This window comes from Mesorhizobium sp. M1227, from assembly GCF_040318315.1.
In the GTDB taxonomy this organism is placed as follows: domain Bacteria; phylum Pseudomonadota; class Alphaproteobacteria; order Rhizobiales; family Rhizobiaceae; genus Mesorhizobium.
Window position 1 is genome coordinate 57672 of sequence record NZ_JAMYLZ010000007.1, and the last position, 57671, is coordinate 115342.

Here is a 57671-nt window from a genome sequence, read left to right on the forward strand (position 1 = left end):
CGGTCGACGAGCTGGCCAAGGAGATCGGCATGGACCCCGTCGAGTTCCGGATCAGGAACGCGGCGCAGGAAGGCACCAGATCGTCCTATGGACCGGTATACGGCCCGATCGGCATCGGGCCGACGCTGGAGGCGGTGAAGAACCATCCGCACATGAAGGCGCCGCTCGGCAAGAACCAGGGCCGCGGCATGGCCTGCGGCTTCTGGTTCAATTTCGGTGGCCAGACCTGCACCGACCTCAACATCGGCATGGACGGCTCGGTCTCGCTTGCCGTCGGCACGGTCGATGTGGGTGGTTCCCGCGCGTCGCTGTCGCTGGTCGCGGCGGAGGAGCTCGGCATCCCCTATGAGCAGGTCAAGGCGGTGGTCGCCGATACCTCCAGCCTCGGCTACAACGACATGACGGACGGCAGCCGCGGCACCTTCTCCTCCTCCATGGCGACGATCTCGGCCGCCCGCAACGCCATCAAGGTGTTGCGGGAACGCGCCGCACAGATGTGGGACATTCCCGTCGACGACGTGGTCTGGGAAAAGGGCCACGCGATTGCCAAGGGCGAGAAATACGGCAACCTTGCAGCATTGTCGCTGAAGGAGATCGCAGCCGCGTCAGGGAAGACGGGGGGACCGATTGCAGGCCATAGCGAGCTCGTCGCCGACGGCGCCGGCGTCTCCTTCGCCACCCATATCTGCGATATCGAGGTCGATCCCGAGACCGGCTCCACCAGGGTGCTGCGCTATACCGTCGTTCAGGACGCCGGCAAGGCGGTGCATCCGACCTATGTCGAGGGGCAATACCAGGGCGGTGCCGCACAAGGCATCGGCTGGGCGCTCAACGAGGAGTATATCTACGGCAAGGACGGGCGGCTGCAGAACCCTGGCTTCCTCGATTACCGGATCCCGGTCTGCTCGGACCTGCCGATGATCGACACGCAGATCCTCGAGATCCCCAATCCCAACCATCCCTACGGGGTACGCGGCGTCGGCGAGACCTCGATCGTGCCGCCGCTGGCGGCGATCGCCAATGCGGTGTCGAACGCCGCGGGCGTGCGCATGACCCATATCCCGATGTCGCCGCCGCGCATCCTGGCGGCGATCGAGGCGGAACGGGGAGGCTGATGGTCGAAGTAACGCTCTGGGGGTCGCTCGGCGCGATCGCCGGAGGCAAGAGCAAGGTCGAAATCGAGGCGAAGGATATTCGGGAGCTGTTCAGGAAACTGGCTGAACAGTATCCCGGCCTCGAGCCATACATCGATCGCGGCATCGCCGTCGCCATCGACGGGACGATCTATCGCGACACCTGGTCGAAGGAACTGCCGGAAGGGGCGGAGATATTCCTGCTGCCGCGCCTTGCCGGGGGGTGAGTTGGGCTCGAGCTCAAGCCGCGCTCCGTGCGGCCAATGCTCGTTTGTGAATTCGCGGCCTAGCAAGTCTATCGCAACCTAACATCTACAGTGGAATTGCGGTCACTTCTTTGGCCGTTCGGATCACGAACATCGTGTGGTACCGCGCGACGTTGCTTCGGTCTCGGAACAGTCGCTCGCACAGCGCATCGAACTCTTCCATATCCGTCAGGCGGAGCATGAGGACGGCGTCGGTTTCGCCGCTTACACTGTGGGCCTGAGTGACGGCCGGTTCCTGGGCGGCCAACTCGAGAAAGTCCCGCATATACTGCTCACCATGACGCTCCAGTTCGACGGTGACGATCGCCTTCAAGCCCCGGCCAGCCTTTGCCGGTGCGAGAAGCGCGACAACGCGGCTGATGACACCGCTTTTCTTCAGTCGTCGTATGCGGCGCAGGCAGCTCGAAGGGGAAAGCCCGACTAACCCCGCCAATTTGGCGTTAGTTCGTGAGGCATCATCCTGGAGCAGGTTGAGAAGCCTTCTGTCGATCTTGTCCATGTCGGTCGCGCTCAGCGTCGGTGCGTTGCAATTTTATTGCACGGAATCGCAAACTTTGACCACAAATGCGAAGCGTCTCACGCTACTCAGATGGCTCCAGGGATGATGGAGCAGCATGATGGCAATTTGCGCCGCCTTCTATCGCAAGACATTGGAGACGCTTGAAATCTATTGGGAACTGGTTCGCGTGATCGTTCCGATTGCGATTGCCACGCGGCTGCTGCAGGACCTTGGCGTCATCCAGGCGATTTCTCCGTTCTTCTCCCCGCTCATGTTGCAGGTGGGGTTGCCACCTGAACTCGCCTTTGCCTGGCTGACGGGATTGCTGGTCGGGATCTGGGGCGCGCTTGTGATCGTATTCACCTTGGTTCCGGTTTCGGCGCTCAGCACTGCCGACATGACGGTTCTTTCGGCTCTCTTGCTGTTTGCACATGCCATTCCGATCGAGCAACGGATCATTCAGAGGGCCGGGCCGAGCTTCCTGGTCACCGCGGCGCTTCGTATTGGCGGGGGTTTGGTCTTTGCTGTCCTTCTGCATCAGATATTCGCCGTAACCGGATGGCTGTCAGGATCGGTGAAGCCGGCGTGGATGCCGACGAATGAAAGCACCGACTGGGGCGGCTTTCTCCTGGGTACGCTCAAAACCCTGGGCATCATGCTCGTTGTTCTGCTTGCGCTGAGCTGGGTGATCGAGCTTCTCAAGATGTCGGGCATTTTGGAGTGGATGAACAGAGGGCTTGCACCGCTCTTTCGGCTCGCCGGCATCGAAAAGCAGACGGTACCTTTCGCCGCTGTTGGCCTGTTTCTCGGGATTTCCTATGGCGCAGGACTGCTGATCCGCGAGGCGCGCACGCCTAGCGCGGAGCCGCGTCAGATATTCCTTGCCTGCGTGTTCATGGGTTTTGCCCATAGCCTCATTGAGGATACGTTGGTCGTTGTCACACTTGGCGCCGATGTCACGAGCGTGCTTCTCGGTCGCCTGGCGTTTGCCGTGCTCGCGACCGCCGTGATCGCAAAAGTAATCAAGGCGGTTCCCGACGCTCTTTTCTTCAAGACACTCTTCCACAAGGAAGGAGACAGTCGGCGCAATCGGATTTCGGAGCCGGCGATTAGCGGGCCGTTGACGTGCCCTCCTTACGCAGCAGCCGACATGTGTGTCGCATCGCTATCGGGACAGGACGCGGCTACCCCTCGCCCGACAGATCGCGCCGCGCCTTGTCGAGTTCTTCGGCATAGCGCCGCATCAGGTGGCCTTCCGTCAGCAGACCGACCACCTCGCGGTCGGTGAAAGCCTCGACCACCGCCAATTCCTCGGCGCCGGCGCGCTGGAAGGTCTCGGCCGCCGATTGCACGTTCATGCTCGGCACCAGCACCGCATCCCTGAATTTGGCGAAGGACAGCACCGGCAACCATGCCCGCGTGATGCTGCGGCGATAAAGCCCATCTTCACCTCGGGGAACTGCGTTGACGTAAACGTCAACCCGAAGCTATATGCGCCGGCGGCCGTCGCTGTAAAATCAGGCAAGCGGCTTCGGCCAGGTCGAAGCGCCGGCGCGCGACAAACGCAAGCAGACGAGGAGAACCGCCATGAGCGTTCAGGAGATTGCCGACAACATCAGGTCGCGCGTGGCGAGTGCCGGGTTCGATCGCTCGGTGAAATTCGACACCGGCAGCGACGGCGTCATCGTCATCGACGGCGCCGACGTCTCGACCACCGATGCGCCGGCCGATTGCACCATAAAGCTGTCGCTCGACGATCTGGACTCGCTGATATCAGGCGACCTCAACCCGACCATGGCCTTCATGTCCGGCAAGATAAAGGTCGAAGGCGACATGAGCGTCGCCATGGCGCTCAACCAGCTGATCGGCTGATCGCTTGAGGTGAAACAAGCCGCCGCACGATGGCGGCGGCTTGCTTCGAACCATCAGGCAGCGAGCGGCAGTCTCTGCGCCTTCAGTTTGCGCCCGGCCGCCTTCAGCGTGCCTTGCGCGCCGTCGAGCGCGCCGACAACCAGTTCCCGCGCCAGCAGGCGGTGCCGCTCGTAAGGCCCCGGCATGGCCAGCGAGCCGGTCTTTGCGGCCGAAAACCCGAAGCGCTCGTAATAGGGCGCGTCGCCGACCAGCAGGATCGCCGCATGGCCAAGCCGCGCGGCCTCAGCGACCGCATGGCGCATCAGCGCCGAGCCGATGCCGGCATTTTTCAGCGCCGGGTCGACCGCAAGCGGGCCGAGCAGCAGCGCTGCCGTGCCGCCCTCGCCCAGCACCACGTCCCACAGCCGCACCGTGCCGGCAACAGTGCCCGACGTATCGCGCGCGACAAAGGCAAGGCCCTCCGAAGGCCGGCGGCCGCGCCGCAGCTTTTCCGACGACTTCTTCCGCCGCTTCGGCCCCATGGCGCGATCGAGCAAAGCCTCGCGAGCCGGGACGTCGGCGGCGGTTTCGGCGACGACCGCAATCTCCCCCCTCGAGGGGGAGATGTCGCCGAAGGCGACAGAGGGGGTTGTCGCGCGTGAAGCGCCGGCCTCCATCCCCGGCAGGAGGCCGAGTCCAGTCGAACCGACCCCCTCTGGCCGCTTCGCGGCCATCTCCCCCTCGAGGGGGGAGACTCCCACGCCTTCAACGATGAGATCTGCAATGTTCATTTCCGCGATCCTTCACAAGCGGATTGTTCCACAGGCGAGCCCGGGCGGGCGATAGGCGCCCACCGGGGATGATCTGAGCAACTCTTGCGAGCCCTCAGATCACGTAGGATCGGAGAGGCTCGAAGCCGTTGAAGGCGACAGAGGCGTAGGTCGTCGTGTAGGCGCCGGTGCCCTCGATCAGCACCTCGTCGCCGATGGTCAGCGACAGGGGCAGCGGGTACGGCGTCTTTTCGTACATCACGTCGGCCGAATCGCAGGTCGGGCCGGCGAGCACGCAAGGCGCGGTCTCGCTGCCGTCGTGCGCGGTGACGATCGGATAGCGGATCGCCTCGTCCATCGTCTCGGCAAGACCGCCGAACTTGCCGATGTCGAGGAACACCCAGCGCACATTGTCGTTGTCGGCCTTCTTCGAGATCAGCACGACCTCCGACTTGATGACGCCGGCATTGCCGACCATGCCGCGGCCCGGCTCGATGATCGTCTCGGGGATCGCGTTGCCGAAATGCTTCCTGAGCGCCGAGAAGATCGCCTGGCCATAGGCCTGCGCCACCGGCACATCCCTGAGATAGCGGGTCGGGAAACCACCGCCCATATTGACCATCTTCAGCACGATGCCTTCGTCGGCCAGCGTCGCGAACACCTTCTTGGCGTCTGCCAGCGCGCGGTCCCAGGCGGTCAGGTCGGTCTGCTGCGAGCCGACATGGAACGACACGCCATGGGCGTCGAGACCGAGCGCCCTGGCATGGCGCAGCACGTCGACCGCCATCGCCGGCACACAGCCGAACTTGCGCGACAGCGGCCATTCGGCGCCCTCGCCGTCGGTCAGGACGCGGCAGAACACACGGGCGCCGGGAGCGACGCGGGCGATCTTCTCGACCTCCTCGACGCAGTCCACCGCAAACAGCCGGATGCCGAGCTGGTAGGCGCGCTGGATGTCGCGCTCCTTCTTGATGGTGTTGCCGAAGGAGATGCGGTCCGCCGGCGCACCGGCGTCCATCGCAATCTCGACTTCGGCAACGGAAGCGGTGTCGAAGGACGAGCCCATCGCAGCAAGCAGGCGCAGGATTTCCGGCGCCGGATTTGCTTTCACCGCATAGTAGATCTTGGAATCGGGAAGCGCCTTCTCGAAAGCACGGAAATTGTCGCGCACGACATCGAGGTCGACGACGAGGCACGGGCCGTTCGGACGTCGGGTGGCGAGAAAGTCAAGGATGCGCTGGGTAGCCATCGGGTCTCTCCATCAGCGCCTTGCGGCGCGCACAAAGGCTTGCGGACGCGGGCTCTCGGCCTCGCGAACACGCGGTGGACAAAGGCGGGACGTCAAATCCATGGAACCAGCCGGTGGAGACCCCGGAACCATGAAGCGCCGTCTCGCGGCGGTGAACCTTGGCCTTGCCCGGCCTCGGTTCGCTTTGTCTGCCTTGGCTTGGATGGGAGACCCGTCCGCACTGCCGGCAATGAAGGTGTGCCTCTTCAGTAACCCCGGTCTTTGGACGACCGGCAGAACACCAGAAAGGCCCGCACCGTCGTTGCTTCAAGGTGTCCTCGGTTGGCGGTTGGCCGCTAAACCGACTGGAGGGGTTGGCTCCAGTTACCTTACCGATTGCCCTCACCATTCGAGGATCGGCGGACACCCACAGGCACGTGCGACTTTGGGCAAGCGCGATATAAGATCGAAAGATTTCACAATCAATAAAAATCGTATGGCAGGTTGTAAAATTTGTGGCATCGAACAATGCTGCGGCACCAGAAGAACAATGCTGCGACAGGCACATCCGGATATCGAACGCATGACAGGCACTCGCGGCCCGCTGAACGCTTTTCTCGATCTTGATCAAGTCCCTGTTACCAATGCGCAATCCGGCCCGCTTGCCGGCTTGCGGCTGGCCGTCAAGGATATCTTCGACGTCGCCGGCTACCGCACCGGTTGCGGCAATCCGCAGAAATACCGCGAAGCCTCGCCGGCCATGGCGGCCGCGCCGGCCGTCCAGGCGCTGCTTGATTCGGGCGCCCGCTTCGTCGGCAAGACGCAGACCGACGAACTCGCATTTTCCCTGTTCGGGCTGAACGCGCATTTCCCGTCGCCCGTCAACCCGGCAGCACCCGACCGCGTCACCGGCGGCTCGTCCTCCGGTTCTGCCGCGGCAGTCGCCGGCGGGCTGGCCGACATTGCAACCGGATCGGACACCGGCGGCTCGATCCGAGCGCCGGCAAGCTTCTGCGGCCTGATCGGCCTCAGGACGACGCATGGCCGCATCCCGCTCGACGGCACCATGCCGCTGGCGCCTTCGCTGGACACGTTCGGCTGGTTCGCAAGCGACATCGTCATCTACGAAAAGGTCGGCACGGCGCTGCTCGGCGACGATCCGCATTCCCACGAACTGAGACGCCCCGTCACTCTCGCTGCGCTGGACGGCCTCGTGCTCGGCCCGCACGAGGCCGACGAATATCGCGCCATGCTCCGCAGTGTCGCTTCGGTGCTGGGCGCACCGCGCAGCGTCGGCCCGCTGTCGCATTCGACCGACGATCTCTATTGGTGCTTCCGCAAGCTGCAAGGCTATGAAGCCTGGCAAAGTCACGGCGCCTGGATCGCCGGCGGCGACCGCATGCTGGGACCCGGTGTCAAGGAGCGTTTCGAGCACGGCGCGACAATCGACGCGGCAACCGCGCAATGTGAAACGGAACGTCGCGTTTCGTTTCGCCTCGAACTGGCCGGCCTGCTTGGCGACGACGGCGTTCTTGTGCTTCCGACCGCTCCTGGTGCCGCGCCGCTCAAGGCCGCGTCATTCGACGATTTGCAGACCTATCGCGAGCGGGCGCTGAGACTGCTCTGCCTTTCCGGCCTGTCCGGCTTTCCGCAAATCACGCTGCCGCTCGGCAAGACCGGCGGGGCGCCGTTCGGCCTTTCGCTGCTCGGTCCGAAGAACAGCGACCGGCAGTTGATTGCGCTGGCCGCCCGCATCCTTTCGGCCCACCAAGGAGGCGCATGACATGGATACGCTGACCCGCATGCGCGCCTTCATCGACGTGGTCGAGGCCGAAGGATTTTCGGCGGCGGCGCGCAAGATCGGCCGCTCGAAGGCGCTATTGTCGAAATATGTGCGCGAGCTGGAGGACGAGCTCGGCGCGCTGCTGCTCAACCGCACCACCAGGCAGTTTTCCCTGACCGAGGCCGGCCACACCTATTACCGGCGCGCCTCGGAGATCGTGCGCGAGGTCGACAGCCTTGCCGATGCGGTGCGCGAATCCTCCGGCGACGTGCGCGGCAGGATCAAGCTATCGGCGCCGCGCACCTTTGCCGACGCGCCGATCGGCCAATCGCTGATCGACTTCGCCAAGCAGCATCCCGACATCGTGCTCGACATCCATCTCGACGACCGCTTCGTCGATCTGGTCGAAGAGGGTTTCGATCTGGCAGTGCGCATTTCGCGGCTGGAAAATTCCTCACTGATCGCCAGACGCCTGGCGCCATTTTCGGTACGGCTTTGCGCGTCTCCTGAACTGATCGCCAGGCACGGCATGCCGGTCAGGCCGCAAGACCTTGCCCGCGTGCCTTGCATCATCGACACCAATGGGCGCTGGCTCACCAACTGGCCGTTCAAAGGCGACAGCGGCGATACGGTGAGCGTTTCGGTTTCCGGCCCGATCGAGGTCAACAGCCCGATGGCGGCAAGGGCCGCTGCCGTGGCTGGATTGGGATTTTCCGTCCTGCCGGATTTCATCGCCGCGCCCGACATCGAAAGCGGCAAGCTGCTGACTGCGCTGGATGACCGCATTCTGCCCGGCGGCGGCATTTTTGCCGTCTATCCGCACCGGCGCTATCTGCCTGCAAAAGTTCGCGTTTTCGTCGACTTCCTGGTGCAGTGGTTCAAGACGCTGGACAACGCATGAGCTTTCAGCCGCGTTGCGGTCCCATTTTCGCCCGCTTTCTGGTAACTGTCGGCAATTCACCGAAGCCGATTGAATCGCGACCGAGAATGCACCTGAAACGGCAAGCAATCATGCTGGCTTCGGCCTTGACCGCGACGTTTGCCGCCGTCGGACCGGCTGAGGTGCATCCCCACGTCTTCGCCGAAGCCCGCCTCGAAGTGGTCCTCGGCCCGGATCACCAAACTGTGAAGGCATTGCGCCATGTCTGGCGCTTCGACGATTTGTTTTCGAGCACGGTGATGATGGAGTTCGACAAGAATTCCGACCTGAAACTCGACGACAAGGAGCTGAAGGATGTCGCCGACACCGTCCATGCCTCGCTTGCCGAATTCAACTATTTCCAGCTCGTCACCGTCGACGGCAAGGACGTGGCAATGACCCCGCCGCCGCATTTGATGGCCAATTTCGACAATGACCAGTTGATCATCCTGTTTGAATCTGAACCGAAGGTACCGATCAAACTGAGCGGCAAGATAGATATCGGCGTCTACGACCCGACCTTCTACACCGCGATCGATTTCACCGAGGATGCCAATCTGCAGGTCGATGGGTTGCCGCCGACCTGCACCAGCAAGGTTGTCCGCCCGAACCCGGACGAGGCGATCGCCCAGAACCAGAAGACCCTGACCGAGGCCTTCTTCAACGATCCGACAGGCACCGACATGAGCAAGATCTTCGCCACCAAGCTTGAACTGACCTGTCAGCCGGAAGGATAGATCCAGTGACCAAACCGTCCCTGCGTTTGGCATTCGGTCTTCTGGCCGCCGCCCTTGTGATGACGCACTTTCTCGGCTCCGCCCACGCCCAGAGTTCACTCGGCATCGGCACCAATGACGGCATGGCTCCAACCGCCACCGGCCCGTTCGCCCACATCCTGATGTGGATCAATCTGCGCCAGCAGGAATTCTATCATGCGCTTGCCGGCGCGATGAAGGCGATGCGCCAGGACGGCAGCAAGTTGTGGCTGCTCATCGGCCTGTCCTTTGCCTATGGCATTTTCCACGCCGCCGGCCCCGGTCACGGCAAGGCGGTGATCTCTTCCTACATGGTGGCCAATGAAGTGGCGCTCCGGCGCGGCATCATGCTGTCCTTCGTCTCGGCCCTGCTGCAGGCGCTGACCGCGATCGTGGTGATGCTGGTCGCCTATTTCTTGCTGCGCGGCACTGCCGTCTCGATGACAGACGCCGCATGGTTCCTTGAAATCATGAGCTATGTCTTCGTCACTCTGTTCGGCGCCTGGCTGCTGTGGCGCAAGGCCGGCCCGGCCATCCTTCGCCTGTTCGGCGCAAATCCGGGCTACAGCCTCTCGGCTGCCCATGCCGGCCATTCACATGCCGGCCATTCACATTCCGCGCATGCCCATGCGGCACATTCCCACGCGCTTGATGCGCATGACCACCACGATCATGCGCATGACCACGGCGCCCACGACCACGCCCATGCTGCGCACGATCACCACAGCCATGCGGCGGGCGAGGTCTGCGAGACCTGCGGGCACTCGCATGCCCCCGACCCGGCGCTGCTTTCCGGTGATCGCTTCGATTGGCGCACGGCCTGGTCGGCGGTGGCCGCCGTCGGCATCCGCCCCTGTTCCGGCGCGCTGATCGTGCTGAGCTTCGCCTTGCTGAATGGGCTGTGGTTCGGCGGCATCCTTTCGGTGCTGGCCATGGCGCTCGGCACCGCAATCACCGTCTCGGCCCTGGCGACGCTTGCGGTGACCGCCAAGAACTGGGCGGTGTATTTCGCCGGCGACGGCCGCATGGGCAACCGTATCCATTCCTTCGTCGAGATCGGCGGCGCCGCCTTCGTCTTCCTGTTCGGCCTGCTGCTGCTTTCGGCCAGCCTGACTGGCGCCTGACCTCGTTGCGTCCGATCGGGGCGCTTTAACTAGGGATATTGCCTCCCAACTCGTCCTCGATATGGACGCGGATGATCTCGTCGAAGCTCGTTTCGGCGGCAAAGCCAAGCTCCCTCGAGCGCCGCGCCTCGAAGCGCGTCGGCCAGCCCTTGACGATCGCCCAGATCGTCTCGTCGGGCTCCTCGCGGATCAGTTTCACCGCCTTGGCGCCGGCGACACGTTCCAGCGCTTCGATCTGTTCGCCGACGGTGACGGCGACGCCCGGCATCGTCAGGTTGCGGCGCGGGCCGACGGCACTGCCGTCGATCTGAGCCGCATGGATCAGGAAATTCACCGCCGAACGCGGGCTGGCGTGTGTGTGGACGACAGAGCGCGGCACCGGCAGGATCGCTTCATGGCCGCTCAGCGGCTCGCGGATGATACCGGAGAAGAACCCTGAGGCCGCCTTGTTCGGCTTTCCCGGCCTGACGCAGATGGTCGGCAGCCTGATGCCGATGCCGTCGAAGAAACCGCGGCGCGTATAGTCGGCAAGCAGCGCCTCGTCAATCAGCTTCTGCGTGCCGTAGGAGGTCAGCGGCGTCGGGTGGAACTCGTCCGGAATGATGTCGGGAAACGGTGCGCCGAACACGGCGATCGACGAGGTGAAGACGACGCGTGGCGTATAGGCGGCCAAGCGGATGGCATCGAACAGCGCCCTTGTGCCGTCGAGATTGACGCGATAGCCGAGATCGAAATTGGCCTCCGCCTCGCCCGACACCACGCCGGCGAGATGGAAGATCACGTCGGGGCGCGGCGCGACCAGATTTGCGGTCGCTCCCGGTGCGGCAAGGTCGCCGGTGTGGAGGGTAATGCTGACACCTTCGAGCACCGGCGCTTGCGGCGGCACGATATCGTGAAGATCGAGCGCGGCGATCTTGCGGCCGCCGAGCGTCCCGTCCTTGGCCAACCTGGCGATGAGTTTGCGGCCGACCATGCCTGCCGCGCCGGTAATCAGAATGCGCATGTCACTTTCCCTTTTTGCGCTGGCTGCGGCTACGCAGCCAGAACACGACGAAGATTGCCACCATGAAGATCGCCGCGACGACACCGGCAAGCACCGTCGAGACCCTGCCGACCGCCAGCATCACTGTTGGAAGATAATAGGCTGCGATGCCGAACAGCAGCAAAACCCAAGCGGCGCCGATCGCCGCATTGCGGGTGTCGCGGTCCATCACGCGGCGCCAGGATGGCGAGAGTTCATGTCGATCGTTGCCAATGCCCAGAACTCCCGAAGTCAGTGATAATGGCCGCGGTGCGGTGCCGTGTCATGCGCATGCTCGTGCTCGTCATCATGCTCATGTCTGTCCGCACATTGGCCGAATTCCGGTTCGACCGTGGCATGGGCTATGCCATGTTCCGCCGCAAGCCGCTTCTTGATCGCGCTTACCGCCATATGCGCGTCGACGCCGTCATTGAGGCAGGCATGCAATGTCGCCATGTTGCTGGAGCCGTCGAGCGACCAGACGTGCATGTGATGCACCTCGCGCACGCCCTTGATTGTCGCCTCGATGTCCCTGGCGATCAGGTCGCGGTCGAGGCTTGCCGGCACGCCTTCGAGCAGGACGTGGGCGGCTTCGCGCATCAGCGACCAGGCCGTGGACAGGATCAGCAGCGCGACAAGCACCGACAGGATCGGATCGATGGGCGTCCAGCCCGTCGCCAGGATCACCAGCGCCGCCACGATCGCCGCGGCCGAGCCGAGCAGGTCGCCGAGCACATGCAGGATGGCGCCGCGCATGTTCAGGCTGCCGCGGTCGCCGCCATGCAGCACGAAGAAAGAGCCGATATTGATCGCAAGGCCGGCGATGGCAACGACCAGCATCGGCCCGCCGAGCACGGGCTCAGGCGTCAGCAAACGCCCCCAGGCCTCGTAGACGATCCACAGCGCAATGGCGAAGATGGCGATGCCGTTGGTATAGGCGACCAGTGTCTTGACCCGGCCGAAACCATAGGTGAGGCGCACGGTTGCCGGCCGGCCCGCGAGATGGAAGGCATACCAAGCAAGGCCGAGCGCAATGCAATCGGCAAGCATGTGGCCGGCATCCGCCAGCAGCGCCAGCGATCCCGTCAAGAGACCGCCAAGCGTTTCGACGACCATGAAGCCGGCGGTCAGGCAGGCCGCGATCAGCACGCGCTTCTTGTCGGTCGAGCCGTGCACATGCCCGGCACCGTGACTGTGGTCGTGGCCCTGCGCAGCGTGGTCGTGGGTATGCGCCATCTATAGCCCCTGCTAGAGCCTGATCTATCCCGGCAGACTCGGGATGGAGGCTCTGTCTTCTCGTTTGACCATAATCCTATCCGAAAACCGGATACCACTTTTCGGGAGCATGGTCAGGCGCCGAACTCGGCGCGAAAATCCTCGAGCCGCCGCTTCTGCTGGCCATCGCTGTCGAAATTGGCCGGATCGAGCCACGCTTCATAGGCTCTGCGCAGATCAGGCCATTCCTTGTCGATGATCGAATACCACGCGGTATCGCGGTTTTCGCCCTTGACCACAAGATGCTGACGGAAAATGCCCTCGAACTTGAAGCCGAAACGTTCCGCCGCGCGCTTCGACGGCTCGTTGCGATTGTTGCATTTCCATTCGTAGCGGCGGTAGCCAAGCTCGTCGAAGACATACTTCATGAACAGGAACTGCGCTTCCGTCGCCGCCGGCTTTCGCGAGATCAACGGGCCCCAATAGATGTTGCCGATCTCGATGACGCCGTAGGCGGCGTCGATGCGCATCAGCGTCTGGCGCCCGGCGACCTTGCCGCTGGCCTTGTCGATGACTGTGAAGAACAGCGGGTCCTCGCTGGCTTCTGCCTTGTCCAGCCACGGCTGGAAGGCGGCACGGCTCTCCGGCGGGTAGTCTGGCAGCCAGGCGAAGCGGCCGCCGGCATCGGCCACCGACGAGGCCTCGAACAGGCCGTCGCCGTGTTTTTCGGCGTTGAGCGGCTCCAGCCTGACAGTTCGCCCCTCCAGCACCTTGCGTTCGGGCCGCGGGCGCGGTTGCCAATTCTTGAGATTTTCCGACACCGAAAACTCCAATCCGTTTGACTTTTGCGGGCGGACGCTCACAAAAACGCACGCTCGCTGAAAGAACCACACGGACGGGAAAAATGCTCCACACGATTTCGGCCTTCGACCGCCTCGGCGAGGAAAATGCGTTCGCGGTGCTGGCGCGTGCCACGGCACTTGCCCACCAGGGCCGCGACATTGTCAATCTCGGCATCGGCCAGCCCGACTTCAAGACGCCGCAGCACATCGTCGAGGCCGCGATCAAGGCGCTGCGCGATGGCCATCACGGCTATACGCCGGCCAACGGCCTGCTGGCGACGCGCGAAGCGGTGGTCCGCCGCACGCTGGCCACCACCGGCGTCGAAGTCTCGCCCGAAGCGGTGATGATCCTGCCCGGCGGCAAGCCGACCATGTTCGCGGCCATCCTGATGTTCGGCGAGCCGGGCGCCGAAATCCTCTATCCCGATCCCGGCTTTCCGATCTACCGCTCGATGATCGAGTTCACCGGTGCTGCCCCCATCCCGGTGCCGATGCGCGAGGAGAACGGCTTTGCCTTTTCGGCTGCGGAGACCTTGGCGCTGATCACGCCGAAGACCAGGCTGCTGATCCTCAACTCGCCGGCCAATCCGACCGGCGGCGTCACGCCGCGCACCGAGATTGAAAAGCTGGTCAAGGGGCTGCAAGCGCACCCGGACGTCGCCATCCTCTCCGACGAGATCTACGACGTGATGACCTATGACGGCGAGACGCACTGTTCGCTGCTCGCCTTCCCCGAAATCCGTGATCGGCTGATCGTGCTCAACGGCTGGTCGAAGACCTGGGCGATGACCGGCTGGCGCATGGGCTGGTCGATCTGGCCGAACGGCGACAAGGGCGCGCATCTCTATGACAAGGTGCGCAAGCTGGCGGTCAATTGCTGGTCCTGCGTCAACGCGCCGAGCCAGTATGCCGGCATTGCCGCCATCGACGGCCCGCAGGACGATGTCGACAAGATGATGCGCGCCTTCGACCGCCGCAGGAAGGTCGTGGTCGAAGGGTTGAATGCCTTGCCCGGCGTTTCCTGCATTACGCCGAAAGGCGCCTTCTATGCCTTCCCCAATGTTTCCAAGACCGGCTGGAAGGCCAAGAAGCTCGCCTCGGCGCTGCTCGAGGATGCCGGCGTGGCGCTGATCGGCGGCCCCGATTTCGGCATTCTCGGCGAAGGCTATGTCAGGCTGTCCTACGCCAATTCCGAGGAGAACATCCTGCGCGCGCTGGAGCGGATCGAGGCGTTCCTGGCGAAGTGAGGACGACGAAAGGAGAAGCCAGATGTTCTATGCCATTCTTGCCTATCACGAGGAAGAAGCGATTACGGCACTGACGCCTGAGCAGGATGCGGCGCTGATGACCGATCTTCTCCAGATCAACGATCGGCTCTACCGGCAAGGCACCCTTGGGCCGGCGGCCCGGCTCGGCGCGACACAAGACGCCTGCACCTTGCGCGGGCCAGGCACCGGAATGGTTATCGACGGCCCTTTCGCCGAGACCAAGGAACAATTGCTGGGGCTCTATGTCGTCGACTGCGCCAGCCGTGACGCCGCCATCGACATTGCGCGCGACCTTCGCCGCGTCAATCCGACAGCCGTCTACGAAATCCGCCCGATTTCGCTCTATCTTCCCGGCGTGCCGCTTCCGGTCACCCGGCCCTAGGACGTAGACTCATAGCTACGTGGCCAGATGCGGATTGCGACCAGTTTTAGGGCGGCAAGAAAGTTCTCAGCCAGCTTGTCGTAGCGCGTCGCGATGCGACGGAACTGTTTGGCTTTGTTGAAGAAGCGCTCGATCAGGTTACGGGCTTTGTATAGGAAGGGCTGAAGCAGATCGGGGCCTTGCGATAGGCTTTGGGCGGGATATTGGCCCAAGTGTTCTGGTCGGTGATGGCAGTGCGCAATGCGTTGGCATCGTAGCCCTTGTCGGCGAGCAGCATCGCACCTTCAGGCAAATCTTTGATCAAGTCCGCTGCGGAGGCAGACATTTGGCTATGAAAGTGCCGTCCAGACCACACTCTCAAGATCGGGAGAGTAGCGGGCGATGATAGCCTCTTGATCATTTTCCTGCGTAAGAATTATCTGCTTCCCAGTAGCGTCACCGAGCAATCGCATAAAGCGGTCAAGCTTCTCAACCTCGGTTTTTCCGCTGACTTGCCTTGGATCGAAGTCGAACTCAATTTCGACAGCGCTGAAGAAGTGACATGCAAGCTGGATTGGCCCGACGTAAAAAGACAGTAAGCTGCCTGTTTCGCTTTCCAGGGCCGCTTCGACGCCCAATGGCATCGACTCGATCTTGCCGGAGACACTGAAACTAGCAGGCGGGGTCCATTCGAGGAGGATGTCCCAGACGACCTGCCAATCTGCCTCAGACGTGTTCAGAACGTAGATGTCTCGCCAGGAGCCGTCCCAAGCGAAATCCGATGCTATCTGTTCCCAATTCATGCATGAACCATTCTCTATGACTGCAATTCAAGCATGACATGTGCCATGACCGCTTTCCACAAATCCCAAGCCCGCTTTCCACCTATCCCGGTCATTCCGCATTTATGAGTTTACGGCCTAGTCTAGTGCATGTCGCCCAAAGTGCGCAGCGGTTTTGGGACAACGACATGTATACAACCTGGACCGGTTGCCTACCCTCGCCCGACAAACGGCATCTTCGTCGCCATCACGGTCATGAACAGCACGTTCGCGTCGAGCGGCAGGCTGGCCATATGGAGGACGGCATCGGCGACGCGCTCGACATCCATCACCGCTTCGGCGGCAATGGTGCCGTTGGCTTGCGGCACGCCGACCGTCATCGCCTGCGCCATGTCGGTCAGCGCGTTGCCGATGTCGATCTGGCCGCAAGCAATGTCGAAGGGCCTGCCGTCCAGCGCCAGCGTCCTGGTCAGCCCGGTGATGGCGTGCTTGGTCGCCGTATAGGGCACCGAGCCCGGCCGTGGCGCATAGGCCGATACCGAGCCGTTGTTGATGATGCGGCCGCCCATCGGCTGCTGCCTGCGCATGGCGCCGAACGCGGCGCGAGCACACAGGAACGAGCCGGTGAGATTGACCCCGACGATGTCGTTCCACACGTCGACCGGGATGTCGTCGATCAAGGTCGATTTGTAGCTCGTGCCGGCATTGTTGAAGAGCAGGTCGACGCGCCCGAAAGCCGCAGCCACCGTCTCGAACAGATCGTCGACCTGATCGGCCTTGCTGATGTCGCAGGCGAAGGCCAATGCCTTGGCCTGCGTCGGCCCGGCCGCGGCGATCGCATCCTCCAGCACCGGCTTGCGGCGACCGCAGAAGACCGTATTCCAGCCGGCCTTGAGCAGCGCCGTGGCGACGCTTTTGCCGATGCCCGTGCCGGCGCCGGTGACGATGGCGGTTTTATAGTCGGTCATGGCTGTACTCCCTGAAAGGGATGAGGCATCGCAAATGACGGGAACCATGGCAAGCCGGCCCAAAGCCTGTGCTCACAAAAAGGGCGGCCGTTGGCGACCGCCCCTGATCCGAACCGGGCATGGGAGGAGGAAAACCGATCCGACTGACTGAAATCATGCGCTCACCGGATTAACGAGAAGCTAACGCCAACGGCGCCGAGCTCCGAGGCTTCCTCTTCGAGCTACCAGCGCGAGCCTGCGACCGGCTTGGCCGTGCTGCCCGCTGCCGGCACCTTCGCCGCCGTCACCGTCGCCTCGACATGGTCGACCAGCGCATCCGGCAGGCCGAGACGGCCGGCAAGCAGGTCGAGATAGCCGCGTTCGGCCCGCGTGTCCGGATCGATGGCAAGACGCGAGGCGGTGTAGAGTTCCAGCTTTTGCGCATCGGTCTTGGCCCCGGCGATCAGCACATCCAGATCGAGCGGCGCCTCCAGTTCCGACATCAGGAATTTCTCCGCTTCGGCGCCGACGCCGGCGAGGCTGAGCTTGCCGGCGATCTTCTGCCGCTCTTCGTCATCGACGTGACCGTCGGCCTTCGCCGCCGAGATCATCGCCCTGACCAGCGTCAGCGTGAATTCGTCTTCGCCCTGCGGCGCTTGCGACGGATGGAAGGCGGTATCGGCCGGCGGCGGCAGCAATTCCGGTTCGCCTGCAGCTTGCGTCTCGGCCGGCGCGTTGCCGTTCTTGTAGTTCTGGTAGGCCTTGTAGGCGAGGCCGCCGATCGCAGCCAACCCACCAAGCTTCACCGCCGCACCGGTGACCTGGCGGCCTGGGCCGGTTCCGAGCAGCACCGCGGCCAGCGCGCCGGCGGCAAGCGGATTGTCCTTGGCCATCTGCACCGCCTGCCCCGCCTTGTCGCGGACAGTCGATCCGGTGCCGGGAACTTGCGAGCCGAGCAGATCGTCGAGGAGCTTCTTGGGATCGAACATCAATGCCTCCAGAATTGGCCCGGCCGAAGGTGCGCGGGCAGGTTTGCACGTCGAAGACCTAGGTCCCGCAGTTTGACATTACAATGACGCGGCGCATCCTTTTGCCCGCTGCCACGCATGACTTCGCACCGACATCTGCTGGGATTTCACGCGGAAATTATAATGCTGCAGCCTCCATCCGCGTCAAAAAACGCGCGACGCTCTGGACATCGGACGTGTCGAAACCGCCCCCGACTTCGACTAATGTCGCGGCATGTCGCTTGAGAGGAGCCTGGCATGACCGATGAGACAGACCGCCAGCCGGCACGCGACCCCCAGGAACTGGAGCGCCTGTTGATTTCACGGCAATGGGTCGGAGACATTGACGGCATGGCCGCGCTTTTCGAGCAGCATGCCGTCATCGACAGCGGTGGCGGACAGCTGACGTTCGGCCGCGAAGCCATCCGGGGGCTGTTCGCGGAGATCACCGCAACCGGCCGAAAATTTCAGTCCGGAGATCAGCGCCCGCTGTCGTCAATGGCGACCTGGCGCTGACCTCGACCCGGCTTCCTGACGGCACCATCACCACCGAGGTCGCGCGCCGGCAGAACGACGGGACATGGCTGTGGGTCATCGATCGTTTCTCTGTTGCTTAACGTAAAGTTGCTTAACGTGAAGCTAACTTCCGATGTGGCGGTCGCCGCGCGCTTGCGCCAGCTCGACCTGGCGCTGGCGCTCGGCGTAGCGGGCGCGATCTTCGTCCGAGCGGGCATCGAAGCAATGCGGGCATGAAACGCCGGTGGCATATTGCGGCGACAGCCGGTCTTCCGCGGCTAGCGGATGCCGGCAGGCGCGGCAGAGTTCGGCCTCGCCTTCGACCAGCCCGTGCGATACCGAAACGCGCTCGTCGAAGACGAAGCATTCGCCTTGCCAGAGGCTCTGTTCGGCGGGCACGTCCTCGAGATATTTCAGAATGCCGCCCTTGAGGTGGAACACATCCTCCAAACCGAGCGACTTCACATAGGCTGTCGCTTTCTCGCAGCGAATGCCGCCGGTGCAGAACATGGCGACCTTGCGCCCGTCGAGCTCGTGCCGATGCTGCTCGACCCAGGCCGGGAATTCGCGGAAGCTGTTGGTGGCGGGATCGACAGCGCCCTTGAAGGTGCCGAGCGACACCTCGTAGGCATTGCGCGTGTCGATGACGATGGTGCCCGTATCCGAGATCAGTGCATTCCAGTCGGCCGGCGCGACATAGGTGCCTGCACCTGCCGCCGGATCGATATTCTCCACGCCCATGGTGACGATCTCGCGCTTCAACCGCACCTTCATGCGGTGGAACGGCATCGTTGCGGCGCTGCTGTATTTGATCTCGAGGCCGGCGAGACCGTCGATGGATTCGAGATGATCGATGAGCGCCGCGATTGCCGTTTCACTGCCGGCGACCGTGGCGTTGATGCCCTCACGCGCCAACAGCAGCGTGCCTTTGATGCCGCGTGCGCAGCAGAAGGCGGCGAGCGGCGCGCGCAGCGCCTCGAAGGTGTCGAGCCGGGCGAAGCGGTAAAGCGCGGCAACGCGGAAGGCTTGGCTGGGAAGTGTCATCACCAAGCCACTAGACGCTCACGACAGCCGGATCAAGGCGGAGCCGAGAGCGGTCTGATCGCGACGGGTTTCGAACACCACGCGTGACATCGCGACACGCCGCGTTTCGTGGACAGAAAAACCTCCTTCTGCTAACCGGTCGACTTGATCAACAGAGGAGAGACGACGAATGCCCAGCACGACCGAAAAGCTCCTGTCGCTCCTCAACGGCCAGCCGGTCATACCGGTGCTGAAGATCGCCAATCCCGCCGACGCGGTGCCGCTGGCCCGGGCGCTGGCCCGCGGCGGCCTGCCGGCGATCGAGATCACCCTGCGCACCGCCGACGCGCTGGAGGCGATCCGCCTGGTGGCGGGCGAGGTTGAAGACGCCGTCGTCGGCGCCGGCACCATCCTGGACGCCCGGCAGTTCGGCGAGGCGGCGGCCGCCGGTTCGAAGTTCATCGTCAGCCCCGGCATCACCCGCGAGCTTCTCGCGGCAGCCAAGGACAGCGACGTGCCGTTGCTGCCCGGCGCCATCACGCCGGGAGAGGTCATGGCCGCCCGCGAAGCCGGCCTGCGCTTTCTGAAATTCTTCCCGGCCGAACAGTCGGGCGGCATCGCTTCGCTCAAGGCTTTCGCCTCGCCGCTTGCCGACGTGAAATTCTGCCCGACCGGCGGTATCACCGGCAAGAATGCCGCGGACTACCTCAGCCTGCCCAACGTCATCTGCGTCGGCGGTTCCTGGGTGGCGCCGGACGACCTGGTCAAGGCCGGCAAATGGGACGAGATCAAAGCCTTGGCACGCGCGGCAAGCAAGCTCGGGCGCTAGCATCTTCTGCATCAAAAGCCGCCGCCGATCTGGCCGATCCGGTTCGCCGGCTGGTTCCCGCTCATGGGCTCGAACCACGATTCACGCCTTCAAAGGGCGCTGTCCTACCATTAGACGAAGCGGGAGAATGCCGACCGCTGGTTAGCATCCCTGGATGAAGGAAGCCAGTGCCGGCGGTGGAGCAGCCGCGCGAGGTGCCCAGCGCGGCCTACTCGGTCTTGAAGCGGGCAACCGACATGAACTTGACGGCTTTGCCGGTGAACCGGTTTGCGTCGGCCATCTCGTTGCCCGGCTGGAAGCCTATCGTATAGACCTCGCTCGGTGCCGTACGGACGAAGTCGTAGGCGTAGCGCGGCGCCGTTGTCGCATCTGAAACGGTTGCGACATACTCACCGCTGTGCAGCGCCCACCGGGCGGCCTGCGGCGCGGCGGCGACCACCACCGGCTTGGGGCCGGGCTTCAGGTCGCGGGCGGTGGCCCTGGGTTCCTTGCGTGTGGTCTTCACGCCTGCACCGATGACGGCGGCCGGATCGGAGCCGGCCGGGCGGGCAACGATGGCCTCGCGCGGCGATGCCCCGTCGCTCGATGCCCCGTCGTCGCTCGCCGGTTCCTCGAACACCGATGCTTGCTCGGAAAGCGACGCGACCTTGTATTCGTCGGTCGCGCTGACCCTTTCCAGAACGGCCTTGACCTCGTCGGGCTGGGAACTGTCGGGCCGCGCCGACGGCAACACCGAGAATGCGTCGGTGGCGGTGTTGCTCCGCTCGGCCGCACTCGCCAGCGCCAGCAACACTTGCTTGTCCTGCGGCGCAAGACTAGCAGGCGAAAGATCGGCCGGCAGCGAATGATCGGGCCGCCAGCTCGGCACGGGAATGTTGTTTGCAGCGACCTGCACCGGGCCGGCCGCAGCAGACGGGTCTGCTATGCCGAACGGAACATTTGCCGGCGCCACACTTGCCGGCGCTTGCGCGGTCGCCACCGCCTGTTCAGTCGATCCAGCCGCATCCGCCACGCCGAACGGAACGTTCTCAGGCGGCTGGCCGCCGACGTCCGTCTTCGGGCGCGGAGCAAAATCCGGCAGCGGGATGCTGCGGGCAGGCAATGCCGCGATGATCGTCTCCGGCGTGTCGTTCTCCGGTTCAGGCGCAGGCGCCGGAGCATCGGCGACTTCCGGAATCTGAGCGCGCTTGGCATCCTGAGGCGCGACGATGGCAATGCCAGGCAGGTTGCTGCTCTTGGCGGACGGCGCCGGCTTCACGTTACGGGGCTTTGGCGCCGGCTCGGCCATCGCCACGTCGGCGCTGTCGTCCGCCTCGTCGTCGCCACCGCCGAAGAGGGCTGCCAAGAACCCACGGGATTTTTTGGCACCGCCGCTTGCGCTGGCGAGTTCGATGGCCGGCGCGCCGGCCCCCTTGCGGGCTTTGTAGGAGGCGAGCGCCTGTTGATAGCCAGGCAGCGGCTTGCCGTCGCTCGGCACATGCAGCGTCTTGCCGTTGGGGAACACGCGCGCCAGTTCCTGGCGGCTGATGCCGGGCCAGTGGCGTACATTGCCGACATCCATATGCACGAAGGGCGAGCCGGAGCTGGGATAGTAGCCGACGCCGCCGCCCTGCATCCTGAGGCCGACGTCGCGCAGCTTCTTCAGCGGCACGCCGGGAATATAGAAATCCATCGCCCTGCCGAGCATGTGCTGGCTTTTTTCGGCGACGCCCCTGCTGCGGCTGCGCAGCATCGAATTCGTGGCCGGCGAACGATAGCCGCAGACGACCTGTATGTAGTCGGTGGCGCCGCTCTCCCGATAGGCCTCCCAGACCAGGTCCAGCAGGCGCGGATCCATCTTGGTCGGCTCGTTGCGACGCCAGTCGCGCAGGATGATGTTGATCTTTCGCAAGCCCGCCTGGTCGTAGCGGCCGTTGCGCTTGTAGACGATCTCCGCCTTTTCATGCGTGTGGAGATGATAGAGCTTCAGCGAACGTGTCTCGGCGCTGGCGCCGGTTGCCGCCGCTGCAAGGAACCCGACGGCAACAATCACCGCTGCCAGCCATCTCGGCCAGACGCTCATGTGATAATGCCGCCCGTTTTCGTGTCGTTCGATTCTGTTCAAATCAAAAGGCCTTGCAGGCTGCCGTTTTGTCCCCGGATTTGACCAAACGGATGCGTGGTGTGTGCATCCGAATATCGATCCTAATGGTTAATCATCGCTTATTGAAGCCGAAATGCGGTAACACGGTGGCGATATCCCGCCAAAAATATTGCGCAGGATATCTTGGTAAACCGCTGGTTTAGATCATGTTTTGGCGCCAGCTCGAAACACGATCTGTTACCGTCCGCCTTAATACGTGAACACTGTGGCGAACACATCATTTCGAGGCGCAGTTGCGTGGAATGATGTCCGGATGAGAACCGGCTTGGCCCTGTGACTCAGGAAGCGAGCCGTTCGACGCGGCCGGTTTCCGGGTCGATGCCGTATTCCTTGAGCTTGCGGTAGAGCGTCGACCGGCCGATGCCGAGGCGGCGGGCGACTTCGCTCATCTGGCCGTTATAGTGATCGATGGCGAGCTTGATCATTTCGAGTTCGACGTCGGCCAGCGCACGCACATTGCCGCGCTCGTCGAGCGCCCGCAGCGTGCCGAAACGAGGCTTGGCTGGTGCATCGGCGTCGGCGGCTGCGATGCCGCCAGCGGCCGATATGTTGTCGCGCGGCTGGCTGCCCGAAGCCACTCCGGAAGCTGGCCACCCTGGAGTTGGCCCCCCTGAAGCTGGCCACCCTGGAGCTGGCAAGGCGATACCCGAATCGAGATTGACCGTGCCCTCGACTTGCGCCCGGATCTGCGGGAATTCTTCTTCGGTCAGCATGTCGCCGTCGGCGAGCACCGAGGCCCGGAAGACGGCGTTTTCGAGCTGCCTTATGTTGCCCGGCCAGTCATAGGCCTGCAGCATGGCAAGCGCCGCAGCCGAGATGCCTCGCAGGCGGTGGCGCGGATCGGCGGGCGCCACCTTCTCCATGAAGTGCTCGACCAGATAGGGGATGTCGTCGCGACGGTCGCGCAATGGCGGCACGAAGATCGGATAGACGTTCAGCCGGTAGAACAGGTCCTCGCGGAACTTGCCGTCCTTGACCTGCTGCAGCAGGTTGCGATGGGTTGCCGAGATCAGCCTGATGTCGACCCTGACGGCCGAGCGCCCGCCAACCGGATCGACCTCGCCGTCCTGTACGGCGCGCAACAGCTTGACCTGCACGTCGAGCGGCAGGTCGCCGATTTCGTCAAGGAACAGCGTGCCGGTGTGCGCTTCGACGAACTTGCCGGTATGTTTTTCGGTGGCGCCGGTGAACGAGCCCTTCTCGTGCCCGAACAGGATCGATTCGACCAGATTGTCTGGGATGGCGCCGCAATTGACGGTGACGAAGGGTTTCGAGCGGCGGTCGCCGCTGCCCTGGACGGCGCGCGCCACCAGTTCCTTGCCGACGCCGGATTCACCTTCGATCAGGATCGGAATGTTGGACGCCGCCGCCTTGCGGCCGAGCCGGATCACCCGATCCATCGCCGGACTGTGGGTGATCATGTCCTTGAACGTCAGATGGCCGCCGCGCTGCCGTGACGAGCGCTTCACTTCGCCTTCGAGCGCTTCGACCTTGAGGGCGTTGCCGATCGACGCCTGCAGCCTGTCGGGAGAGGCCGGCTTGACGACGAAATCGAAGGCGCCGTGACGCATTGCCGAAACGACGGTTTCGATGCCGCCCTGCGCGGTCTGCACGATGACGGGAATGTGGATGCCGCGCTCGCGCATCGCCTTCAGCACGCCGATGCCATCGAGGCCCGGCATCATCAGGTCGAGGATGATCACCGACACGTCGCGCGCATTGGGTCCGTCGACGAGATCGAGACCGGCCTCGCCGCCATCGGCGACGATCGCGGTGTGGCCGAATTTCGTCACCGCCGCCTCGAGCAGCCTGCGCTGCACGGGATCGTCATCGACTATGAGTATGGAAGCTGCCATGACTGATCCGACCGTGCCCGCCCGAGAATGCGCCCTATGGATCATCTTGGCACAGGGTTCTAAATAAGCTTTCAAAAAACCCGGTGAATGAATTCCTTAGGATTTGACCGGCTTCTCGTTTCCTCGAATTTTTGTGTCTGGAAGGATCGGCAATGCGCATGGTTTTTGCTCGAAAGCTGGCGGCGGCGCCCGGTCAGGGCGTGGCGGAGCTTGGCGACCTGCCGGAATGGAATCTAGCCGATCTCTATTCGGGCATGGAGGCGCCCGAGTTGAAGCGCGACATCGCCAAGGCCGCCGCCGATGCCATCGCCTTCGAGAGCCGTTGGAAAGGCACGCTCGCCGCCGAGGCCGGGCGTGGCGGCGCCGGCAGGCTTGGCGAGGCGCTTCAGGTCTATGAAGTGCTGGAGGAGCTGATCGGCCGCATCGTCTCCTATGCCGGGCTTGTCTATGCCGGCAACACGTCGGATCCGCAGCGCGCCAAGCTCTATGGCGACATCCAGGAAAAGATGACCGATGCCAGCGCGCACCTGCTGTTTTTCGCGCTCGAGCTGAATCTCATCGACGATGGTGCGATCGAAACCGCACTCGCCGCCGATCCGGCCTTCGCCCATTACCGGCCCTGGGTGCTCGATCTGCGCAAGGATAAGCCCTATCAGCTCGAAGACCGCATAGAGCAGCTCTTCCATGAAAAATCGATCACCGGGCGCGGGGCCTGGAACCGCCTGTTCGACGAGACGATGACCGATTTGCGTTTCGACGTCGACGGCGAGGAGCTGACGCTTGAGCCGGCGCTCAATCGCCTGCAGGACGCCGACGGCGAGGTGCGCCGCCGGGCGTCCGAGGCGCTGGCCACGACCTTCCGCAAGAATCTGCGCGTCTTTACACTGGTCACCAACACGCTGGCCAAGGACAAGGAGATCTCCGACCGCTGGCGCGGCTTCGAGGACATTGCCGATTCCCGCCATCTCGCCAACCGCGTCGAACGCAGCGTGGTGGATGCGCTCGCCGCCGCGGTTCGCGACGCCTATCCACGCCTGTCGCATCGCTATTACGCGATGAAGGCGCGCTGGCTCGGCATGGAGGTGATGAACCACTGGGACCGCAATGCGCCATTGCCCGAGACCCCACAGGCGGTCATCGGCTGGGACGAGGCCAAGAACACCGTGCTTTCCGCCTACCAGCGCTTTTCGCCCGACATGGCGGAGATCGCCAGAACTTTCTTCGACCGCAACTGGATCGATGCACCGGTGAGACCCGGCAAGTCGCCTGGCGCCTTCGCCCATCCGACCGTGCCTTCGGCGCATCCCTATGTGCTGCTCAACTACATGGGCAAGCCGCGCGATGTGATGACGCTGGCGCACGAACTCGGCCACGGCGTGCACCAGGTGCTGGCCGGCGGCCAGGGCGCCCTGATGGCATCGACGCCGCTGACGCTGGCCGAAACCGCATCGGTGTTTGGCGAAATGCTGACCTTCCGCTCGCTGCTCGAGCAGACCACCGACAAGCGCGAACGCAAGGCCATGCTCGCCCAGAAGGTCGAGGACATGATCAACACGGTCGTGCGCCAGATCGCCTTCTACGAGTTCGAGCGCAAGGTGCATGCCGAGCGCAGGAGCGGCGAACTGACCTCCGACAAGCTCGGCCAGTTCTGGTTGGAAGTGCAGGCGGAAAGCCTCGGGCCGGCGATCAAGCTGCGCGAAGGGTACGAGGTTTTCTGGACCTATATCCCGCACTTCATCCACTCGCCTTTCTACGTCTATGCCTACGCATTCGGCGATTGCCTGGTGAACTCGCTCTACGCGGTCTACCAGAACGCCGAGCGCGGCTTTCAGGAGAAATATTTTGCCATGCTGCGCGCCGGCGGCACCAAGCATCATTCCGAGCTTCTAGCGCCGTTCGGCCTCGACGCGGCCGACCCTGCCTTCTGGCAGATCGGGCTTGGCGTGATCAGCGGACTGATCGACGAGCTGGAAACACTGGACAAGTGATGCGCAACACTGGGCGATGCGCAACACCGGATGACCGGGTTTTCCAGAACAGTTTAGCAGCAACGCATATTGGCGATGGTCTATTCTTGTCTTGGTTATTTGTTCTTAAATAACTTTCCATGGAAGTTTTCCGTTAGATTCCCGTAAGCTGTATGATAGCGTCCGCCCTCAAGCTCAGCCGGGCACGAATGGATCCGGTCGGAAAATCCCGACCGGCCATGGCGTGTCGGCGGATGCGACAACGGTTGTTGGCCAGGGGCAAACCGGTCGCCGACAGCTCGATCGAAGCCGGCTGTTCTGCAAATTGCGGAACCACCATCGAATGGTCCTTCGCCGAGGTCATGGCTCTACAGGCCAGGGCGGACGGATCGGACTGGAGAGAGAAAGACAATGGGCACTTTTTTCTACATGCTCCTGGCGTTCCTGGTAGGTGTGTTGGTTGGCTGGTTCATTTGGGGACGCCTGCGTGGCGAACTCGACAGTTTGCGCGGCGATCTAGACCGCACGCGCAGCGAACGCGACAGATTGCGGGCCGATAGCGACCGTCTGACCGGTGAGTTGGATGCATGCGGCCGCGCCCGCGCCGATCTCGAACGCCGGCTGGGCGAGGCGAAAACCACCCAGGCGCCAACCGCGAAGGCGGCAACAGCTAAGGCGCCAGCCGCCAAGGCCGGTGCGACCAAGGCGGCGATGCAGGCGCCGTCAACGCTGATTTCGACATCCGCACCGGCCAAACCGGCGCCGAAGAAATCTGCAACGGCGAAGGCCGCGACCGCGCCACGCGCAAATGCCGCGAAAACGGCAACGCCGAAACCGCCTGCATCGAAAGCGAGCGCCGCGCCGACGACCGCGCCGGCGGCAAGCAAGGCTGCGCCATCTGCAAAGAAAGCCGCGACCGGCAAGGCAACAGCCACTGCCCCAGGCAACGCCAACGATCTGCGTCGCCTGATCGGCATCGGCCCGACCAACGAGCGGCTGCTCAAAGGGCTTGGGGTCACGACCTATGCCCAGATCGCCGCCTGGACGCCCGACGATGTCAAGCGGATCGAGGCGACGTTGAATTTCGACGGCCGTATCGAACGTGAACGCTGGATCGAGCAGGCGAAACTGCTTGCCGCCGGCGACGAAAAGGAATTTGCGCGCCGCTTCCCGACCGCGGGAGAAGCCAGCAACACCTGATCCATCGCAAGGCGGCATCTGGAACAAGGCGGCGCCCTCTGGCGCCGCTTTTGTTTTTGCCGCCGCGCCTTTGCGTCTTGGGACGCCGTTCCCTCGATTGCGCACGGTCGAGCCCCCATATAGATCGATCGCTGGTGACCGCAGCATCCGAGCCTTATGTCCCTGCCCCTGCCCTTTGCAATTTTCAGGAACGACGAGACCGCGCGGCAGCTCGTTTTCGACCGGCCGGCCGAGTTAATCGCAGCGCATGGCGAGGCGGATTTTTTGCCGGCGCTGGAAGCCGCGCAGGCTGCACATGACGGCGGCAAATGGCTGGCCGGTTATTTCTCCTACGAGGCCGGTTACCTGCTCGAACCCAAGCTCGTTCCGCTGCTGCCGGCCGGCCGCCGCGCCCCGCTTTTTTGCCTCGGCGTGTTCGATGCGCCGGTCGAGCAGACGGTCGCGCCAGGCGATCCGCCGGCCAGCAACGGCCCAATCTTCGACGCCAAGGCAGCCTGGTCTTCGGACGACTACGCCAAACGCTTTGCCAGGCTGCATGACCACATCCGCAAGGGCGACTGCTACCAGGGCAATCTGACCTTTCCGGTCCATGCGCAGTGGTCGGGCGACCCGCTGGTCGCCTTCAACGCGCTGACCGAACGCCAGCCGGTGAAGTATGGGGCGCTGGTCGCGCTCGGCGATCCGATCGTCTTGTCGCGTTCGCCCGAACTGTTCTTCGAGGTGGACGCGGAAGGCATGATCGAGACGCATCCGATGAAGGGCACCGCGCCGCGCGGCGCAACAAAAGCCGAGGACGATCGCCTGAAAGCGTTCTTGCGCAACGACGAGAAGAACCAGGCCGAGAACCGGATGATCGTCGATCTCCTGCGCAACGACATCTCACTGATCAGCGAGGTTGGCACGCTCGATGTGCCGGAGCTTTTCCGCATCGAGAGCTACCCGACCGTCCACCAGATGGTGAGCCGCGTGCGGGCGAAACTCTTGCCCGGCCTCGCCATCCATCAGATTTTCGCCGCGCTGTTCCCCTGCGGCTCGATTACCGGCGCACCGAAGATCCGCGCGATGGAGATCCTGCGCGAGCTGGAAAGTGGCCCGCGCGATGTCTATTGCGGCGCCATAGGCTGGATCGCGCCCGGCGGCCGGATGCGCTTTTCGGTGGCGATCCGCACCATCTCGCTCTTTGCCAATGGCGAGGCGGTCTACAATGTCGGCGGTGGCGTCGTCTTCGATTCGACAGCCGAAGAGGAGTACCAGGAGTGTCTGCTGAAAGCCCGTTTCGCGACGGGAACACTGCCGATTTCGAACTGATCGAAACAATGCGCTGGGAACCCGGCTCGGGTTTCCTCCGTTTCGACCGCCATCTCGCGCGGCTTTACGGCTCGGCAAGCGAACTCGGTTTCGCCTGCGATCCGACAAGGGTCGGCGAAGCGCTGATGAATGCGGTCGGCCACCAACAGATCGCGTTGCGCACCCGCCTCGTCCTGTCGCGCAAGGGCGAAATGGCGGTGTCGGTGCAGCCCTACGAGCCGCTCGCCGCAGACAAGGTCTGGACCCTGCAGCTGGCGCGCGTGCGGCTTGATTCGAGCGATATGCTGCTGCGCCACAAGACCAGCCGCCGACAAACCTATACGCGCGCGCGCGCCGAATATCTCGCCGGGCGCGCCGACGAGGTGCTGCTCGCCAATGAGCGCGGCGAAATCTGCGAGGGCACGATCACTAATGTCTTTGCCGATTTCGGCGACGGCGTGCTGGCCACGCCGCGGCTCGATTGCGGCCTGCTGCCTGGCGTCCTGCGCGGCGAACTGCTGGATCAAGGCCGCGCCGGTGAAGCGGTCTACACGTGGAACGAACTGAAATCGGCCAAGGCGCTGTTCGTCGGCAACTCGCTGCGCGGATTGATCCCGGCGCGGCTGGGCTGAAGCATCTGGAGACAACAATGTTCGTGGTTTCGCTGAACTACAAGGTGCCGCTGACCGAGATCGACCGCCTGCAGCAAGCGCATGTCGAGTGGCTGAAGGCCTGCTATGCGCAAGGTATCTTTGTCGCCTCCGGGCCAAAGCGGCCAAGGACCGGCGGCATCATCATCGCGCGTGGTCCACGCGAAGTGCTCGAAGCCAGACTGGCGGACGATCCCTTCGCCAAGGCAGGTGCCGCCGATTACGAAATCACCGAATTCACGGCGAGAATGGCCGCCGCCGCACTGGAAGCCTACAAAGAGGCATGAGCTTCCGCCCGCCGACCCACACACCCTATGACGGCTCGTCGAAACTGTTCACCATCGGGCTGAAGCCGCTCAATCTCGATAGCTGGATCGAGGTCGACGAATATCTGCTGCCCTATCTTGCCGAGAAACGCCGGCTTTATGCGGAAATTCCCGGCAAGGTTTTTGTCGAGGAGCAAACAACGCGCGACGCTCAGCGCGAAGTGCTCGATCTGCTCGGTGCGCATCTGGCGGCGAACTTTCCTGAGACCCACAGGCGTACCGACAATGCGATCGAGGTGATCGGCGGCATCGACAATCTCGAGGGCTCAGGCACCTCAGCTTCTTTCAGCGATGCGCCGCTTGTCGCGGCCTCGTTGCTCGTCCAGGAGGATTTGATCCTGATGCGTCGCGACGAGAGCGGCTGGCGTCTGGCGGCCGGCTCGCTCTGCTTCCCGTCGTCATGGTCGCTGATCGAAAAATTCGGCAAGCCGCTGCAGCAGATCCACGCGCCGGTACCGGGTTTCGGCCCGGGCACACGCCCGGCCGATCTCATCAACCGCATGTTCGACGGCCTCCAGGGCCAAGCCGTCGAGCGCTACAACTGGTCGATCCAGGCGGGCGACGCACTCTACCACCCGCTCTCCAACCTCGAACGCATCGACCGCGCCAGCAGTCGCCCGTCGAGATTCCCGGATGGCGACATCGACGCCCATGCCTTTATCCGCGTCGAGCGGCAGACGCTGAGAAAGCTCCCCGTTTCGGGCGACGTACTCTTCACCATCCGCATCCATCTCGACCCGCTCGCCGTGCTGGAACGCCACCCCGACCGCGCGGCGCTCGCGGCGTCCTTGGCCGAACAACTTCTGGCGCTGGACGAGGCACAACTCGACTACAAGGGGATGACCGCCGACCGTGACCGGCTGGTGGAAACACTGAAAATGATCGCTGGGGGGAACAATGATCCAGCATCTTAGCAGGCCGGTCACGTTCATGGCCGCGATCCTGGTGCTGTCGACAGCAGCCGAGGCGGAGCCGGTGACTTATGCCGGCAAGCTTGGAAAGGCCGATATCGTCGTCGAATTCACCGGCGACCCCGCGGCGCCCGGCGGCCCGCTGGCCGGCCGCTATTTCTACCGCTCGAAGGGCGTTGACATCCCGCTGCAGGCCCGGTCTCAAAGGGGCAGCAAGTTCGAACTGGCCGAGGAGGAGGCATGCGGCGCCGACAATTGCGATGACGGAAAGGCCGCGCCGATTGCCGCCGTCTGGCGCCTGGCCTCATCCAGTAACGGCAAGACCCTTGAAGGCAGTTGGAACGGAAAGAAGGCGCTGCCGCTCAGATTGGAACGGGTCGCAAGTCGGCAAGTGACCGGGAACGAGCCCGGCACCCCGCTCGATCTCTACGATTTCAGCTTCATGAAGTTCTTCGCCAATGACACGCCGCTCACTATGGAAACGTCCCCTTATGACTATCTGCGGATGGACACTCAGCTCGATAACGGCAAGACGACTGGTTGGCCGGACGCAACCTACCGCTATGTCGTCGACCCCCGCACCAGGTTTGCCACGCCGCGCATTGTCGAACTGTCCGGCGACGTTCCGATCGAGGCCGCGAATGCTCTGCTGCAAGAGAGGCACTGGCGCGCAAACATCGGCGCACTGGGCTGCGTGGCGGCGCAATATGCCGGTTTCAACGAAGGCGGGCCAATTGACGGTATGAACGGCGGCACGCTCGGCGGCTATGAGGACAGCACATTCGAAGTGACGTCGCTGACTCCGCGGCTGATGAGCTGGCGGGAGTCCGGCAGCATCTTCTGCGGCGGAGCGCATCCGACCAACTATTCGGACGCCTACATCATGGATGTGCGGCGCGGCGTCCTGCTTGGCCTTCAGGACATTTTCTCGGATACGGTGGATGGCAAGCCCGGTCCTTCCCTGGCCTCCTTCGTCAAGCAGCGGCGCAAGAAACCGATCGATCAGACCGATATCGATCACGAAGCCGAATGCGGCATGGACGATCTCATCGGCGAATATCTAGCGGTCAGCCTCTGGCGTGAGGGCGACAAGCAGGTTCTGGTTTTCGGGCTCCAGACCCTGCCGCATGCCATCCAGGCCTGCGCCGACGATCTGCTGGAACTGCCGGTCTCCGAGGCACGTGACCTCTTCAAGCCTGAATTCGCAAGACTGGTCGAGCCGTAGCCGGGATGGCGCGGCGTGAGGCCGGCCGTCCGCTTTTCGCTTTATTGTGACAATGATCTATGGTTTGTCGCGCCGCGGCCAAGCCGCTGTTCCGAAGCGTTTTTTGAGGGAGTAATCGATAAATGGCGAATGAAAACTGGCCCGTTTACGGTGAGATCACCGGCCCTGTAGTGATGATCGGCTTCGGCTCGATCGGACGGGGAACGCTGCCGCTGATCGAGCGCCATTTCAAATTCGACAAGTCGCGCATGACGGTCATCGACCCGCGCGACACCGACCGCAAATTGCTCGACGAGCGCGGCATCACTTTCATGCAGGATGCGGTGACCAAAAAGAACTACAAGAAGCTGCTGACACCACTTTTGACCAATGGCGGCGGCCAGGGCTTTTGCGTCAACCTGTCGGTCGACACTTCCTCGCTTGAGCTGATGAAGCTCTGCCGCAAGCTTGGCGTCCTCTATATCGACACGGTGGTCGAACCCTGGCTCGGCTTTTATTTCGACGAGAAGGCCGACAACGCCTCACGCACCAACTATGCGCTGCGCGAGACCGTACGTACTGAAATCGCGAAGAACCCGGGCGGCACCACGGCGATCTCGTGCTGCGGCGCCAATCCGGGCATGGTCTCGTGGTTCGTCAAGCAGGCACTGGTCAATCTCGCCACAGATCTTGGCCTCGACGTCTCGGAACCCGCGCAGCACGATCGCGAAGGCTGGGCCAGGCTGATGAAGAAGGCCGGCGTCAAGGGCATCCATATCGCCGAGCGCGACACCCAGCGCACCAAGAAGCCCAAGCCGATGAACGTGTTCTGGAACACCTGGTCGGTCGAAGGCTTCATTTCGGAAGGGCTGCAGCCGGCCGAGCTCGGCTGGGGCACGCATGAGGCGTGGATGCCGAAGAACGCCAAAAGCCACAAGAACGGTTCGAAGGCCGCGATCTATCTGGAGCAGCCCGGCGCCAATACACGCGTGCGCACGTGGTGTCCGACGCCCGGCCCGCAATACGGTTTCCTGGTGACACACAACGAAGCGATCTCGATTGCCGATTTTTTCACGCTGCGCGGCAAGAAGGGCAAGGTGCAATACCGGCCGACCTGCCATTACGCCTATCATCCCTGCAACGACGCAGTGCTGTCGCTGCACGAGATGTTCGGTGTCGCCGGCAAGGCTCAGCCCGTGCATCACGTGCTCGACGAAAATGAACTGGTCGATGGCGTCGACGAACTCGGCGTGCTGCTCTACGGCCACGCCAAGAACGCCTACTGGTACGGCTCGCAGCTGTCGCTGGCCGAGGCGCGCAAGCTGGCGCCCTATCAGAACGCCACCGGCATGCAGGTCACGTCGGCGGTGCTGGCCGGCATGGTCTGGGCGCTGGAAAATCCCGAGGCCGGCATCGTCGAGGCCGACGAGATGGATTACAAGCGCTGCCTCGACGTGCAGGGCCCCTATCTCGGGCCGGTCAGGAGCTATTATACCGACTGGACACCGCTCGACAATCGGCCTGGTCTGTTTCCCGAGGATCTCGATACCAAAGACCCGTGGCAATTCCGCAACATCCTCGTTCGATAGCAGCGTTGCCTCGACACTCGGCCAGCTTGCAATCGCCCGGAAATCGGGCGATTGAAGAGGGGCGGCCTAGAGCCACGTGCGTCCATTTGGACGCACAAAGTACGCTCTAGCACTTTGAATGTGCGCATCGTGCTTTCCGAAAATCGGATCGATTTTCGGGCCGATGCGAGAGGAGAGGATCTTGAAGATGACGATTGCGCAAAGACTGCTTTCGGCTGGCATTGCCGCGGCCGCTACGGTCGCGTTGGCGGCCTGCACGACAACCGGCCCAGGCGAGCCGCCGGTGATCACGGCCAAGGGGGTTGAAGGCTCCTGGATCGACGCGCAGGGCACGGGCTTGTCCACCTTCAAGGGCGGCAGCTTCGCGACCGTCGCAACCGACACCGGCCAGAAGCTTGCCGATGGCAGCTACACCATGACCGGCGGCACCTCGGTCGAGATCCATGGCACTTCGCTGATCCGCCAGACGCCAATCAGCTTCAACTGCCTGATGGTCTCCACCAGCCAGCTCAATTGCACCAGCGCGAGCGGGCAGAATTTTGTGCTGACCAGGCGCACCTGAAATCCGATTCCGAATTTACTTTGCACAAGGGCGGCGGCTTCAAGCCGCCGTCTTCTTGCGCCGGCAAAGCTGATGCCGATTTCCGCTTGCATCGACTGAAACGCGATGTGAACATAGCCCAAGAGGGCTGTTACATCCCAGTCAAACAAGAGCGTTAAACGCCTCTGGTCAAGTTATCCGGGAGACGAGAATGAAGAAGATTGCTGCCATCGCCGCGCTGTCGGCATCGGCGCTTGGCCTGTCGGCAGGGGTATCCTTTGCCGACTACACGCTCAACATCCTGCACATCAACGACTGGCATAGCCGCATCGAGAGCAACAACAAGTACGAATCGACCTGCTCGGCCGAGGAGGAGACCAAGGGCGAATGCGTCGGCGGCGCCGCCCGCCTGGTCACCGCGATCGCGCAGGAGCGCAAGAAGCTGGAAGGCCAGAACGTGCTGTTGCTCAGCGCCGGCGACAATTTCCAGGGCTCGCTCTTCTACACGACCTACAAAGGCAAGACCGAAGGCGAATTCCTCAACCAGATGAAATTCGATGCCGAGGCTCTCGGCAACCATGAGTTCGACGATGGCGAGTCGGCGCTGGCGCCGTTCCTCGACATGATCCAGTTTCCGGTGCTCGGCGCCAACGTGAAGGCCAATGCGCAATCCAAGCTCGGCGACCGCGTCAAGCCGTCGATCATAGTCGAGGTCGGCGGCCAGAAGATCGGCATCGTCGGCGCGGTCACCAACGACACGCCGGAGCTTGCCTCGCCTGGCCCGAACATTGCCATCGAAGACGACGTCAAGTCGATCACCGCTGAGGTCGAGAAACTGAAGCGAGAGGGCGTCAACAAGATCATCGCGGTCACCCATATCGGCTACAAGCGCGAGCGCGACGTGATCGCCAAGATCCCGGGCATCGACGTGGTGGTCGGCGGCCACAGCCATTCGCTGCTGTCCAACACCGACCCCAAGGCGGAAGGCCCATATCCGACGATGGTCGACAATCCGGACGGTTACAAAGTGCCGGTCGTGCAGGCGGCGTCCTATTCGAAATATCTCGGCGAGTTCAAGGTCGTGTTCGACGACAACGGCGTCGTCAAGGAGGCAAGCGGCGATCCCATCCATCTCGACAAATCGATCATGCCCGACCCCGCCGTGCTTGCCCGCATCAAGGAACTCGGCGCGCCGATCGAGGCCTTGAAGAACAAGGAAGTCGCCGAGACCACCAAGGCGATCGACGGCAGTCGCGAAAACTGCCGCGCCCGCGAATGCGAGATGGGCAATCTGGTCTCCGACGCCGTCCTCGACCGGGTCAAGGGCCAAGGTGTCGAGATCGTCATCTCGAATGGCGGCGGCTTGCGCGCCTCCATCGACCAGGGCACCGTCACCATGGGCGAGGTTCTCACCGTCCTGCCGTTTCAGAACACGCTGGCGACCTTCCAGATCTCCGGCAAGGATTTGGTTGCCGGCCTCGAAAGCGGCCTCAGCCAGGTCGAGGACGGCGCCGGGCGCTTCCCGCAGGTTGCCGGCCTGAAATATGCGTTCGACAAATCGGCGCCGCCTAACGGACGCGTCAAATCGGTCGAGGTCATGGAAGGCGGCGCCTGGACGCCGATTAAGCCGGACAAGGATTACCTGGTCGCCACCAACAACTATGTCCGCCAGGGCGGCGACGGCTACAAGGTGTTCGCCGAGAAGGCCAAGAACGCCTATGATTACGGCCCGGGGCTGGAACAGGTCGTCGCCGACTACCTAGGCGCGCACCGGCCCTATACGCCGAAGCTCGACGGCCGCATCACCGAGATCGCCGCGACCGTGGCCCCGGCCGCAGAACCTGCCAACCCTGCCGAACCGCCAAAACCTGCTGAGGCTGCGCCGGCAAAGCCCGTTGAGCCGGCAATGCCCGAAATGCCGGCCGGCTCCGGCGACATTTCCAAGACGCCGCCGGCCGTCCCGGCTGAAACAGCGCCGGCACCCGCACCCGCCGAGCCGGCCCAGCCGGCGGTACCTGCGGCTCCTGGCACACCGGCTCCGGCGACCCCTGCTCCGGCTGAGCCGGCACCGGCCGAAAGCAGCCATGTAATCGTCGCCGGCGATACCTATTGGGATCTCGCGGTGAAGGCTTATGGCGACGGCACCAAATGGAAAATAATCTCCGCTGCCAACAAAGCCTACGAGCCACGCCGCCTTCCGGTCGGCGCAACCTTGACGATCCCGACGGCCTCGAAGTAATCCGGCCGCAGGAACGCAATGCACCCGCCCGGCAGACCGGGCGGGTGTTGCATTTCTGGGATAAGGTGCGGCCAGACGCAGCATTTGAAAACCGGCGCGGCATCGCTACTTTCGCCGCGGCACCGTTGGTTCGCGGTGTTGGAGAACCTCATGACGCTTGCCAACCCTGCTGAAATCAAAGCCGAGAAGACTGCCGCCTCGCCGTCGGCAGGGCGCCCTCTGGTCAGGACCGGCAAGGTCGGCGTCATGCTGATCAATCTCGGCACCCCGGACGGCACCGGCTTCAAGCCGATGTGGTGCTACCTCCGGGAGTTCCTGTCCGATCCGCGCGTCATCGAGCTCAACAAGGCGATCTGGTATCCGATCCTCTACGGCGTGGTCCTCACCACCCGGCCGAAGAAATCAGGGGCCAACTATGCCAGGATATGGAACCGGGAGCGCAACGAGTCGCCGCTGCGAACCTACACCCGCGCCCAGGCCGAGAAGCTCGGGCTCGCGCTCGGCGAGCTACCCAATGTCGTCGTCGACTGGGCGATGCGCTATGGCAACCCTTCGACCGAGAGCGTGGCCGAGAGACTGGTCGAGCAAGGCTGCGACCGCATCCTGTCTTTCCCGCTCTATCCGCAATATTCGGCGACGACGACTGCGACTGCCAACGACCAGCTGTTTCGCGCGCTGATGAAGATGCGCCGCGCCCCGGCCATTCGCAGCGTGCCACCCTATTACAACGAGCCGGCCTATATCGAGGCGCTCGCCCGTTCGGTCGAAAAGCATCTGGCGAGCCTCGGATTCGAACCGGAAATTGTCATTGCTTCCTATCACGGCATTCCGAAACTCTATTCCGACAAGGGCGACCCCTACCAGGCCCATTGCCTCGAGACGACCCGACTGCTGCGCGAAAAGCTCGGCTGGGATGAAAACAAGCTGATTACCACCTTCCAGTCGCGCTTCGGCGCGCAGGAGTGGCTGCAGCCCTACACCGACAAGACGGTCGAAAGACTAGGGCGCGAAGGCGTGAAATCGGTCGCCATCGTCAATCCAGGATTTTCCGTCGACTGCATCGAGACGCTGGACGAGATCGGCAGGGAAGCGTCCGAGACCTTCCATCATGCCGGCGGCGAAAAGTTCGCACATATCCCTTGCCTCAACGACAGTGCCGAGGGCATGGCGGTGATCGAGGCGATGGTGCGGCGCGAGCTGTCCGGCTGGGCCTGAACAGATCACCCGTCTATGCACCCGCAATCCGTGATCACCTGATTGTAACATTGCTGAAACACACTTAAGTGTTTGGTGGAATCGGTCGCGTGGAATATCCAACATAGCCGGCCTTTGAGGGAAGAGCCAAATGGGTTTCAGTGGTTTTGATATCGCGCTTCTTGTTCTTGTCGCCCTTGTCGTGCTGGTGCTTATCAAGGGCATCCGAACAATTCCGCAAGGCTATAATTATACCGTCGAACGTTTTGGCCGTTACACCAGGACATTGAACCCAGGCCTCAACCTGATCGTGCCTTTCGTCGACCGCGTCGGCGCCAAGATGAACATGATGGAGCAAGTGCTCGACGTACCGACGCAGGAGATCATCACCCGCGACAATGCCACCGTTGCCGTCGATGGCATCGCCTTCTATCAGGTGCTCAACGCGGCGCAGGCCGCCTACCAGGTCTCCGGCCTGCAGAATGCGATTCTCAATCTCACGATGACCAACATCCGCACCGTGATGGGCTCGATGGACCTCGACGAACTTTTGTCGAACCGCGACGCCATCAACGAGCGCCTGCTGCGCGTCGTTGACGAGGCGGCGCATCCCTGGGGCATCAAGATCACTCGTGTCGAGATCAAGGACATCAACCCGCCGGCCAATCTCGTCGAATCGATGGGCCGACAGATGATGGCCGAGCGCAATAAGCGCGCGCAGATCCTCGCCGCCGAAGGCCTCAAGCAATCGCAGATCCTGGAGGCCGAAGGCCGCAAGGAAGCCGCCTTCCGCGATGCCGAGGCGCGCGAGCGCTCGGCCGAGGCTGAAGCACGCGCCACGCAGGTGGTGTCGGAGGCGATTTCCAAAGGCGACGTGCAGGCGCTCAACTACTTCGTCGCGCTGAAATACACCGAAGCGCTGACCAGGATCGGCTCAGCGACAAACAGCAAGCTCGTGCTGATGCCGATGGAGGCCTCATCGCTGATCGGCACGCTCGGCGGTATTGGCGAAATCGCCAAGGAAGTTTTCCGAAGCGAAGGCACCGCCGGTGCCGCACGACAGGCCGCCCGCCCGCCGGTCGTTCGTCCGAGCGAAACCTGAGGCCACAGCCATGCTCGGCCGCATTGTTTCCGAACTCGGCCCGTGGAGCTGGATGGTCCTCGGCTTCGTCCTGCTGGTAATGGAGGTCATCGCGCCGGGCATTTTCATGCTGTGGATCGGCATTGCCGCGCTGTTGATCGGCGTCGTCTCACTGCTCATCTGGGATGCCGGTTTCTGGACCTGGCAAGTCCAGGTCCTCGCCTTCCTCGCGCTGTCGCTGGTCTCGGCCTATGTCGGCAAGCGGCTGGTGGGCGGGCGCCATGATGAAACCGACCAGCCCCTGCTCAACCGTCGCGGCGCACAGATGGTCGGCCGGACGGCGACCCTTGCCGAGCCGATCAAGGACGGGCGCGGCCGCATAAAGCTGGGCGACACGTTGTGGCGCGTCTCCGGCCCTGACCTGCCGGCCGGCACGCAAGTGCGCGTGACGGGCGCCGCTGATACCGACCTGGAACTGACGGTCGAGGCGGTCTAGAAGCCCGCTAGGCAGCACCGATGCGCAGCAGGTCGTGCAGATGGACGAGCCCGATCGGCCGCCTGCCTTCGACCACCATCAGGCTGGTGATAGCCGAGTCGTTGATTGTCTGCAGCGCCGTCGCAACAAGCGTGTCGGGCGAAGCCATTTTCGGCTCTCTGGTCATCACCTGATCGACGCTCATTGCCAGGAGATCGCTGCCGATATGGCGCCTGATGTCGCCATCGGTGATGATGCCGATCAGCTTGCCGTCCGCGGCAGTCACGGCCACGCAGCCAAACCCCTTGCGCGACAGTTCGAGGATTGCCTCGCGCATGCCGGTACCTGACGACACCAGCGGCAGCCTGTCGCCGACATGCATGATCTCGCGGATCTGCGTCAGGTTGGCTCCGAGCTGGCCGCCGGGATGAAACGTGCGGAAATGGTCCGGGGTGAAGCCGCGTGCCTCGAGCAGCGCGATGGCCAGCGCATCGCCCATCACCATTTGCAATAGTGTCGAGGTCGTCGGCGCAAGCCCGTGCGGGCAGGCTTCCGGTGCTCGCGGCAGCAGAAGCACAACGTCGGCCGCGCGCGCCAGAGCCGATTTTTCACCCGCGGTGACCGCGACCAGCGGGATCGAGAAGCGCCTCGAATAGGCGATGATGCCCTTGAGCTCAAGGCTTTCGCCCGACCACGAAAGCGCGATTATGGCGTCGTTTCTGGCGATCATGCCAAGGTCGCCGTGATTGGCTTCGGCAGGGTGGACGAAAAAGGCCGGCGTGCCGGTCGAGGCGAGCGTTGCGGCGATCTTCGAGCCGATATGGCCGCTTTTGCCGACCCCGGTGACGATGACGCGGCCATCGATCTGCGACACCATGCCGACGGCTCGTGCGAACGGCTCGGCCAGCCCGTTTTCGAGAGCGTCTGCCAGTGCCGCGACGCCGGCCTGCTCCGTCGCCACGGTTCTCAGCGCCGAGGCAATCGCGGCCTGCCCGTCATGCCGCTTCCTGTCTGGGGATTTCACGTCCATGGACGATGCGATTAGCGCTTCGGCGCGCGCCTGTCCAACGGAATTGCCGTCCGGAACCTCCTGATGGGCCATGCCTCAACGCTCCGTTAACCATCCCCATTTACGGTTTCGTAAGTATGGCGCGCGTGCGCCGCGCAAGCAGTGGTGCCGATGTCCGGGTTTCAGCCTCAAAACAAAATGGGACGAAAGGGCAAGGCGGTCTGCGCTTTGCTGCTGGCAACCAGTGTCTTTGCGTTGTCGCGGCCGGCACTGCTTTGCGCCCAGGAAACCGAGCTGCGCGGCGAGGTTTCGGAATCGACAATCCTGGACGAACAGCAGTACAAGATCAGGCACTCGAGCATAGCCGGAACCCAAGCCGCGCAGGCTGCTGCAACCGCCAACGACAATACGCCGCTGCCTACCTATCGCCCGGCCAGCCAAGGGGCGTTGCCTGACGACGGCACGGGCGAGGCGGCCACAACCGGCGGCACTTTCGATCAACCAGCGGCCAGCGGCGACCCATTTCCCGACAACCCTGCTCCGCCACCCCGACGGCGACCAAGCGCGACGCCACGCGCCGCCAATGCGGCCAACGCCGAAGACGAGACCGCTGACAGCCAGAAGCGCAAGAGAGCCGCGACTGCAGCCGCGGCGGCGACCGATGACACCGATACCGCCGCTATAGACGAGCAGGATACGGTCAACCGCCGTGCCGTCACCATCGATTCCGCCGAGAGGCTCAGGCTCGACCCCGGCGCCGAGCGCACCGAAGCCATCGAAGGCCAGAACAAAAAGAACGAGGACGACCCGTTCGCCGCCACCGGCATCAAGCTCGGCTCTTTCGTAATCCGGCCGACGCTCGAGCAAGGCCTGACGTCTTCGACAAACGCCGATTCGAGCAGCCTCGGCAAGCCGGCCTTGCTGTCGGAAACGACTCTGCGCTTCAACGCCGTCTCCGACTGGCGGGAGAATTCGGCGACGGTTGAGGGCTATGGCATCTTCCGCGAAACCTTGTCCGGCTATGACATTCACGAGGCGCAAGGCCGCGTCGACGGCACACTCAACATCGATCTCGACAATGATCTGCGCGCCATCGCCAAGCTGGGCTATGAGGCCGTGCCCGAATCGGCCTCGGCGCCGGACGCGGTCGTCGGCGCCGTTGGCCAGCCGGTGCGCCAGACCGTGAACGGCAGTCTCGCCGTCGAGAAGGATGCCGGCAAGATGCGCTTCGCGCTGACCGGCGCGGTCGAGCACGACATCTTTGGCGACGCCAAGCTTTCGTCCGGCGGATCGCTGTCGCAGAAGGGCCGCGACTCGACGCTCTACACGGCCATTTTGCGTACAGGTTACGAGATCTCGCCTGCCATCACCCCGTTCACCGAAATCGAGATCGGCCGGCGCGCTTATGATTTGCGTGTCGATCCAAACGGCTTCCAGCGCTCCTCGACCAGGCTTGGCGCACGGGCCGGCGTCGAGCTCGATCTCCGCGAGAAGCTTACCGGCGAGTTCTCGGTCGGCTGGCTGCGCGAAGCTATCGACGACGATGCCCTGCCGGCTATTTCGGGCGCGACGGTCAATGCCGATCTCAAATGGTCGCCGGAACGCGGCACCACGATCGGGCTCACCGCACAGACGACCGCCGAGAACACGACGAATGCGGGCGAAAGCGGCGACATGCTCTATTCCGGCAGCCTCACCGGCGAGCGGCAGATCCGCGCTAACCTGACCGGAAATGCCGCTCTCGGCCTCGAATGGCGCGACTATACCGGCTCCGACGATCATGATTTGACGCTGAGCGCCGAGGCTGGGCTGACGTGGTGGCTGAACCGCTACACCGGGCTCACCACCCGCGCCAGGACTGAAAAACTGACCAGCAACCTGATTGGGCGCGACTACACGGCCAACAGTATCTTCGTCGGCTTGAAGTTGCAGCGCTAAATGCATGTCGCGCAAAAGTGTGCAGCGGTTTTGCGATAACGACTTGCCTAAAACAAGAACCTAAAGCGCGTCGCATGAGGCCGGTCGAACGCGGCGCGCTTTAGCCGATCAGCGCGGCAACCGGTGTTGAAACTACAAGGCTATGCCGCGGCGTTCTGACGGCGCGAGTTCGTCGAGAAGCGTGCGAATGACACCGGCCATGCTGGCATTCATGTCTCTGCGCCACAGTGCGAAGGCAACGTTGGCCTCGACGAAGCCTTCGGGCGAGCCGCAGTCGAACGTCCGCCCGCGGTAGTGGTAGCCGTAGAAGGGCTGTTGCTTCTGCAGCTTCAGCATTGCATCGGTGAGCTGGATCTCGTTGCCGGCGCCTTTTTCCTGACCTTCGAGTATCTTGAATATCTCCGGCTGCAGGATATAGCGCCCGTTGATGTAGAGGTTCGACGGCTCCGTGCCGGTCTTCGGCTTTTCCACCATGCCGGTGATGCGGAAACCGTGATGCGCGTCCTCGCCGCGGCCGACAATGCCGTATTTGTGCGCCTCGGCCGGATCGCATTCCTGCACGGCGACGATGTTGTTGCCGGTCTCGGCGTAAAGCTCGACCATGTCCTTCATGCAGCTTTTTTCCGACTGCATGATCATGTCGGGCAATAGCAGCGCAAAGGGCTCGTCGCCGACGAGCTCGCGCGCGCACCAGACGGCGTGGCCAAGGCCGAGCGGTACCTGCTGGCGGGTGAAGCTGGTCTGCCCCGGCGCCGGTTGCAGCCGCTGCAGGCGGGCGAGCTGGTCGTCCTTGCCGCGCTGCGCAAGCGTGTCGTAGAGCTCGAACTGGACATCGAAGTGATCCTCGATGACCGCCTTGTTGCGGCCGGTCACGAAGATGAAATGCTCGATCCCGGCATCGCGCGCCTCATCGACCACATACTGGATGACCGGCCTGTCGACGACCGTCAGCATTTCCTTGGGAATGGCCTTGGTAGCAGGGAGAAAGCGCGTGCCGAGACCGGCAACCGGGAACACTGCCTTGCGAACTCTCTTCATGTGCCAATTATCCATTTGCATGCCTGTTCGGCAATCCCGATTCGAGACATTTTCATGCCGAAATCGAGGATTACTGAACGGCGGGTCATAAATCTCAGCTGGTAAAGCATTGACGCATCTTTTCACCCCGCACGGCACCTATGGTAAACCAAATGCTAACCGGGTTCGGCGATGAATAGTCTTCCTGAGATGAAGAAGGAGGAAAAGATGTCCGTTCGCAACGCCGCAAGGCGCTTCACCAGCGTCCTGACGGCCGCCAGCCTCTCGCTTGCTTTGCTCATGCCCAGCGGGCCGGCTTTTGCCGATGCCGGCTTCCGCCAATGGGTCGCCAGCTTCCGTGCTACCGCCGTGGCGAGCGGCGTTTCCGGCTCCGTCTACGACCAGGCATTCAAGGGCATCAACGATGCTGACCCGGTGGTACTGGAAAAGGCCCGTACTCAACCCGAATTCACCGCACCCGCCTGGGATTATTTCGACAACCGCGTCCATGACCAGTCGGTCGCCGTCGGCCAGCAGATGGCAAGGAAATGGAAGCCTTGGCTGGACAGGATCGAGGCAAGATACGGCGTCGACCGCTACATCCTGCTGGCCATCTGGTCTATGGAATCGAACTACGGCGAAACTCTCAAGCGCGATGATATCATGCGCAATGTCGTGCGCTCGCTGGCGACGCTTGGTTATGCCGATCCGAAGCGAGCGAAATTTGCCCGCACCCAGCTGATCGCGGCGCTGAAGATCCTGCAGACCGGCGACATCGACGAAAGCCATCTCAGCGGCTCATGGGCCGGCGCGATGGGCCATACCCAGTTCATCCCCACCAGCTACCAGTCCTATGCGGTCGATATGGACGGCAACGGCAAGCGCGACATCTGGAATTCGATTCCCGACGCACTGGCGACAGCCGCCAATTTGCTGAGGAAGAACGGCTGGCAGGCAGGCAAGACCTGGGGTTATGAGGTCAGCCTTCCGGACGGCAAGAAGCTGCCCGGAGGCTCGAAGTCGCTGTCGCAATGGCAGGCGCTGGGGGTCAGCCGTGCCAACGGCAAGCCGTTCAAGAACGGTGCGGACAAGGCGACGTTGAAGCTGCCCGGCGGCAGCGGCGGGCCGGCTTTCCTGATGATCAAGAATTTCTCGGTCATCAAGCGTTACAACAATGCCGACAAATATGCGCTCGCCGTGGGCCTTCTTGCCGACGAAATTGCCGGCTATGGCGGGCTTGTGCAGGACTGGAAGCGACCGTTTACCAAGCTCTCCTTCGAGGAAAGGCAGGAGCTTCAGAAGCGACTTTCCGAGCACGGCTATTACGACGGCAAGTTCGACGGCAAGATCGGTGACGGATCGAAAACCGCCATCATGGCCTTCCAGGCAAAGGCTGGCTTGACCCAGGACGGGTATCCGAGCAAGGAAGTGCTCAAATGGCTCAGGCAGAACTAGAGCCGGTTGCGGGATGGAGAGGGTGATTGGTTTCGGTTGCGCGCATCCGGTTAATCGTTCGTCGCGTGCCGATCCTCGTTCTGGCGATCGCCGTTCTGGCGGTCGGCGGCGCCAGTGCCTTTCATACCGCGGCCATGGCGCAGGAGCCGGAAAGTCGTGGCTGGTCGCTGCGCGACCTGTTGTTTCCGCGCAGAAGCGAGCGGTTTGAGCAGCCGCCGCCCGAATTCCAGAGAGAATTCCAGAGAACAAAGCCCAGGCCCAAGCTGAGAAAGCCCCGGTCAGTTAGCCGGCCGCCGCCGGCCGAGCCGACAACCCCAGTGGTCGAGAAGGCGCCGGATGCACGCGTCGTTCTGGTGGTCGGCGATTTCATGGCGTCTGGGCTGGCTGAGGGGCTCGACGCCGCCTTTGCCGAAAACACTGGCGTCAGGATCGTCGTCCGTGCCAACGGATCGTCCGGCTTCGTGCGTGACGATGTCTACAACTGGCCAGAACAGGTCAAGTCGCTGATCGCTGCCGAAAAACCGGCAGCCGTCGTCGTCATGCTCGGATCCAACGACCGGCAGCAGATGCGCGTCGGCGATGTACGCGAGCAGCCGCGATCCGAAAACTGGACCAAGGAATACGAGCGCCGGACCGATGCGTTCGGCAAGGCCATCGCCGCAACCAAGGTGCCGTATCTGTGGGTCGGCATGCCGGCCTTCCGGGTCTCGAAAATGACCTCCGACATGCTGGCCTTCAACGACATCTTCCGCTCGTCCGCCGAAAGCCACGGCGGCGAATTCGTCGACGTCTGGGACGGGTTCGTCGACGAGAACGGCGCCTTCATCACCAGCGGACCGGACATCAACGGCCAATCGGTGCGCCTGCGCTCCGACGACGGCATCAACATGTCGAAGGCCGGCAAGCGCAAGCTCGCCTTCTATACCGAAAAGCCGCTGATGAAGATCCTGGGGCTGGCCGCGCCGGGAAGCGTGGTGACGGCTTCTGCCCCGGCCGGCGCTCCCGTCGAGGCGCCGGCACCTGCCGCGGCACCGATAGCTGTCGATCGCACCGTGCCGATGCTGCTCAGCGATCCGGCGCTGGACGGCGGCTCGGAACTTCTCGGCGCCGCCCCGCCGGCAAAAGCTGACAAGAATTTGCCGGGCGAAAGGCTGATCGTCGAGGGCAAGGCGCCCGACGCCTCACCGGGCCGCGCCGACGATTTCTCCTGGCCGCCCAAGACACAGCCTGCGACGGCGGCCGCATCCGATACGACGACGGCGATCCGCCAGTAAACAGAACCTCTTCGGAACGGACTCAGCGCGGCAGCACGCTCGATCCCATCAGCGCCTCGTCGATGGCGCGCGCCGCCTGGCGACCCTCGCGGATCGCCCAGACGACCAGCGACTGGCCGCGCCGCACGTCGCCCGCCGCATAGAGCCTTTCGACGCTGGTCCTGTAGTCCCGGTCATTGGCCTCGACATTCTTCGAACGGCGGCTGTCGGTGACGATCTTCATCTGCCCGTCGAGTTCCGAGATCGGCCCGCGAGCGGCTGGCCCGGCAAAGCCGATGGCGATGAACGCGAGATCGGCGCGGATGACGAATTCCGTGCCCGCGATCGGCTTGCGCTTTTCGTCGACCTCGCAGCATTTGACCCCGGTCAGCTGGCCGTCTTCGCCGATGAATTCAAGCGTCGCCACCTGGAATTCGCGCTCGGCGCCTTCGGCCTGCGACGATGACGTGCGCATCTTGGTCGCCCAGTAGGGCCAGACCGACAGCTTGTCCTCCTTTTCCGGCGGCTGCGGCCGGATGTCGAGCTGGGTGACGCGCACCGCGCCCTGGCGGAAGGCGGTGCCGACGCAGTCTGAGGCAGTGTCGCCGCCGCCGACGACGACGACGTGCTGGCCGCCGGCGACGATCGGGCGCGACGGCCATGCCACCGACTGGATCGGCTCGCCACCGATACGCTTGTTCTGCTGCACCAGATACGGCATGGCGTCGTGCACGCCGTCGAGATCGTCGCCCGGGATGTTGGCCGGGCGCGGCGTTTCGGAGCCGCCGCAATAGAGCACGGCGTCATATTCGGCGAGCAGTTCGGCGACCGGCTTGTCGACGCCGACATTGACGCCGCAATGGAAGCTGACACCTTCGCCCTGCATCTGCTCGATGCGCCGGTCGATATAATGCTTCTCGATCTTGAAATCGGGGATGCCGTAGCGCATCAGCCCGCCCGGCCGGCTCTCGCGCTCATAGACGTGAACGTCATGGCCGGCGCGGCCGAGTTGCTGGGCAGCCGCCATGCCTGCCGGCCCCGAGCCGATGATCGCGACGCGCTTGCCGGTCTTCCGTTCCGGCGGATAGGGCCGGATATGGCCGGTTTCATAGGCTTTGTCGGCAATGGCCTGCTCGATGGTCTTGATGGCGACCGGAATATCCTCGAGGTTCAGCGTGCAGGCTTCCTCGCAAGGTGCGGGGCAGATGCGGCCGGTAAATTCCGGAAAATTGTTGGTCGAATGCAGGTTGCGGATCGCGTTTTCCCAGTCGCCATTGTAGACGAGGTCGTTCCAGTCCGGGATCTGGTTGTGGATCGGGCAGCCGGTCGGTCCATGGCAATAAGGAATGCCGCAATCCATGCACCGCGCGGCCTGTTTCTCGACCTCCTTGTCCGACATCGGCAGCGTGAACTCGCGGAAATGCCGGATGCGGTCGGAAGCCGGCTGGTACTTGTGCACCTGCCGGTCGATCTCGAGAAACCCTGTTACCTTGCCCATAGTCCAGTCCCTGCTGTCCGGAAGGCACGCCTGGCGACGCACCCGTTAACCTCATAAGGCAGCTGTGGCAACCTTCAGTCCGAGGTCAGGATTGTTGATGAAGATGGTTGTCGGGACGCATGGCCTCCCGGCAATTTCCAAATCTATTCCGCCGCCACGTTCATGCGCATCCGCTCCATCTCGATCAGCGCGCGGCGGTATTCGACCGGCATGATCTTCCGGAATTTCGGCCGGAAAGTCGCCCAGTCGTCGAGAATTTCGCGACCTCGTACCGAGCCGGTGTAGTGGACGTGGTTGGAGATCAGCTGGTAGAGCCGCTCCTCGTCATGGCTGGTCATATCGCCGGATACGTCGACACGGCCCTTATGGTCGAGATCGCCGCCATGGTGGAGCAGCTTTTCCATCAGGTCGTCCTCTTCCGGAACCGGCTCCAGCTCGACCATCGCCATGTTGCAGCGTTCGGCGAAATCACCCGCCTCGTCGAGCACATAGGCGACGCCGCCCGACATGCCGGCGGCGAAGTTGCGGCCGGTCTGGCCGATGACGACGACGATACCGCCAGTCATGTATTCGCAACCATGGTCGCCGACGCCTTCAACGACGGCGGCGACACCCGAATTGCGCACGGCAAAACGCTCGCCGGCAACGCCGCAGAAATAGGCCTCGCCCTCGGTTGCGCCGTAGAGCACGGTATTGCCGACAATAATGGATTCGGCAGCAACGATTTTCGTGTTCTCCGGCGGGCGGATGACAATGCGGCCACCCGACAGGCCCTTGCCGACATAGTCGTTGGCGGCGCCCACCAGTTCGAACGAGACACCGCGCGCCAGGAAGGCGCCAAAGGACTGGCCGGCCGTGCCGGTGAGCTTGACCGAGATCGTGTCCTCGCGCAGGCCCTTGTGCTTGAAGCGCTTTGCCACCTCGCCCGACAGCATGGCGCCGGTCGAACGGTCGACGTTGCGGATCGGCAGTTCGATACTGACCGGCTGCCTGGCTTCGAGCGCCGGCTTTGCGAGTTCGATCAGCTTGCGGTCGAGCACGTCGTCGATCGGATGCTTCTGCCGCTCGGTCCAGTGCACCGCCTCGTGCGGCGCATCGGGCTTGTAGAACATCTTGCTGAAGTCGAGCCCGCGTGCCTTCCAGTGCTGGATCAGCTCGCGCTTTTCCAGAAGGTCGGTGTCGCCGATGATCTGGTCGAGATGGGTGTAGCCCATCTCGGCAAGCAGCGCCCGCACCTCTTCCGCCACATAGAAGAAGAAGTTGATGACGTGCTCGGGCGTGCCCTTGAAGCGCTTGCGCAGCACCGGGTCCTGTGTCGCGACGCCGACGGGGCAGGTGTTGAGATGGCACTTGCGCATCATGATGCAGCCGGCCGCGATCAACGGCGCAGTCGAAAAGCCGAACTCGTCGGCGCCGAGCAGTGCGCCGATAATGACGTCACGCCCGGTGCGCAGGCCGCCATCGACCTGCAGCGCGACGCGCGACCTGAGGCCGTTGAGCACGAGCGTCTGGTGCGTCTCGGCAAGGCCCATCTCCCACGGGCTGCCGGCATGCTTGAGCGAGGTCAGCGGCGAGGCACCGGTGCCGCCGTCATAGCCTGATATGGTGATGTGGTCGGCACGCGCCTTGGCGACGCCGGCCGCAACCGTGCCGACGCCGACTTCCGAGACCAGCTTGACCGATACGTCGGCCGCCGGATTGACGTTCTTCAGGTCGTAGATGAGCTGCGCCAGATCCTCGATCGAATAGATGTCGTGATGCGGCGGCGGCGAGATCAGGCCGACGCCCGGCGTCGAGTGCCTGACCTTTGCTATGGTCGCATCGACCTTGTGACCCGGCAGCTGGCCGCCCTCGCCTGGCTTCGCCCCTTGCGCGACCTTGATCTGCATCATGTCGGAATTGACAAGATACTCCGCCGTGACGCCAAAGCGTCCCGAGGCGACCTGCTTGATCGCCGAGCGTTCGGGGTTCTTGCCGCCGCCCGGCAGTGGCAGATAGCGATCGGCCTCTTCGCCGCCCTCGCCGGTGTTCGACTTGCCGCCGATGGCGTTCATGGCGCGCGCCAGCGTCGTGTGCGCTTCCCTTGAGATCGAGCCGAAGGACATCGCCCCGGTCGAGAAGCGCTTGACGATATCGGCCGCCGGCATCACCTCGTCGAGCTTGACCTTCTTGCGCCCGGTCGCTTGCGCAAGCTTGATCTTGAACAGGCCGCGAATGGTCTGCGCCTGCGCCGTCTCGCTGTCGATCTGGGCGGAATAGTCCTTGAACGTCTCCCACGAGCCTTGGCGCACGGCGTGCTGCAAGGTCGCCACTGCGTCGGGCGACCAGATATGGGCCTCGCCGCGCATGCGGAACATGTATTCGCCGCCGACCTCGAGGCTGTTGCGCAGCACCGGGTCGTTGCCGAAGCCGTCGGTGTGGCGGCTGACCGTTTCGGCGGCGATCTCGTCCAGCCCGACGCCTTCGATCAGCGTCGCCGTGCCGGTGAAGTACTTCTGCACGAAATCCGACTTGAGCCCGATGGCGTCGAAGATCTGCGCGCCGCAATAGGACTGGTAGGTCGAGATGCCCATCTTGGACATCACCTTGAGGATGCCCTTGCCGATCGACTTGATGTAGCGGGAGACGACCTCGTAGGCATCGACCTCCGCTGGCAATTCGCCACGCTTGTGCATGTCGAGCAGCGTGTCGAAAGCGAGATAGGGATTGATCGCCTCGGCGCCGTAGCCGGCGAGACAGCAGAAATGATGCACCTCGCGCGGCTCGCCGGATTCCACGACGAGCCCAACCGAGGTGCGCAATCCCTTGCGGATCAAATGATGGTGCACGGCCGCCGTTGCCAGCAGCGCCGGAATGGCAATGCGATCCGGGCCGAGCTGACGGTCCGAAAGGATGATGATGTTGTAGCCGCCGGCGACCGCCGCCTCGGCGCGCTCGCACAGCCGGTCGATGGCGCCCTGCATGCCGGCCGCGCCTTCATTCGAACCGTAAGTGATGTCGATCGTCTTGGTGTCGAAACGGTCTTCGGTGTGGCCGACGGAGCGCAGCTTCTCCAGATCGCCATTCGTCAGGATCGGTTGGCGCACTTCGAGCCGCTTGCGGCGCGAATTGCCGACAAGATCGAAGATGTTGGGCCGCGGCCCGATGAAGGACACCAGGCTCATCACCAGCTCCTCGCGGATCGGGTCGATCGGCGGATTGGTGACCTGTGCGAAATTCTGCTTGAAATAGGTGTAGAGCAGCTTCGATCTGTCCGACATTGCCGAAATCGGCGTGTCGGTACCCATCGAGCCGACGGCTTCCTGGCCGGTGGTCGCCATCGGCGACATCAACAGCTTGGTGTCCTCCTGGGTGTAGCCAAACGCCTGCTGGCGGTCGAGCAGTGAGACATCCCTGCGCAGGGCGCGCGGCTCGACCGGGTTCAGATCCTCCAGGATGAGCTGGGTGTTAGCCAGCCAGCTCTTGTAGGGATGCCTGGTCGCGATCTCCGACTTGATCTCCTCGTCGGAAACGATGCGGCCCTTGTCCAGGTCGATCAGCAGCATGCGGCCGGGCTGCAGCCGCCACTTCTTGACGATCCTTTCCTCCGGCACCGGCAGCACGCCGGCTTCCGAGGCCATGATGACGCGGTCGTCATCGGTGACGATGTAGCGCGCCGGCCGCAGCCCGTTGCGGTCGAGCGTAGCACCGATCTGGCGGCCGTCGGTGAAGGCAACCGCCGCTGGCCCGTCCCACGGCTCCATCAGCGCTGCGTGATACTCATAGAAGGCCTTGCGGTCCTGACCCATCAGCTTGTTGCCGGCCCAGGCTTCCGGGATCAGCATCATCATGGCGTGGGCGAGCGAATAGCCGCCCTGCGTCAGGAATTCGAGCGCATTGTCGAAGCAGGCGGTGTCCGACTGCCCTTCGTAGGAGATCGGCCACAGCTTCGAGATGTCGTTGCCGAACAGTTCGGAATCGACCGAAGCCTGCCGCGCCGCCATCCAGTTGACGTTGCCGCGCAGGGTGTTGATCTCGCCATTGTGGGCGACCATGCGGTAGGGATGCGCCAGCTTCCACGACGGGAACGTGTTGGTCGAGAAGCGCTGGTGAACCAGGATCAGCGCCGTCTCGAAACGCGGGTCGGTGAGATCCTTGTAGTAGGCGCCGACCTGATAGGCCAGGAACATGCCCTTGTAGACGATGGTCCGCGACGACATCGAGACGACATAGAAGCCGTTGTCGACGCCTTTGGTCTCTTCGTGGATACGGCCGGAAATGACCTTGCGCAGGATGTAGAGCCGCCGCTCGTAATCGTCGTCGTTCTCGATCTCGGCGCCGCGGCCCAGGAACACCTGCCGGTGCACCGGCTCGGAAGCGGCTATGTCGGGCGCCTTCGACAGCGACGAATTGTCGACCGGCACGTCGCGAAAGCCGAGCAGCGGCTGGCCCTCGAGCTGCGCCACCTCGGCGATGATGCCTTCGATATGCGCCTGCAGCTCCGGGTCGCGCGGCATGAACACGTGGCCGACGGCGTAGTGGCCGGGCTTCGGCAGTTCGACCCCTTGCTTGGCCATCTCCTCGCGGAAGAAGCGGTCCGGCAGCTGCACCAGCACGCCGGCGCCGTCACCCATCAGCGGATCGGCGCCGACCGCGCCGCGATGCGTCAGGTTTTCGAGCACGGCAAGGCCGTCCTCGACGATCTGGTGCGACTTCACGCCCTTCATGTTGACGATGAAGCCGACGCCGCAGGCATCATGCTCGTTGCGCGGATCATAGAGGCCGTGCGCGGTATAGCCGGTGCTGGTTCGCCGAATATTGGTCAGGGACGGATTTTTGACGGCTGCCGCTGTCGTCTGCGCGGCCTTCGTCGCAGATGGCGTCATGTCCGTCATCGTCCTGTCCTCCGTTCCGTCCCCTTCGGGCGCTGGTTTCCGTCGGGAAGCGCGTGGCTCCCCTTTCAATCTGCGGCACGTCTTGCGAAATTCTTGCCGACCGTGCGGCTTTCCGCATGGTTCGCATATGGTATTCGTACAGGCCGGAGCCAGACTGTCTAGCTGTCGCTCGCGGCAATGGCCGCAGAGGCGCAATCATATGCCAATGCGGCCAGTTTTGTGCGACAAAATAAGACAGCACTACTGTCCTAAATTTTTATGACAGAAATTTTGGATGCACACAAGACCGATTCACAAATTTCTTGAAGCTTTCGCGACAGAAAATTGCGCGGAACGCCGTGTCAGCGTAACCTTCCGTCGCTGCATCTACGCTCATGCGTTTCACTGGCTTTAGCGGATTTTCGGTATCTGCCCCTTGCGACCGGCATGCGAAAGCGGCCAAGCTCGCACCGATTTCCCCAGCATAGGCAGACGCATGATTTTCGCTTCCGACAATTGGGCAGGCGCCCATCCCCGTATCGCTGCCGGCCTGTCGGCCCATGCCGACGGCTTCTCCACCGCCTATGGCGACGGTGCCCTCGACAAGACCGTTTACCAGCGCTTCAATGAGATCTTCGAATGCGAAGTCGCGGTGTTTTTCGTCGCCACCGGCACCGCTGCCAATTCGCTGTCGCTGACTACCTATAACAAGCCAGGCGGCATTTCCTTCTGCCATCGCGAATCGCACATCATCGAGGACGAATGCGGTGCACCGGAATATTTCACCGGCGGTTCGCGGCTTTGTACAGTCGAAGGCGCACTCGGCAGGATCGATGCCGGCAATCTGGAACGGGCGGTGGACCGTTTCGCACCCGAAAACGTCCATTCCGGGCGGCCGGTTGCCGTTTCGATCACCCAGTCGACCGAAGTCGGCACCGTCTACACACTGAACGAAATCGCCAGGATTTCGGCGATCGCAAAGCAGCATGGACTGCCGCTGCACATGGATGGGGCCCGCTTTGCCAATGCGCTCGTCGCGCTGGAAACGACGCCGGCCGAAATGACCTGGAAGCATGGCGTTGACATCCTCTCCTTCGGCGGCACCAAGAATGGCTGTTGGTGCGCCGAGGCGATCGTGCTGTTCGACCTCGAGCGAGCCAAGGAATTGGCCTTTTTGCGCAAGCGCGCGGCCCAACTGTTCTCGAAATCGCGCTTCATCGCCGCGCAATTCGATGCTTATCTCAGGGGTGGACTGTGGCTCGACACAGCACGGCACGCCAATGCGATGGCGGCACGGCTTGCCGCGGCGATAGAAGATTCCCCTTCGGCCCGGCTGGCCTGGCTGCCGCAGGCGAACGAGGTCTTCGCAGTCATGAAAAAGGCCGAGGCCGAAAGAATGCAAGCGGCAGGGGCGGCCTTCCACGACTGGCACAGGCCGCTCGGCTACGACGGCTACATTGGCGAAGACGAAGCGCTCTATCGGTTTGTCACCAGCTTCGCGACCACGCCCGACGAGGTCGACCGTTTCGGCTACCTGCTCGCCGGATAGCAAGCCTTGCCCACCAGCAAAAAGAGCGGCGCATTGCTGCACCGCCCTTTCTTCCCGGGGAGTTGGCGTCCCGGAGTTTAGCTGCCTGGCTTAGGCGGCAGTCTTGGCCTCGATCTGCTTGGCCTTGGCCGGAGCCGAGGTGATCGCGATCTTGCGCGGCTTCAGCTCTTCGGGGATGTTGCGCTTGAGGTCGACGAAGAGCAGGCCGTTCTTCAGCGCGGCGCCGACAACCTCGACGTGATCGGCAAGCTGGAAGCGGCGCTCGAAGGCTCGGCTGGCGATACCGCGATAGAGCAGTTCGGAGCCTTCGCCATTGCCTTCCTCCTTGCGCTCACCCTTGACGGTCAGCACATTGCGGTGAGCTTCGATCGAAATCTCATCTTCCGAGAAGCCGGCCACAGCCATCGAGATGCGATAGGCATCCTCGCCCGTGCGCTCGATGTTGTAAGGCGGATACGTCTGGCCTTCCGGCTGCGCAAGCGAATCGAGCATGGTGAACAACCGGTCAAAACCGACGGTCGAACGGTAGAGCGGGGAAAAATCAACGTGACGCATGGTGTGTTCTCCTGTTGAGCAACAAGGTTGCGTATGGCCGGTGCGAAACCCGTGACGGCGTTCCGGATGGGCCAGCGGCCCCGACATTGGCGACCGCATGCCAAATTTGGGAAGCCGACGACGGCATTTCAAGATTTTCCCGCGTCCGAACGGGACCGGTCCCCGGCCCACGTCCCGATGCCGATGAACGGCAGATGAACCGTGGCTTCGGCGAGCGTTCAGCCAGGCGGCACTAAAACTGTTCTCGAGATCACGAACAGGTCGCCGGAAAAGGCGACACGACGAGGCCGAACCGGGTGTAACGTCCCTTCCTCCCGGTCGACAGAGGCCGGAAGCACGCCAAGGCTGCTTCCGGCCTTACTTGTTCGCTGCCTGGCGGTCGACCTCCCCGGCGTCCCGAATTCCTTTGCTTTTGGCGCATGGGCGTTTATGCCTGACTTGCGCCCACGCCGGCACCGACACCAACCAAAAACCGCATGACCGATCTTCTCCACCAGCCCCCTCTCTTCCAGGAAACTCCTGGCAATCCGCTGCCGGAAAACGCGGCCGGCGGCTTCTTCACCACGCGCGACGGCAAGAAGATCCGCTATGGGCTGTTTGCCGCGGTTGCCCGCCCGATGAAGGGCACCGTCGTCGTCCTGACCGGCCGCAACGAGTGCATCGAGAAGTATTTCGAGACCATTCGCAACCTTGCCGACCGGGGCTTTGGCGTGGCAACCCTCGACTGGCGCGGACAGGGCGCTTCCGACCGGCTGATCGGCGACCGACAGCGCGGCTTCGTCCGGAGCTTCTTCGACTACACCGGCGATCTGGAGCAGTTCTTCGAGGAGATCGTGCTGCCCGATTGCCGAGGACCCTACTACATACTGGCCCACTCGGCCGGCGCGGTGATTGCGCTGCTCGCCGCGCCCTCGATGGCGAACCGCGTGCGCCGCATGGTGCTGATCGCACCGTTCTTCACCGTGCCGGACCTGCCGGTTTCGGTAAAAACCGTCCGCCGCCTCTGTTCGCTGTTCTGCCTTCTCGGCCTTGGCCGGCTCTATGCCGCGTGGGGGCCGCGGCCCAAGGAATCGGTGCCCTTCGCCATAAACAAGCTGACCAGCGACCCGGAACGCTATCGGCGCAACACGCTGATCTACGAAACCTATCCGCAGCTGGCGCTCGGCGGACCGACGATCCGCTGGCTGAAGGCGGCCACCGAGGCATCCTTGATCGTCAGCGACCCGGATTTCATGGCCAAGATCCAGGTGCCCTTGCTGATGATCGCCGCCGGCGCCGACCAGGTCGTCTCGACCAGGGCAGTCGAAGCCTATGCGAGACGTCTGCGCGTCGGCTCGCTAGTGATGATCGACGGCGCCCGCCATGAGATCCTCCAGGAAGCCGACCTCTATCGCGAGCAGTTGCTTGCGGCATTCGATGCCTTCATCCCCGGAACCGGCGACGCTGTTTGACCGCTTCGCCGGCGCCCGCCAACAAAGCCCGCACGGGTCGCTTGTCCGACGCAGCGTGCCCCCTTATTCCCGTTAAGGCATCGAGCGCTAGGTTGCTGCCAAAGAGAATGGAGGCCATTCGCCGGGAGAAAAAGGACCATGAACGCATCGAACACGCTGTCACGTCAGGGGCATCGGCTACTGCAGATTGGCGTCGCGCTGCTGCTGTTTTCGTCATTCGAAGGGTTTGCAATACCGTATCTCGCCGCACCGCGGCTCGGACTGTCCGCGCACACGCTCAGCGCCCTGGAGGGCGTTCTCTTGCTGGCTCTAGGCCTCACATGGTCTAGGCTCAATCTCGGCGCGGCGACGTCGCGGATTGCTTTCTGGCTGCTGATCTATTCGGCTTTGGCGATCCTGGCCGCCTACGTGATCGCCAGCGCCTGGGCGGCCGGCAACGAGACTATGCCGTTGGCGGCCGGAGCCTTCCACGGAAGTGCCTTTCAGGAAGCTGTGATCAAAGGTGTGGCGTATTCGTCCGCGCCGACCGGCCTCATCTCTTTCGTGCTCATTTTGTGGGGCCTGCGTCTCTCGGACGCTTGGCCTGCCGACAGCTAATGCATGTCGCGCAGCGGTTTTGCGATAACATGCATAAAACAAGCGCGTCACATGAGTTCACTCAAACGCGGCGCGCTTTGCTTTAGGACCGTACCGCGGTTTCCGTCGGATTTGCGCAAAACAGACGCGTGGGTGCACCGGATGCTCAGCCGCACAGCGCCGCCATCGCGGCTGCGTGCAGCTCCGGTGTCGCCGCCGCCAGGATGTCGCCGCCGTTTTCCGCCGGCCCGCCTTCGAAGGTGGTGACAACGCCGCCTGCCTTCTCGATGATCGGGATCAGCGCGACGATGTCGTACGGTTTCAATCCGGGATCGGCAACGATATCGACGCTGCCCGCCGCCACCATCGCGAAGGCATAGCAGTCGGTGCCGTAACGGGCGAGCTGGACCTGTTGCTCGAACAGGTCGTAGCGCAGGCGCGCGTCTCCCTTGAACAGCGCCGGCGTGGTGGTGAACAGCGTCGCCTCGGCGAGATTCGTCGTCTTGCGCGTAGCGAGTTTTCGGGAGCCACCGGGACCTTCATAATGCGAGCCGGAGGCATTGGCGTAGAACAACTCGCCGGTGAAGGGCTGCGACATCATGCCGGCGACGGCATCGCCGTCGACCGTCAGCCCGACCAGCGTGCCCCATACCGGCAGGCCGGAAATGAAGGCGCGCGTTCCATCGATCGGATCGATCACCCAGACATGCCGGCTGGAGATGTTTTCGCTGCCATGTTCCTCGCCGAGAATGCCGTGATCGGGGTATTGCGCTGATATCAGCGCCCGGATGGCGCGCTCGGCCTCGCGGTCGGCCTCGGTGACCGGGTCGAAGCTGCCGCGCTCCTTGTTGGTGACCGCGCCCTGGTTGCGGAAGCGCGGCAAGGTCTCGGCTGCGGCGGCACGCGCAATGCGCCGCATGAACTCGATGTTGATGTCCAACTGATTCTCCCGCTCCAGCATGTTTGGAGATACCCGTTTGCCTACGGATTTATGCCGAAACAAGGGCGTTCGGAGCCTTTCGCATGGTGCCAACTGTTGCTCGAATGCAACGCCGCCGTCATGGAAATGCAGTTTCCACTTCACAGTGAATTAAAAAAGCCGGAACGCGCCTTGACATTTGTGCAGCGCACAATACGTTTGTTCTCGGACAGGGGTTCCTGTCCATGCCCTCCTTGGGCGTTTCCTCCCTAGACTTCGACCGTGTCGTGCAAACGATGCGGTCTTTTTTTACGCTGCCGCATGAGCGGCGGGTACCGCGATTCCGCGGCTATTCGGCGGCCAGCGGCAGATCCATGAAATTGTGATCGGGCATCGCCATCAGTTCGGCCGAAAACCGCGCCAGATCGTCGGCCAGTGCGTCGAAACCAGCCGATCTCTGGAACGTCCGCTCATTCATGTAGAGCCCGCGATTGACCTCGATCTGCAGCGCATGCAGATGGCGCACGGGGCGGCCATAGTGCTCGGTAATGAAGCCTCCGGCATAGGGCTTGTTGTGGGCGACGCTGTAGCCCATGCCGGTGAGCAGGCCGATCGCCGTCTCGGTCAACGCCGCCGCGGCCGAGATGCCGAAACGGTCGCCGACGATGAAATCCGGCCGCAATCCGCTGTCGCCGACCCTTATGCTTGCCGGCATCGAGTGGCAGTCAATCAGCACGGCGTAGCCGAAGCGCGCATGGGTTCTGGTCAAAAGCCGTTTCAGCGTCTCGTGATAGGG

The 57671-nt window shown here is 63.1% G+C and carries 50 protein-coding genes, 1 tRNA gene and 3 pseudogenes (2 of these 54 cut by a window edge); 31 read left to right on the top strand and 23 right to left on the bottom strand.

What is annotated here, in order from left to right; translation table 11 throughout:
- Both NKH28_RS11920 and NKH28_RS11925 read left to right on the top strand, forming a co-directional pair.
- Positions 1-1115 carry the 3' portion of a xanthine dehydrogenase family protein molybdopterin-binding subunit gene (locus NKH28_RS11920; protein ID WP_352539485.1) on the top strand. 1150 nt of this gene lie to the left of the window's left edge, so the window shows 1115 of its 2265 coding nt (coding positions 1151-2265); the start codon falls outside the window, past its left edge; it ends in the stop codon at positions 1113-1115.
- Positions 1115-1360 carry a MoaD/ThiS family protein gene (locus tag NKH28_RS11925; RefSeq protein ID WP_023675441.1) on the top strand — a complete coding sequence of 82 codons (246 nt, stop codon included), beginning with the start codon at positions 1115-1117 and terminating at the stop codon, positions 1358-1360. The genes NKH28_RS11920 and NKH28_RS11925 overlap by 1 nt, the downstream gene beginning before the upstream one ends.
- Before the next feature lie 85 nt (positions 1361-1445).
- Here the strand turns inward: NKH28_RS11925 and NKH28_RS11930 are convergent, their stop codons facing one another.
- Positions 1446-1898: an Lrp/AsnC family transcriptional regulator gene (locus tag NKH28_RS11930; protein WP_352818097.1), complete on the bottom strand. Its 453-nt coding sequence runs from the start codon at positions 1896-1898 to the stop codon at positions 1446-1448.
- A gap of 655 nt (positions 1899-2553) precedes the next feature.
- Between NKH28_RS11930 and NKH28_RS11935 the strand changes: the two are divergent.
- A pseudogene (locus tag NKH28_RS11935) lies at positions 2554-2826 on the top strand (nucleoside recognition domain-containing protein); the annotation flags it as partial.
- 256 nt (positions 2827-3082) lie between these two features.
- Here NKH28_RS11935 and NKH28_RS11940 read toward each other — a convergent pair.
- A pseudogene (locus NKH28_RS11940) lies at positions 3083-3283 on the bottom strand (chloride channel protein); the annotation flags it as partial.
- Between the two features lie 202 nt (positions 3284-3485).
- On the opposite strand from NKH28_RS11940, the gene NKH28_RS11945 reads away from it, so the two are divergent.
- Entirely contained in the window at positions 3486-3770 is a 285-nt protein-coding gene (locus tag NKH28_RS11945; RefSeq protein ID WP_352612856.1) for an SCP2 sterol-binding domain-containing protein, read from the top strand.
- A 53-nt stretch (positions 3771-3823) separates the two neighbouring features.
- Here NKH28_RS11945 and NKH28_RS11950 read toward each other — a convergent pair whose 3' ends face one another.
- Positions 3824-4426, bottom strand: a complete 603-nt coding sequence (locus NKH28_RS11950; RefSeq protein WP_352979060.1) for a GNAT family N-acetyltransferase — start codon at positions 4424-4426, stop codon at positions 3824-3826.
- Positions 4427-4634: 208 nt separating this feature from the next.
- The gene (odc2, locus tag NKH28_RS11955) at positions 4635-5768 is read right to left on the bottom strand and encodes an ornithine/lysine decarboxylase (RefSeq protein WP_352978980.1); all 1134 of its coding nucleotides are present in this window, start codon (positions 5766-5768) and stop codon (positions 4635-4637) included.
- 562 nt (positions 5769-6330) lie between these two features.
- On the opposite strand from odc2, the gene NKH28_RS11960 reads away from it, so the two are divergent.
- From NKH28_RS11960 to NKH28_RS11975, 4 genes are all read left to right on the top strand, one after another.
- A complete protein-coding gene (locus NKH28_RS11960) occupies positions 6331-7530 on the top strand; it encodes an amidase (RefSeq protein ID WP_352978982.1) in 1200 nt (399 codons plus the stop codon).
- A gap of 1 nt (position 7531) precedes the next feature.
- A complete protein-coding gene (locus tag NKH28_RS11965; RefSeq protein WP_352469556.1) occupies positions 7532-8431 on the top strand; it encodes a LysR family transcriptional regulator in 900 nt (299 codons plus the stop codon).
- Between the two features lie 86 nt (positions 8432-8517).
- A complete protein-coding gene (locus NKH28_RS11970; RefSeq protein WP_352469555.1) occupies positions 8518-9186 on the top strand; it encodes a DUF1007 family protein in 669 nt (222 codons plus the stop codon).
- Positions 9183-10328, top strand: coding sequence for a nickel/cobalt transporter (locus NKH28_RS11975; protein ID WP_352979062.1), 1146 nt, complete (start codon positions 9183-9185; stop codon positions 10326-10328). Before NKH28_RS11970 ends, NKH28_RS11975 begins: the two co-directional genes overlap by 4 nt.
- Before the next feature lie 25 nt (positions 10329-10353).
- On the opposite strand, the gene denD is transcribed toward NKH28_RS11975, so the two are convergent.
- The 4 genes from denD to NKH28_RS11995 form a co-directional block, all read right to left on the bottom strand.
- Positions 10354-11331 carry a D-erythronate dehydrogenase gene (gene denD / locus NKH28_RS11980; protein ID WP_352978983.1) on the bottom strand — a complete coding sequence of 326 codons (978 nt, stop codon included), beginning with the start codon at positions 11329-11331 and terminating at the stop codon, positions 10354-10356.
- Position 11332: 1 nt separating this feature from the next.
- Positions 11333-11539, bottom strand: coding sequence for a hypothetical protein (locus NKH28_RS11985; protein ID WP_352539338.1), 207 nt, complete (start codon positions 11537-11539; stop codon positions 11333-11335).
- A gap of 62 nt (positions 11540-11601) precedes the next feature.
- On the bottom strand, positions 11602-12585 hold the full coding sequence (locus NKH28_RS11990) for a cation diffusion facilitator family transporter (RefSeq protein ID WP_352978985.1): 984 nt from the start codon (positions 12583-12585) through the stop codon (positions 11602-11604).
- A gap of 113 nt (positions 12586-12698) precedes the next feature.
- Complete coding sequence (locus NKH28_RS11995; protein ID WP_352918228.1) at positions 12699-13385, bottom strand: GNAT family N-acetyltransferase; 687 nt, start codon at positions 13383-13385, stop codon at positions 12699-12701.
- An 83-nt stretch (positions 13386-13468) separates the two neighbouring features.
- Here NKH28_RS11995 and NKH28_RS12000 point away from each other — a divergent pair, with 83 nt between their 5' ends.
- Positions 13469-14653 (top strand): pyridoxal phosphate-dependent aminotransferase, encoded by a 1185-nt coding sequence (locus NKH28_RS12000; protein ID WP_352494721.1) that lies wholly within the window; start codon positions 13469-13471, stop codon positions 14651-14653.
- 22 nt (positions 14654-14675) lie between these two features.
- Positions 14676-15056, top strand: a complete 381-nt coding sequence (locus NKH28_RS12005; RefSeq protein WP_352837050.1) for a YciI family protein — start codon at positions 14676-14678, stop codon at positions 15054-15056.
- On the opposite strand, the pseudogene NKH28_RS12010 reads toward NKH28_RS12005, so the two are convergent.
- From NKH28_RS12010 to NKH28_RS12025, 4 genes and pseudogenes are all read right to left on the bottom strand, one after another.
- Positions 15053-15360, bottom strand: a pseudogene (locus NKH28_RS12010) (transposase); the annotation flags it as partial. The gene NKH28_RS12005 and the pseudogene NKH28_RS12010 overlap by 4 nt on opposite strands.
- A 25-nt stretch (positions 15361-15385) precedes the next feature.
- Positions 15386-15838 (bottom strand): hypothetical protein, encoded by a 453-nt coding sequence (locus tag NKH28_RS12015; RefSeq protein ID WP_352448203.1) that lies wholly within the window; start codon positions 15836-15838, stop codon positions 15386-15388.
- A gap of 191 nt (positions 15839-16029) precedes the next feature.
- A complete protein-coding gene (locus tag NKH28_RS12020; RefSeq protein ID WP_352469547.1) occupies positions 16030-16785 on the bottom strand; it encodes an SDR family oxidoreductase in 756 nt (251 codons plus the stop codon).
- A gap of 221 nt (positions 16786-17006) precedes the next feature.
- Positions 17007-17753, bottom strand: coding sequence for a tellurite resistance TerB family protein (locus NKH28_RS12025; protein ID WP_352488764.1), 747 nt, complete (start codon positions 17751-17753; stop codon positions 17007-17009).
- A 276-nt stretch (positions 17754-18029) separates the two neighbouring features.
- On the opposite strand from NKH28_RS12025, the gene NKH28_RS12030 reads away from it, so the two are divergent.
- On the top strand, positions 18030-18287 hold the full coding sequence (locus NKH28_RS12030) for a Cif family virulence factor (RefSeq protein ID WP_352978987.1): 258 nt from the start codon (positions 18030-18032) through the stop codon (positions 18285-18287).
- Between the two features lie 123 nt (positions 18288-18410).
- On the opposite strand, the gene trhO is transcribed toward NKH28_RS12030, so the two are convergent.
- Complete coding sequence (trhO, locus tag NKH28_RS12035) at positions 18411-19331, bottom strand: oxygen-dependent tRNA uridine(34) hydroxylase TrhO (protein WP_502899559.1); 921 nt, start codon at positions 19329-19331, stop codon at positions 18411-18413.
- Between the two features lie 169 nt (positions 19332-19500).
- Here trhO and NKH28_RS12040 point away from each other — a divergent pair, with 169 nt between their 5' ends.
- Entirely contained in the window at positions 19501-20139 is a 639-nt protein-coding gene (locus NKH28_RS12040; protein WP_352978989.1) for a 2-dehydro-3-deoxy-phosphogluconate aldolase, read from the top strand.
- Between the two features lie 51 nt (positions 20140-20190).
- Here NKH28_RS12040 and NKH28_RS12045 read toward each other — a convergent pair.
- The 3 genes from NKH28_RS12045 to NKH28_RS12055 all read right to left on the bottom strand — a co-directional run bounded on the left by NKH28_RS12045 (position 20191) and on the right by NKH28_RS12055 (position 24138).
- Positions 20191-20264 (bottom strand) — tRNA-Gln (locus tag NKH28_RS12045).
- Positions 20265-20347: 83 nt separating this feature from the next.
- Entirely contained in the window at positions 20348-22201 is a 1854-nt protein-coding gene (gene mepK / locus NKH28_RS12050; protein WP_352832439.1) for a peptidoglycan L,D-endopeptidase MepK, read from the bottom strand.
- 359 nt (positions 22202-22560) lie between these two features.
- A complete protein-coding gene (locus NKH28_RS12055; protein ID WP_352978991.1) occupies positions 22561-24138 on the bottom strand; it encodes a sigma-54-dependent transcriptional regulator in 1578 nt (525 codons plus the stop codon).
- A 152-nt stretch (positions 24139-24290) separates the two neighbouring features.
- Between NKH28_RS12055 and NKH28_RS12060 the strand changes: the two genes are divergently transcribed.
- The 13 genes from NKH28_RS12060 to NKH28_RS12120 all read left to right on the top strand — a co-directional run bounded on the left by NKH28_RS12060 (position 24291) and on the right by NKH28_RS12120 (position 38823).
- A complete protein-coding gene (locus NKH28_RS12060; protein ID WP_352682529.1) occupies positions 24291-26126 on the top strand; it encodes a M3 family oligoendopeptidase in 1836 nt (611 codons plus the stop codon).
- 390 nt (positions 26127-26516) lie between these two features.
- Positions 26517-27305, top strand: coding sequence for a helix-hairpin-helix domain-containing protein (locus tag NKH28_RS12065; RefSeq protein ID WP_352818135.1), 789 nt, complete (start codon positions 26517-26519; stop codon positions 27303-27305).
- 156 nt (positions 27306-27461) lie between these two features.
- Complete coding sequence (locus tag NKH28_RS12070; RefSeq protein WP_352469538.1) at positions 27462-28613, top strand: aminodeoxychorismate synthase component I; 1152 nt, start codon at positions 27462-27464, stop codon at positions 28611-28613.
- Positions 28562-29224, top strand: coding sequence for an aminotransferase class IV family protein (locus tag NKH28_RS12075; RefSeq protein ID WP_352469537.1), 663 nt, complete (start codon positions 28562-28564; stop codon positions 29222-29224). Before NKH28_RS12070 ends, NKH28_RS12075 begins: the two co-directional genes overlap by 52 nt.
- Before the next feature lie 17 nt (positions 29225-29241).
- Positions 29242-29529, top strand: coding sequence for a YciI family protein (locus NKH28_RS12080; protein WP_352469536.1), 288 nt, complete (start codon positions 29242-29244; stop codon positions 29527-29529).
- The gene (locus NKH28_RS12085) at positions 29526-30482 is read left to right on the top strand and encodes a heme-dependent oxidative N-demethylase family protein (protein WP_352612883.1); all 957 of its coding nucleotides are present in this window, start codon (positions 29526-29528) and stop codon (positions 30480-30482) included. Before NKH28_RS12080 ends, NKH28_RS12085 begins: the two co-directional genes overlap by 4 nt.
- Positions 30466-31704, top strand: a complete 1239-nt coding sequence (locus NKH28_RS12090; protein ID WP_352978992.1) for a hypothetical protein — start codon at positions 30466-30468, stop codon at positions 31702-31704. The genes NKH28_RS12085 and NKH28_RS12090 overlap by 17 nt, the downstream gene beginning before the upstream one ends.
- A gap of 122 nt (positions 31705-31826) precedes the next feature.
- On the top strand, positions 31827-33272 hold the full coding sequence (locus tag NKH28_RS12095; protein WP_352978994.1) for a homospermidine synthase: 1446 nt from the start codon (positions 31827-31829) through the stop codon (positions 33270-33272).
- Between the two features lie 187 nt (positions 33273-33459).
- The gene (gene omp10 / locus NKH28_RS12100) at positions 33460-33834 is read left to right on the top strand and encodes an outer membrane lipoprotein Omp10 (RefSeq protein WP_023720183.1); all 375 of its coding nucleotides are present in this window, start codon (positions 33460-33462) and stop codon (positions 33832-33834) included.
- Between the two features lie 190 nt (positions 33835-34024).
- Positions 34025-36052, top strand: coding sequence for a 5'-nucleotidase C-terminal domain-containing protein (locus NKH28_RS12105; RefSeq protein WP_352978996.1), 2028 nt, complete (start codon positions 34025-34027; stop codon positions 36050-36052).
- Between the two features lie 150 nt (positions 36053-36202).
- Positions 36203-37267, top strand: coding sequence for a ferrochelatase (hemH, locus tag NKH28_RS12110; RefSeq protein ID WP_352978998.1), 1065 nt, complete (start codon positions 36203-36205; stop codon positions 37265-37267).
- 130 nt (positions 37268-37397) lie between these two features.
- Positions 37398-38348 (top strand): SPFH domain-containing protein, encoded by a 951-nt coding sequence (locus NKH28_RS12115; protein WP_352814354.1) that lies wholly within the window; start codon positions 37398-37400, stop codon positions 38346-38348.
- A 10-nt stretch (positions 38349-38358) separates the two neighbouring features.
- Positions 38359-38823, top strand: coding sequence for an NfeD family protein (locus NKH28_RS12120; protein ID WP_352682513.1), 465 nt, complete (start codon positions 38359-38361; stop codon positions 38821-38823).
- Positions 38824-38830: 7 nt separating this feature from the next.
- On the opposite strand, the gene NKH28_RS12125 is transcribed toward NKH28_RS12120, so the two are convergent.
- Positions 38831-39832: a KpsF/GutQ family sugar-phosphate isomerase gene (locus NKH28_RS12125; protein ID WP_352539488.1), complete on the bottom strand. Its 1002-nt coding sequence runs from the start codon at positions 39830-39832 to the stop codon at positions 38831-38833.
- Positions 39833-40009: 177 nt separating this feature from the next.
- Between NKH28_RS12125 and NKH28_RS12130 the strand changes: the two genes are divergently transcribed.
- Complete coding sequence (locus tag NKH28_RS12130; protein ID WP_502906620.1) at positions 40010-41749, top strand: outer membrane beta-barrel protein; 1740 nt, start codon at positions 40010-40012, stop codon at positions 41747-41749.
- A 132-nt stretch (positions 41750-41881) separates the two neighbouring features.
- On the opposite strand, the gene galU is transcribed toward NKH28_RS12130, so the two are convergent.
- Complete coding sequence (galU, locus tag NKH28_RS12135; RefSeq protein WP_352469528.1) at positions 41882-42787, bottom strand: UTP--glucose-1-phosphate uridylyltransferase GalU; 906 nt, start codon at positions 42785-42787, stop codon at positions 41882-41884.
- Positions 42788-42994: 207 nt separating this feature from the next.
- Here galU and NKH28_RS12140 point away from each other — a divergent pair, with 207 nt between their 5' ends.
- Together NKH28_RS12140 and NKH28_RS12145 are read left to right on the top strand one after the other, a co-directional pair.
- Positions 42995-44221 carry a lytic murein transglycosylase gene (locus NKH28_RS12140; protein ID WP_352564889.1) on the top strand — a complete coding sequence of 409 codons (1227 nt, stop codon included), beginning with the start codon at positions 42995-42997 and terminating at the stop codon, positions 44219-44221.
- A 26-nt stretch (positions 44222-44247) separates the two neighbouring features.
- The gene (locus tag NKH28_RS12145) at positions 44248-45495 is read left to right on the top strand and encodes an SGNH/GDSL hydrolase family protein (protein ID WP_352979001.1); all 1248 of its coding nucleotides are present in this window, start codon (positions 44248-44250) and stop codon (positions 45493-45495) included.
- Between the two features lie 22 nt (positions 45496-45517).
- On the opposite strand, the gene NKH28_RS12150 is transcribed toward NKH28_RS12145, so the two are convergent.
- Positions 45518-46972, bottom strand: coding sequence for a glutamate synthase subunit beta (locus NKH28_RS12150; RefSeq protein WP_352469525.1), 1455 nt, complete (start codon positions 46970-46972; stop codon positions 45518-45520).
- Between the two features lie 143 nt (positions 46973-47115).
- Entirely contained in the window at positions 47116-51846 is a 4731-nt protein-coding gene (gene gltB, locus NKH28_RS12155; protein ID WP_352979003.1) for a glutamate synthase large subunit, read from the bottom strand.
- Positions 51847-52321: 475 nt separating this feature from the next.
- Here gltB and NKH28_RS12160 point away from each other — a divergent pair, with 475 nt between their 5' ends.
- A complete protein-coding gene (locus tag NKH28_RS12160) occupies positions 52322-53374 on the top strand; it encodes a threonine aldolase family protein (protein ID WP_352979005.1) in 1053 nt (350 codons plus the stop codon).
- A 90-nt stretch (positions 53375-53464) separates the two neighbouring features.
- Here NKH28_RS12160 and NKH28_RS12165 read toward each other — a convergent pair whose 3' ends face one another.
- Positions 53465-53929 (bottom strand): Hsp20 family protein, encoded by a 465-nt coding sequence (locus NKH28_RS12165; RefSeq protein ID WP_023675381.1) that lies wholly within the window; start codon positions 53927-53929, stop codon positions 53465-53467.
- Between the two features lie 476 nt (positions 53930-54405).
- On the opposite strand from NKH28_RS12165, the gene NKH28_RS12170 reads away from it, so the two are divergent.
- Complete coding sequence (locus tag NKH28_RS12170; protein ID WP_352469521.1) at positions 54406-55380, top strand: alpha/beta fold hydrolase; 975 nt, start codon at positions 54406-54408, stop codon at positions 55378-55380.
- A gap of 138 nt (positions 55381-55518) precedes the next feature.
- Entirely contained in the window at positions 55519-55977 is a 459-nt protein-coding gene (locus NKH28_RS12175; protein ID WP_352469520.1) for a styrene oxide isomerase, read from the top strand.
- Positions 55978-56122: 145 nt separating this feature from the next.
- On the opposite strand, the gene hisN is transcribed toward NKH28_RS12175, so the two are convergent.
- Entirely contained in the window at positions 56123-56896 is a 774-nt protein-coding gene (hisN, locus tag NKH28_RS12180) for a histidinol-phosphatase (protein WP_352979007.1), read from the bottom strand.
- A 328-nt stretch (positions 56897-57224) separates the two neighbouring features.
- Positions 57225-57671 carry the 3' end of an N-formylglutamate amidohydrolase gene (locus NKH28_RS12185; RefSeq protein WP_352539364.1) on the bottom strand. 495 nt of this gene lie beyond the right edge of the window, so only the last 447 of its 942 coding nucleotides appear in the window; its start codon lies off the right edge, out of view — the gene reads right to left on this strand; its stop codon occupies positions 57225-57227.

Excerpts from the sequence above, each read along its gene's own strand:
- NKH28_RS11925 (WP_023675441.1), top strand. The coding sequence starts at position 1,115 with ATGGTCGAAGTAACGCTCTGGGGGTCGCTCGGCGCGATCGCCGGAGGC.
- NKH28_RS11930 (WP_352818097.1), bottom strand. The coding sequence starts at position 1,898 with ATGGACAAGATCGACAGAAGGCTTCTCAACCTGCTCCAGGATGATGCC.
- NKH28_RS11945 (WP_352612856.1), top strand. The coding sequence starts at position 3,486 with ATGAGCGTTCAGGAGATTGCCGACAACATCAGGTCGCGCGTGGCGAGT.
- NKH28_RS11950 (WP_352979060.1), bottom strand. The coding sequence starts at position 4,426 with ATGGAGGCCGGCGCTTCACGCGCGACAACCCCCTCTGTCGCCTTCGGC.
- odc2 (WP_352978980.1), bottom strand. The coding sequence starts at position 5,768 with ATGGCTACCCAGCGCATCCTTGACTTTCTCGCCACCCGACGTCCGAAC.
- NKH28_RS11960 (WP_352978982.1), top strand. The coding sequence starts at position 6,331 with ATGACAGGCACTCGCGGCCCGCTGAACGCTTTTCTCGATCTTGATCAA.
- NKH28_RS11965 (WP_352469556.1), top strand. The coding sequence starts at position 7,532 with ATGGATACGCTGACCCGCATGCGCGCCTTCATCGACGTGGTCGAGGCC.
- NKH28_RS11970 (WP_352469555.1), top strand. The coding sequence starts at position 8,518 with ATGCACCTGAAACGGCAAGCAATCATGCTGGCTTCGGCCTTGACCGCG.
- denD (WP_352978983.1), bottom strand. The coding sequence starts at position 11,331 with ATGCGCATTCTGATTACCGGCGCGGCAGGCATGGTCGGCCGCAAACTC.
- NKH28_RS11985 (WP_352539338.1), bottom strand. The coding sequence starts at position 11,539 with ATGGACCGCGACACCCGCAATGCGGCGATCGGCGCCGCTTGGGTTTTG.
- NKH28_RS11990 (WP_352978985.1), bottom strand. The coding sequence starts at position 12,585 with ATGGCGCATACCCACGACCACGCTGCGCAGGGCCACGACCACAGTCAC.
- NKH28_RS12000 (WP_352494721.1), top strand. The coding sequence starts at position 13,469 with ATGCTCCACACGATTTCGGCCTTCGACCGCCTCGGCGAGGAAAATGCG.
- NKH28_RS12005 (WP_352837050.1), top strand. The coding sequence starts at position 14,676 with ATGTTCTATGCCATTCTTGCCTATCACGAGGAAGAAGCGATTACGGCA.
- NKH28_RS12015 (WP_352448203.1), bottom strand. The coding sequence starts at position 15,838 with ATGAATTGGGAACAGATAGCATCGGATTTCGCTTGGGACGGCTCCTGG.
- NKH28_RS12020 (WP_352469547.1), bottom strand. The coding sequence starts at position 16,785 with ATGACCGACTATAAAACCGCCATCGTCACCGGCGCCGGCACGGGCATC.
- NKH28_RS12025 (WP_352488764.1), bottom strand. The coding sequence starts at position 17,753 with ATGTTCGATCCCAAGAAGCTCCTCGACGATCTGCTCGGCTCGCAAGTT.
- NKH28_RS12030 (WP_352978987.1), top strand. The coding sequence starts at position 18,030 with ATGACCGATGAGACAGACCGCCAGCCGGCACGCGACCCCCAGGAACTG.
- trhO (WP_502899559.1), bottom strand. The coding sequence starts at position 19,331 with ATGACACTTCCCAGCCAAGCCTTCCGCGTTGCCGCGCTTTACCGCTTC.
- NKH28_RS12040 (WP_352978989.1), top strand. The coding sequence starts at position 19,501 with ATGCCCAGCACGACCGAAAAGCTCCTGTCGCTCCTCAACGGCCAGCCG.
- mepK (WP_352832439.1), bottom strand. The coding sequence starts at position 22,201 with ATGAGCGTCTGGCCGAGATGGCTGGCAGCGGTGATTGTTGCCGTCGGG.
- NKH28_RS12055 (WP_352978991.1), bottom strand. The coding sequence starts at position 24,138 with ATGGCAGCTTCCATACTCATAGTCGATGACGATCCCGTGCAGCGCAGG.
- NKH28_RS12060 (WP_352682529.1), top strand. The coding sequence starts at position 24,291 with ATGCGCATGGTTTTTGCTCGAAAGCTGGCGGCGGCGCCCGGTCAGGGC.
- NKH28_RS12065 (WP_352818135.1), top strand. The coding sequence starts at position 26,517 with ATGGGCACTTTTTTCTACATGCTCCTGGCGTTCCTGGTAGGTGTGTTG.
- NKH28_RS12070 (WP_352469538.1), top strand. The coding sequence starts at position 27,462 with ATGTCCCTGCCCCTGCCCTTTGCAATTTTCAGGAACGACGAGACCGCG.
- NKH28_RS12080 (WP_352469536.1), top strand. The coding sequence starts at position 29,242 with ATGTTCGTGGTTTCGCTGAACTACAAGGTGCCGCTGACCGAGATCGAC.
- NKH28_RS12085 (WP_352612883.1), top strand. The coding sequence starts at position 29,526 with ATGAGCTTCCGCCCGCCGACCCACACACCCTATGACGGCTCGTCGAAA.
- NKH28_RS12090 (WP_352978992.1), top strand. The coding sequence starts at position 30,466 with ATGATCCAGCATCTTAGCAGGCCGGTCACGTTCATGGCCGCGATCCTG.
- NKH28_RS12095 (WP_352978994.1), top strand. The coding sequence starts at position 31,827 with ATGGCGAATGAAAACTGGCCCGTTTACGGTGAGATCACCGGCCCTGTA.
- omp10 (WP_023720183.1), top strand. The coding sequence starts at position 33,460 with ATGACGATTGCGCAAAGACTGCTTTCGGCTGGCATTGCCGCGGCCGCT.
- NKH28_RS12105 (WP_352978996.1), top strand. The coding sequence starts at position 34,025 with ATGAAGAAGATTGCTGCCATCGCCGCGCTGTCGGCATCGGCGCTTGGC.
- hemH (WP_352978998.1), top strand. The coding sequence starts at position 36,203 with ATGACGCTTGCCAACCCTGCTGAAATCAAAGCCGAGAAGACTGCCGCC.
- NKH28_RS12115 (WP_352814354.1), top strand. The coding sequence starts at position 37,398 with ATGGGTTTCAGTGGTTTTGATATCGCGCTTCTTGTTCTTGTCGCCCTT.
- NKH28_RS12120 (WP_352682513.1), top strand. The coding sequence starts at position 38,359 with ATGCTCGGCCGCATTGTTTCCGAACTCGGCCCGTGGAGCTGGATGGTC.
- NKH28_RS12125 (WP_352539488.1), bottom strand. The coding sequence starts at position 39,832 with ATGGACGTGAAATCCCCAGACAGGAAGCGGCATGACGGGCAGGCCGCG.
- NKH28_RS12130 (WP_502906620.1), top strand. The coding sequence starts at position 40,010 with ATGGGACGAAAGGGCAAGGCGGTCTGCGCTTTGCTGCTGGCAACCAGT.
- galU (WP_352469528.1), bottom strand. The coding sequence starts at position 42,787 with ATGAAGAGAGTTCGCAAGGCAGTGTTCCCGGTTGCCGGTCTCGGCACG.
- NKH28_RS12140 (WP_352564889.1), top strand. The coding sequence starts at position 42,995 with ATGTCCGTTCGCAACGCCGCAAGGCGCTTCACCAGCGTCCTGACGGCC.
- NKH28_RS12150 (WP_352469525.1), bottom strand. The coding sequence starts at position 46,972 with ATGGGCAAGGTAACAGGGTTTCTCGAGATCGACCGGCAGGTGCACAAG.
- gltB (WP_352979003.1), bottom strand. The coding sequence starts at position 51,846 with ATGACGGACATGACGCCATCTGCGACGAAGGCCGCGCAGACGACAGCG.
- NKH28_RS12160 (WP_352979005.1), top strand. The coding sequence starts at position 52,322 with ATGATTTTCGCTTCCGACAATTGGGCAGGCGCCCATCCCCGTATCGCT.
- NKH28_RS12165 (WP_023675381.1), bottom strand. The coding sequence starts at position 53,929 with ATGCGTCACGTTGATTTTTCCCCGCTCTACCGTTCGACCGTCGGTTTT.
- NKH28_RS12170 (WP_352469521.1), top strand. The coding sequence starts at position 54,406 with ATGACCGATCTTCTCCACCAGCCCCCTCTCTTCCAGGAAACTCCTGGC.
- NKH28_RS12175 (WP_352469520.1), top strand. The coding sequence starts at position 55,519 with ATGAACGCATCGAACACGCTGTCACGTCAGGGGCATCGGCTACTGCAG.